Genomic DNA, 57,671 nt, shown 5'->3' with positions numbered 1-57,671 from the left:
TATTATTTTTGTGCCGCGAACATTCCACGGGCATTGCCCGCCGATGACCTGGCCCGGCAAGCTGCCGCGCTGGGTTTACAGGGCCGCGCCTGTGCCTCGGTGGCCCTGGCCGTAGCTGCGGCCCACCAGGCGGCGGCGCCTGACGATGTTGTCTTCATCGGGGGGAGCACCTTTGTGGTGGCAGAGGTCGAGGACCTTTACCGACCTGCTTAAGCCGAAAAACCAACCTAAAGTTACACCTAATCAATACCCACACTTGCCTCGCGTCAAACTGCACCGTTTTACGGACAATGCCACCCGCCCCGACATCATTGAACCCGGCAAGCCCGAATACGAGCAGCTTGGCGGCCGCTGGCGCACCGATTTCTTCCGGGAGCCGCACCCGCTTACCCTTGAAGTAGGCTGCGGCAAGGGTGAGTACACGGTGGGCCTGGCGCAACGCCACCCCAACCGCAACTTTCTCGGCCTCGACATCAAAGGCGAGCGAATTTGGCGCGGCAGCACCCGTGCTGCGGAGTTAGGCCTGACAAATGTGGGCTTTGTGCGCATGCGGGCCGAAGCCCTGGCTGCCCAATTTGGCGGAGGCGAGCTTGATGAAATCTGGATTACGTTTCCCGACCCGCGGCCCCGCGACCGGGACATCAAGCGCCGGCTTACCTCGCCGCGCTTCCTAGCGTTGTATGAACAATTGTTAACTCCGGGCGGGCTGTTGCATCTGAAAACCGACAACGAGGGCTTGTTCGAGTTTACACTGGAAACCCTGGCATCCCGGCCCGGCGCCGTGGTGGAGCGGTTTACCCGGGACCTCTATTCGGAAAACAACCCGGAATTCACGGAAGCTCAAGCCATTCAAACGAATTTTGAAGGCAAATACCGCGCAATTGGAGTGCCCATAAAGTACGTGCAGTTTCGGCTGAGCTAAGAATTGCGTGGCTTGCTCAGCAACTACATAAGCCAGACGGTTAGTCGATTTCGAGCGCTTCAAAAACGGCTTCTAGCTGGTCGAAGTCGCGCAGCCCAGGCTTTACTTCATCGCCGGAGGGAAATGTTAACCCGGCCAATGGTAGCAGAATAATCAACTCTCGCGCCAGGGCTGGGTCCAGGCTCGGGCCAACCCACAGGGGCCGCTGGGAGGCGATTTCGCGCAAGCCCGCAAGGGTTTCGCTGGTGAGCGGAATGGTTAATTCTACCACGATGCCTACGGGCGAATCGGGGAGATACGCCGCCGTAGCCAGCGAGCCCGCGGCCAATTCCAGGTAAACCGGCGGCGCAATTTCCTCTAGTTCCTGCACGGAACGGGGTTGGCGCAGGAGCACGGCATCCAGGGCGCAATCCGCCGCGATGGCGTTGATTTCAGCGGCCCTTAGCTGGTCAAATTCGCCAATCAGCTCAACCCCGGCAATCCAGCCAGCTAGTTCTTTAACGGCTTTGGTATCCAGGTGCCCGGGCAGGGCCGGGTCCAGAACGAAGGTGAGCTTATCAGCCCCCATGCCGGCGCAGTAACGGGCATCGGACAGGTTGTTGATGCCGCGGATGAGAAGGGGGACGAGGTGAGGCACGATAAATGAAACGAAAGACGAACAAAAAGCAGAGTGGAAAACGCGGCCTTAAATCACGGGCCAAGCGGCTACAAAAGTAGAGCCTTGGCGCTGCCTGGGCCGTGCCGGGGTAGCGGATGCCCGGTGTATCTTCGCGGCCATGAACCCCATTCGCCGTGCTCCTTTGTTGGCTCCATCGTTTCTGGCCGCCGACCTCGCCAATTTGCAAGCTGAAACCGAGCGGCTTGCCACCAGCGCCGCCGACTGGCTGCATTTCGACGTGATGGACGGACGGTTTGTGCCGAATATTTCCTTTGGCCTGCCCGTGTTGCAAGCCGTGGCCCGCTACGCCAAGCAGCCGCTCGACGTGCACCTGATGATTGAAGAGCCCCAGCAATACCTCTCTGCTTTCCGAGACGCGGGCGCCAGCATCATTACCGTGCATTACGAGGCGTGTACGCACCTGCACCGCGTGGTGCAGCAGATTAAGCAATTGGGCTGCCGGGCGGGAGTGGCCCTGAACCCGCACACGCCGGTGGCGTTGCTGGAAGATATTGCCGCTGACCTCGACGTGGTGCTGGTGATGTCGGTGAACCCCGGGTTTGGGGGGCAGGCGTTCATCCCGAATACGTTGAAAAAAGTAGCCATGCTCAAAGAGCTGCTACTTGATGCGGGCTCTGATGCGCTGATTGAGATTGATGGCGGCGTGAGCCTAGCCAACGCCGGGCCGCTGGTGGAAGCCGGGGCGGATGTGCTGGTAGCTGGAAACTTTGTGTTTAGTGCGCCCGAAGGCCCCGTGGCCACCCTGACCCGCATGCGCGACCATTTGGCCGGGCTGGAGTTGAACGCAGCTGAGGAATTCTCCGACGGACGCGGGCAATAGCCCTGTGGTCGGCCCGTTATCTGAGCATTGTGAAAAAAAGCATTACACCGAGTCAGTCACCGTTAATGGGAAGTGCAAAAAGGAGCTTGACCCCGCTGCGGGCCTGCGGGCTGGTGGTGCTCTTGCTGGCTGCGGCCGATGCTCAGGCCCAGATTACACAACCAGCAGCGGAGAAAGCGCCGGCATCCACTGTGGTCACGGTAACGGGGACGTTGCGCGACGCCACGGGGCAGCCCTTGGAACTGGCCGCGGTGGGAGTGGAGGGCCAGCCGGGCGGGGCCAATACCAGCGCAGAAGGTGCCTTTTCGCTGCCGGTGCGCGTGAATTCGTCCGGCCAAACCACCTTCCTGATTATCCGACGGTTGGGTTACCTCCCGCTGCGCATTCCGCTCACGCTGCCCGCCGACGCGGCCGAACCGCTGCGCTTAACCATGCGGCTCGACACCAAAGCCCTGGGCGCGGTGAAAGTAACGGGCCGCTCCGACCAGGCCGATACCCGCGAGCAAGTCAGCATCACCCGCATTGACCCGCGGGCAGCCAAGGAAATTCCTTCCCCGTTTGGTGATTTCAATGCGATTCTCAAAACGCTGCCCGGCGTGGTGTCGAATAACGAGCTGAGCAGCACGTACAACGTGCGCGGCGGCAACTACGACGAAAACCTGGTGTATGTGAACGGCTTTGAGATTTACCGGCCGTTTCTGGTAACGTCGGCGCAGCAGGAAGGCCTCAGCTTTATCAACCCCGATTTGGTGAAACAAGTCGAGTTTAGCAGCGGCGGCTGGCAGCCCAAGTATGGCGACAAGTTGGCGTCGGTGCTGAGCGTGGATTACAAAACCCCTGAGAAGTTTGCGGCTTCCCTCACCGGTAGTCTGGTGGGCGGAGCGGCCCACGCCGAAGCCCGCTCTGCCAACGGGCGCGTGAGCTACCTGGCTGGTGTGCGCTACAAAAATGCCCAGTACGTGCTGAGTTCGTTGCGGCAAGCGCAGGGCGGCTACAACCCCACGTTCTACGATGCGCAGGCTTTTGTCAACATCGGCTTGGGGAAGAAGGAGGACTTGCAGCGTACCACGCTCGGGCTGCTCGGCGTTGTTGCGCACAACGATTACCGCTTTTCGCCCGAAACGGGACAAGCCACCTTCTCCACGGGCACCAACCAGTTTACACGGGTGTTCATCGCCTACGGCGGGCGCGAGCGGATGCAGTTCGATACCTACCAAACCGGGCTGAACCTGAAGCACGACTTCTCTGCAAACCTGCAAATGGAGGTGCTAGGTTCAGCCTTGGTGTCACGCGAATTTGAATACCGCGACGTCGAGGCCGCCTACACGTTTGCTGAAATCAACCGCGACCCAAACTCGCCCGATTTCAACCAGGCGGTGCGGCAGCGCGATATTGGCTCGCAGTTTAAGCATTCGCGCAATTCCCTCACGGCCCGAATTTTCACGGCCGAAACCCGGGGCCGGTGGACGCTTGGGGGGGCGCATACTGTACGCTGGGGGGGTAAAATTGGCCGCGAACGGATTTCCGACACGCTGGATGAATACAGCTTTGCCGACTCCGCCGATTTCGTGCCCGATGCCCGGCGATTACGCCTGCGCTCCGATTTGAGCTTGCGCAGTACGCGCAGCCAGGGTTTTGTGCAGGACACCTGGACATTGGATTCGTTGCGCACGCTCACGTACGGCGCCCGCGCGCACTACTGGACCACCAACGGCCAGCTCGTCATCAGCCCGCGGGTGCAGTACTCGCAAATCAGCCGCCGCAAGCCCAACCGCTCGTTTAAAGCGGCGGTGGGGGTGTATTATCAGCCGCCGTTTTACCGGGAGCTGCGCGACCAACAAACCATTCAGCTGGGCGTGCAGCAAGCGTTTCTCAACCCCGCGCTACGGGCCCAGAAGTCTTACCATTTCATCGCGGGCAAGGAAATCAGCTTTCAGCAATACGGCCGCCCTTTCAAGTTTTCGGGCGAGGTCTACTACAAGTACCTCACCGATGTGGTGCCCTACGACGTGGACAATGTGCGCCTGCGTTACTTTGCCAAAAACAACGCCACCGCCTACGCCGCCGGCGTTGATGCCCGCGTGAGCGGCGAGTTTGTGAAAGGAGCCGAGTCGTGGTTTAGCCTGGGCTTGCTCACCACCCGCGAAAACGTAGCCGGCGATTCCACGAGTTCTTTCGACCCAGATGGCAAGGAAATTGGCAGAAGTCCCAAGGGATACATCCGCCGGCCGCAGGACCAGCGGCTCAACGTGGGCATTTTCTTTCAGGACCATCTGCCCAACAATCCCTCCGTGCGGGGCTACGTCAACGTGGTTTACGGCACGGGCTTGCCTTTCACGCCGCCCAATCAGCCCGATTTGCGCGGTACCGATGCCTTGGAAACCAGCTACAAGCGCGTAGACCTGGGTTTCTCCAAAGTAATCGGCCTGAAAAACAACGATGCACCCAAGGCGCGGTTCTACAGTTTCGAAAGCATTTGGATGGGCCTGGAAATCCTCAATGTGCTGGCCGCCAATAACGTGGCCGGCTACAGCTACTTGCAGGACGTGAATGGCGTCACGTATTCGGTGCCCAGCTACCTCTCGCAGCGCGTGGTCAATCTGCGCTTGATTGCGCGGTTCTAACAGGTTGCTTTTTGGCATTCCCTATTGAGTGCCCAATGCCAATGCGGTACCGCTGGTAAAATTTGTTTTGGAACAACTCCTGGGGGTCATAATCTAGTTTCAACCGGAGGAACTCATCAAACTGCGGGTAGGCGCGGCGAAGCTGCGTGGGAGTGGCGTGCAGGCGGTAGGGCAGGTAGTAAGTGCCCCCCAGCTTTTCAGCTTCTTCTATAAGTTCCTGGGTTAAAGCCGTCATATCGGCTTCGTCAGCGGGCGCGGTACCTTGATTGAAAAATAAGACGAAGCCAAAGGCTTCCCGCCGGGCATACGGCAGGAAAGTATCGGTGTCCGCGTACACATTCCGAAGAGTGACGTTGAGCAAATCGGCTTTGTGCCGGGGAATTCGCTGTTGAAGGGCCAAACGAAACGCATTGTAGTGGCGGGCGGGAATGAAATACTCGTGCAGAATATCGGTCTGTCCGGGGCTGCGGTTCATATAAAGCGATGGACTTTCGTTCATGATTTGATTGCGCGAGAACTCGCTTCCTTCCTCAACTTTGCTCAATCCCTGCTCTAAGTCCCAGCGCAGTTGTTTGCCGTAGGTATTGTGCTTCGACCCGAGGAAAACGGCCCGCTTTAAGTCCAACAGGCCGGGCTCCACCATGGGATAATCGGCTTTAGCCAGCCGTTCCGTAGTAAAGTAATTAAGCGTAGCTTCTTCCAAAAAACGAGAATTAGTTACGTTTAACCGGCCATAGGCAAGATGTACCTGGGGGTTGGCATCCACGTGCCGGCGATATTCTTGGATGTAGTTTTCCGCCGCACCAGCTACCCGATGGTAGCTGTATAACTCATTCGGCACCGTGCGAAGTTTGGCATCGAGAATGACGCCGAACAACCCATAGCCACCGAGTACCAAGCCAAATAGCTGTTGGTTTTTCGTGCGGCTGCACGTGAGCAGGCGGCCATCGGCGAGCAACACCCGAACCGATACCACGGTGGCCGCGATGGGCGGCTGATTGGGTTGCCAGCCGTGGCAATTGACGCTGAGCGACCCTCCGACGGAGAAGGCATTATCCGACTGCATGGTGCCCACGGCCCGGCCGCGGTGGTTCAGGTAAGGAATGATTTCGGCCCAAGTAGCGCCGCTGCCAACGGTCAGTAAGTTAGAGACAGTATCAAAGCGCATGTAATTGAAGGCCCGCATGTCAAGGCGGATACCGTCTGGCGAAAGTGTGTGCCCGCCCATGCTATGCTGCGCCCCGGCAATGGATACCGTCGTGCAAGTGGCCCGGGCCAGTACCAGCAATTCGCGCAGTTGCCGCAGGTTTGCCGCTGAGTCAGTCCCCAGTCCGACCGTCCGCATAGGCGTCGGGTTCAACTGGCTGACATCATTGGCAATGCCGGTATTTTGCAGAGGAACTGAAACCGCATCACCTTTATGGGCCTGCCACAAATGCTGCGCCGGCCGAATGCCCAGCGAGAGGATAATGACTAATCCAACCAAAACACAAAGTATGATGGGCTTTTTTGAGCGAAGAATCATGAAATAATGGGCTTAAAACGCTCGCAAAGGTTGAGCGTCTGCGGCCTGCATTTCATGACAAATGTCATTTTCCTTCTTCTCGATTTGCTATTCCTCATTTGCGGCTCCGCAGCCTGCTCAAGGTTTCGGGCGCCATGCCCAAATGTGAGGCAATGTGCTGCACCGCCACCCGCTGAAATATGGTCGGGAATTCATGAATTAGGGAATCGTAACGTTCTGCCGCCGTGCGTGAGCGCAAGTGCTGGGCCCGTTGCTCACTCAGCACGTAATATTTTTCCACGAGTTTTCGCCCGATGAAATTGAACTCGGGAAACTCGCGGTAAAGTTTTTCCAACTGGTCAAACTGGATGGAGTAAACCGTGCCGGCTTCCAGCAATTCCAGGTATTCTTCGGAGGGCTGCTGGGTGAAAAAGCTCACGATGGAAATCACAAAATCTCCCTGCTGCATAAACCAGGATGAAATCTCACGGCCGTGCAGCAAGGTGTAGCCCCGCACCAGCCCGGACTCCAGAAAATATACCTGCCGCGCCACTTGTCCGGGTTTCAACAACAAATGATGTGCGGGAAATTGCGCGCTAACGGTACCCGCCAAAACTGCTTCCTGAAGCTCCTGGCTAAGGGGCTGCAAATCATTAAGAAACGCAATAAAATTGACCATTGAACACGAATTTCATTGCAATTTGGTACAGCCATTGAAAAAATATTTCCAATTGGCTAAAACTTTTAAATAGGGTTACTGGTATGGATTTCTGAAAACCATGCGGTCATTTGTCCAACTCCGTTCGGTTTTCTGTTATACCTTTGTTCCAACATGAACCGTTTAGCTTCCCTGTTTTGCTCTGATGCAACGGCCGCGCAGGTCCTCCGCGTGGCTGCAGGCAAGGCTGTAGCTGTGGGTGCCCACCATCGCCACCACCATCTGTGGGAGGCCGGGTTGTGCGCCGGGTGCTAAGCTAGCACCGACCGCCCGAGTCTCCACCGCCGCGCTCGGGGTGAGTTTACGCCGGGCTTATTCACTCATTTTCTGGGTAATTCCGCAGTCAGCCATCTGGCCTCGCGTGGAATTCAGGTATGCCCAACGTGCGGCACCGCCCGCCTCTTTTACCCTTCATGCTACGATTAGCCATCCAAAAGTCCGGGCGCCTGAGCGAGGATTCCCTCACCCTCATTCGCGAATGCGGCATCAACTTCATCAGCAGCTCCTACAAGCTGAAAACCGAAGCCACCAATTTCCCCCTCGAAATTCTTTTCCTGCGCGACGATGATATCCCGGGTTATGTACAGGATGGTGTGGCCGATTTGGGCATAGTGGGCCAAAACGTGCTGGTGGAAGCCGGTTTTCCGGGATTGGAAGTTGAAGCGCTTGGCTTCAGCAAGTGCCGCCTCAGCCTAGCCGTACCCCGCGCCGATGCTTATGCATCGATTGCCGCCCTGCAAGGCAAGAACATCGCAACATCCTACCCCAATATTCTCGGTCGTTACCTGGCCGAAAATGGCGTTCAGTCCCACTTGCACACCATCAGCGGTTCGGTTGAAATTGCGCCCAGCATCGGCCTGGCCGAAGCAATTTGCGACATTGTCAGCAGCGGTTCGACGCTGCTGGGCAATGGCTTGCGCGAAGTTGAAACCGTGTTCCGGTCCGAAGCCGTGCTCATCGCCCAACCCAACCTCTCAGCCGAACAAACGGAGTTGCTCGACCAGCTGCGGTTTCGCATGCAGGCCGTTCGCCGGGCCAAGCGCAGCAAATACATCCTGCTTAATGCCCCCATCACAGCACTTGAGGAAGTGCGCCGCTTGCTGCCCGGCATTAAGTCGCCCACCGTCACGCCCTTGGCCGAAGCCGGGTGGGTTTCGGTGCAGTCGGTGGTGCAGGAAGATGAATTCTGGCACATCACCAGCCAGCTCAAAGCCGTTGGTGCCGAGGGCATACTGGTATTGCCTATCGAAAAGATGATTGCCTAGTCGTTGGCCATGCAAGCTTACAATTATCCTGCGCCCAGCACTTGGCCCGCGTTGCAAGAGCGCGCCGCCACGGCCGAAGCCCCCCAGGTTGCGGCCCGTGTCCGCGACATTTTTGCGCAAGTGCGTCAAGGGGGCGACCGCGCCCTGCTGGCCTTAACGGCCGAACTCGACCGCGCGGCACTAACCACGTTGGTCGTTTCCGACACTGAGTTTGCGGCCGCAGCAGCTCAGGTGCCTGCTCAACTGCAAGCGGCCATTCGCCTGGCAAAAGCCAACATCGAAGCCTTTCACGCCGCACAGCGCGAGCCAGAGCTTCGGGTTGAAATCATGCCGGGCGTGGTGTGTTCGCGGCGGGCTGTGCCCGTGCAACGGGTGGGGCTGTATGTGCCCGGTGGTTCGGCGCCGTTGTTTAGTACGCTGCTGATGTTGGGCGTACCGGCGCGATTGGCCGGTTGTCTGGAAGTAGTGGTTTGTACTCCTCCACAACCCGATGGCTCGGTGAGTCCGGTGATTTTGTTTGTGGCCCAGCTGCTGGGTATTCAACAAGTGGTGAAAGTGGGCGGTGCGCAAGCAGTGGCCGCGCTGGCCGTCGGTACCGAATCGGTGCCGGCAGTGGACAAGATTTTTGGCCCCGGCAACCGGTACGTAACCGCCGCCAAGCAATTGGCCGCTGCGGAATTTGGGGTGGCCATCGATATGCCGGCTGGGCCGTCTGAAGTGCTGGTAATTGCCGATGCCACAGCCAACCCAGCGTTTGTCGCCGCCGATTTGTTGTCTCAAGCAGAGCACGGCCCGGACTCTCAAGTCGTGCTGCTCAGCGATTCGCAATCAATCATTGACCAGGTGCAAGCCGAACTAACCATGCAGCTCGCTACGCTGCCTCGGCGTGAAGTAGCGGCGCAAGCGCTGGCCAATAGCCGGGCCGTGCTGCTGGCCGATGCGGCCGCTATGCTGGCGTTTTCCAACCAATACGCACCGGAGCACCTGATTCTGGCCACCGACATGGCCGATGCGCTGGCCGCGCAGGTAACCAACGCAGGCTCGGTCTTTCTGGGTCACTTCACACCCGAGGCGGTTGGTGATTATGCTTCCGGCACCAATCACACCCTGCCCACCAGTGGGTATGCCCGGCAATACAGTGGGGTCTCGCTAGATTCGTTTATCAAAAAAATTACCTTTCAGCGGCTTTCCGCCACGGGTTTGCACGCCTTAGGCCCGGTTGTCGAGACCATGGCCGAGGCCGAAGGACTGGCTGCGCACGCCCGCGCTGTTACGGTTAGGCTTATGGCGGCGGCCTCGGCAGCAGCTCAAACGGAACAGAGCCCGATGCCTTATGCTGGACTGATTCGGCCTAGCGTTGAGCGTATGCAGACGTATTCGTCTGCTCGCGACGAGTTTGAGGGAATGGCGCCGGTGATGCTCGATGCGAATGAAAACAGCCTGGGCTCTGTAGGCCCAGACGACTTCAGCCGCTATCCCGACCCGCACCAGCGCGCCATCAAATTGGAGTTGGCTAAGCTAAAAGGCGTGGCACCCGGCAATATTTTTCTTGGTAATGGGTCGGACGAAGCCATTGATTTGCTCGTGCGTCTCACCTGCACGCCCGGCCAGGACAGCATTGTTATCTGTCCGCCAACGTATGGCATGTATGAAGTGGCGGCCAACCTGAACGACGTGCGAGTTCAGCGCCTCCCGTTAACGCCGGATTTCCACCTTCCCGCTGATGCGGCGGAAACACTGGCAGCATCAACAGCCAAACTGGTTTTCCTGTGCTCACCCAATAACCCAACCGGGAACCTCTTCGCTCAAGAAACCGTCGAGACCATATTGCGCACCTTCCGCGGAATCGTGGTGGTTGATGAGGCCTATGCCGATTTCTCTCCGGCGCCCAGCTGGACCACCCGATTACCAGAATTTCCGCGCTTGGTAGTGCTGCAAACTTTTTCCAAGGCCTGGGGGCTGGCCGGCTTGCGCCTGGGTGTGGCCTATGCAGCGCCCGAACTCATCGGCTACCTCAACAAAATAAAGCCGCCCTATAATATTTCGACTGCGACACAGCAGCACGCGTTGGCGGCATTGGCCGCTGCCCCGCAACTACCCGAAATGCAAGCTGAATTGTTGGCCGGCCGGGAAGTATTGGCCTCAGAACTGCCTCGTTTGGCCATCGTCGACCACGTATTTCCATCGGATGCCAACTTTTTGTTGGTGCGCTTCAACGTCGATGCCACTGCGGTGTACGACCAATTGCGGGCTCGGGGCATCGTGGTCCGCAACCGCACAACCCAACCCGGCTGTGCCGGCTGCCTTCGCCTGACCGTGGGAACGGCCGCTGAAAATGCTGTATTGCTGCGAGCCCTAACCGAAATCGTTACGCAGAGTCCCAACGCAGTGACTTCCGCTCACTGATTTTTTCGGGGGAGCATTCCACTTGCGCCCTGCATTGTCCCTTGTTTACTCATTGTAAATTGCCCATAGAATTGAAAAAGGCCCTGTTTATTGACCGCGATGGCACCATCCTCGTGGAGCCCCAGCCCAGCCAGCAGGTCGACAGCCTGGAGAAATTTGCTTTTTTGCCGGGTTGCATCAGCGCCCTGGCCCGGATTGCCCGCGACTTACCTGAGTACGAGTTGGTGCTGGTAACCAATCAGGATGGCTTGGGAACGGCCAGCTTCCCTGAAGACACGTTTTGGCCACCGCATCGCCTGATGCAGGAAATTTTGGCGGGAGAGGGCATCCATTTTGTCGCCGAACACATTGACCGGAGCTTTCCGCACGAAGGACTGGCAACCCGTAAACCGGGCACGGGTTTGTTGGGCAGCTACCTCGACCCCGCCAATGAGTACGACCTGGCGAACTCCTTTGTCATCGGCGACCGATTGACGGATGTAGAACTGGCCGTAAATCTTGGCAGCCAGGCAATCCTAATAGGAGAGGAGCCCGACTCGCGCGCCGCCCTAACCACCACCAGCTGGGAAGCCATCTACCGCCACCTGCGATACCCGGCCCGTATTGCGGTAATTGAACGCAACACCAACGAAACTCAGATTTCAGTCACACTCAATCTGGACGGCACAGGTAAAACCGACATTCATACCGGGTTGGGGTTTTTCGACCACATGCTGGAGCAATTGGGGCGTCACAGCGGAATTGATTTGCACATAAGTGTAAAAGGGGATTTGCACATTGATGAGCATCATACCGTCGAAGACACAGCGCTGGCGCTGGGAACAGCCTTTTCACAAGCCCTTGGGGACAAGCGTGGATTGGCTCGCTATGGGTTTCTATTGCCCATGGACGAGGCCCTGGCGCAAGCGGCTATCGACTTCTCGGGCCGTCCTTGGTTGGTCTGGAATGCTGAATTCCGCCGCGAGCGGGTAGGGGATTTACCTACTGAGTTGTTCTTTCACTTCTTTAAGTCGTTCACTGACAATGCCCGCGCAACCTTGAACATTGCTTGTGCCGGTGATAATGAGCACCACAAAATAGAAGCAATTTTTAAAGCAGTGGCTAAGGCCATTAAGATGGCGTTGCAACGGGATGAGTCGGCTGCTATCCCCAGCACCAAGGGGATATTGTAGAAATTACTGGTCTTTACAAATGGGTATTAGGTAGCCAAGTCCAGTTCAGGGCGTTGCCCATTTGGATAATATCAAATTACAATGGAAATAGCAGTTGTTGACTATAAAGGTGGCAATGTTCAGTCAGTACTTTTTGCTTTGGAGCGCTTGGGCGCCCAAGCAACTCTTACTGCTGATCCGGAAATTTTGCGCAAAGCTGATAAGGTGTTGTTTCCTGGCGAAGGCGAAGCATCCTCGGCCATGCAAGCATTACGTGCGGCGGGATTAGACCAAGTGCTTCCTACGCTTACACAACCTTTTTTAGGCATTTGCCTGGGGATGCAGCTGCTTGGGCAGCACAGCGAGGAAAACGATACGCCACTGCTGGGGCTGCTGCCTTTTACGGTACGGCGGTTTGCGCCGGATGTGGCGCACAAGGTTCCGCATATGGGGTGGAACAACTTGCAGGCTTTGCAAGGGCCATTATTCGCGGGCCTGAGCGATGCCGACCACGTCTACTTCGTTCATAGTTATTATGCCCCCGTTGGCGGCTACACAACCGCGGAGTCTACTCATCCGGCACCGTTTAGCGCAGCGGTTCAACATGGCAATTTTCATGGCGTGCAGTTTCACACTGAAAAAAGTGGCGCGGTCGGCACCCGCATTCTAGCCAATTTTCTCAACCTATAGTTTTTCAGTTATTAGCATTTTTTTCAACTTCTGTGGAAATCATTCCCGCCATCGACCTCGTCAACGGCCAGTGCGTCCGGCTCAGCGCAGGCGACTTTTCCCGCCAGACTACCTACGATTCGGACCCGGTGGCGGTCGCGCAGCGTTTTGTCGACGCGGGCGTAAAACGTCTCCATTTGGTGGACCTGGACGGTGCCCGCGCCGGGCATCCCGTCAATCTTCCAATACTGGAAGCCATTGCCGCTAAAACTGCGTTGGATATTGATGCCGGGGGCGGCATTCAAACCTTAGCTGCGCTGAACCAAGTGTTCAATGCAGGCGCTGCTCACGTGACGGCCGGTAGCTTGGCCGTACGCGAGCCTGCCACGGTTGAGGCCTGGTTATCACAATTTGGTGCCGACACCATCTTTCTCGGAGCCGACTTCAAGGGAGAGCACATCATGATTAACGCTTGGGTTGACCAGAGTCAGCTGCGCCTCGTTGATTTCATTGCTACTTACCTCGAAGCCGGAGCAACCACGTTCATTTGCACGGATGTAAGCAAAGACGGGTTGTTGCAAGGCCCCTCATTGGCTATTTATAAGAGCTTAATAGCTCAGTTTCCGGCGGCGCGGTTTATTGCCAGCGGCGGAGTCACCACCCTTGCTGACGTGGAAGCATTAACAGAAGCCGGAATGCACGGAGCCATCATTGGTAAAGCGCTCTATGAAGGTACTCTGACCCTAGCGGAACTTCAGCCCTTTTTATAGAATAGATTTTCCCGCTTCTACGCCTCAAAGCTGCTGAGTGATTTGCTGCATTTACATTACTCTTTGAATTCCCGTGGTTAAGAAACGACTAATCCCCTGCCTTGATGTCCGCGACGGCCGTACGGTAAAAGGCATTCAATTTGAAGGCCTCCGCGATGCCGGCGACCCCGTGGCGCTGGCGGCCCGGTATGCCTGCGAAGGCGCCGATGAGTTGGTGTTTCTCGACATAACCGCAACCAACCAGCGCCGAAAACCTCTCACGGAACTGGTTCGGGATGTGGCCCGTGTTTTGGACATTCCCTTCACTGTGGGAGGTGGGATTAGCACCGTGGCCGACGTTGAAGCCCTGCTGCTGAGCGGTGCTGATAAGGTATCGATTAATTCCGCTGCACTTGCCCGTCCAGCCTTCATAGCGGAACTAGCTGGGCGTTTTGGCTCCCAATGTGTGGTTGTGGCCGTTGACGCCCGGTTGGTAGAGGGCGAATGGCAGGTGATGACTCGGGCCGGCACGGTTGCCACCGGCCGCGAAGCCGTAGCGTGGTGCCAGGAAGCCGCTCAATTAGGAGCAGGGGAATTGCTCTTAACTTCCATGAGCCACGATGGCACAAAAGCCGGCTTCGCGCTGGACCTCACCCGCGCTGTTAGCAACGCGGTTTCAGTGCCTGTTATTGCCTCAGGGGGCGCGGGCAAGCCATCAGACTTTGCCGACGTTTTTCAAGCCGGAGGAGCTGATGCTGCGCTAGCCGCCAGTGTTTTTCATTTCAACGAAACTGCTCTGCCAGCCCTGAAACAATTTCTGCACGCCGAAGGCATTCCCGTTCGCCTTTAGCCTATTCTTTTTCAAAAAATGTGGGGAAGCTGCACAGGCTAACGCACGTCAAAGGTTTCTATACTCTTCGCAATGGCCATTTACCCTATTATTCCTGCTACCGACTTACGTTTTGACACCGTGAGCGGCCTGTTGCCGGCCATCATCCAAGATGCTGATTCGGGTCAGGTTCTCATGCTTGGGTATATGAATGCGGAAGCATGGCGCCGTACCCAAGAAGACGAACGAGTTACCTTCTTTTCGCGGTCCAAAAACCGTTTGTGGGTCAAAGGAGAATCGAGTGGTAATTACTTAAAGGTTGTGAGCTTGCATGTAGACTGCGATGCGGACACGGTGCTCATTCGCGCTATACCCGCTGGTCCTACGTGCCATCGTGGGTCCGTTAGCTGCTTCGAGCAACCTGACCAACTCCAGGCGCCTATAGCGCCGATTGGGTTTCTGTCTAGCCTGGAACGTTTGATTGTACAACGTCACGATTATCCTGAACAGGCACCTACTTCTTATACCGTTTCCCTATTTAAGAAGGGAATGCCCAAAATTGCCCAAAAAGTAGGAGAGGAAGCTGTTGAAACCGTTATTGATGCCGTGAGTGGCAGCCGTGAAACCTTACCGGGTGAAGTTGCAGACTTACTCTATCATTTGCTGGTGTTGTTGGTGGCAGCAGGGGTGCCAATGGCAGAAGTCATAGCAGTGCTTCAAGAGCGTCACCGGCTTCCAAATACTCGCCATTTGAATAATGATTAAAAAAAGGTTTTAACTTCCGCTAATCCAAAAGGGAAGAGTCAATCGTTCTACATATCAGAATGGTTGACTCTTCCCTTTTGGATTAGCGGAAGGCAGGGAGCATCTAGCTTTTTGCTTTTAGCTGTCGGCTAATTTTCTGAAGAAGTGCCATGGCAATTGCTATATCTTCTTCCTCGCTTATTGAAAGGATAGTATTGACGCCCGGGCCACTTACTTGTATCTGGTACACAACCTCTGAATGTATTTGTATGGATTGATTGGATACTGCCTGGTGGGAAATCTCCGGTAGTACAGGAATAGGGGCGACGACTGGATCAGGGGTGTTGTGCATCGCAGTTTCGCTTTGATGGGATACTTCTCTTTCGTGTGGCGTCGGTTGTGAAACAGGTGTATCCAAAAGTCCAAACAGACTTGCAATTGCATCAACTCCTTTGATGCTAGTGTCTGGTTGATTTGTATTGGTGCGATTATAATTTGAGGAATCAGTTGGATTAACTGTGATTGATTGCTTCTCAGAAAGGAAGTCTCCATTCGTGTTTGACCTCACACTGGGAGACGTTTTATCGTCTGAGTTCAAATTGTCAGCGTTTCCGCGGAAAGTATTAATAATAGGAGGAGGACTTGCTAATTCCCGACGGGGCGATGGCTTATTGGTTAAAGCATCAATATCTGCCACAATGTTGTGTTCGTCCAGTAACCCCACCATACGGCATCCTTCCACGAATGCCTTGGCAACTCCCTGGGCGTTTATTTCCTCAACGCCGAATTCGCGAATGAGCATAACATCCAGCATTTGAACTGGTAATTCTCTGGAGCGAAATTTTCGGCACAGTTGGGTAAATAGGGGGGGCGTAAGAAATGCTTCTCGGTGAAAGGCCAGTTCTTCCTGCTTATCGTAAGCGTGCTTAATTCGCTTAAAAAGCGTGGTTGTAGTGAGTAGGTCGCGTTTACTGGTCAATAATCCAAACTTGACCGCTGAGCCAATGATGGCTTTAAAAGACCCGCTTACCTTGCGATTAAGTTTTCGGGCAGCAGTTTCAATTGCGCATTTTCCTCCAGTGTCGTCTGTTATTTCTGCTATTTCCCAAGCTCCAGAATAGGTTGTGCGGGGGTAGTCAATGAGTTTTGGCATCAGTAGTCTGTCGGGTTTTATACTTATCTCAATAATACTTAATTGAATTCAAATGGTTAGCATTAAGGCCAAGTAAATTTATTGGTACAAAAAAGTATACCCAATGGAAACATTTTGTACTTTTTAATACTTCTATTTTGTATCATTGCTTGGTAATCCGTGGTGCTTGTGGCATAGCTTATCTGGTACTTGAATCTATTGCACATCTGCTAAAACTTTAGATACTTAAGCTTCTGCATGTGCCTAAAGATAATCACACATTTATATTTTGTACTTAATAAATGTACGAACAGGCATTATTAAGTATTAAAAGGTATGTAAAGTTATATTTTTTTTGTGCTTTTTAATATCTTACTTTCATCACAACCAGTTGAATACAACATGTGCACACAGCCATGGTTTCCAAATATTCATTGGCACTGCATTGTGCTAACTTAAGATGATTCAGATGATTATATCATCGCCAATTATTTATCAATAAAGTAATTAGGATGGAGGTGGTTATGCAAGTGTAAGCAAAGCATTCGAAAATCAACATCATATAAAGTAAAAAACTAGCGCATTAGCTGCACCCCAAGCAATACAAGAATGGCCATAAACATAAAGTAGCCTAGAAGAACATTGCTCCAAAACCATTCATAATATTATTATGCCGCACCAAACAAATTCATTTTCTATTCAATCAATACTGGGACGAAATTTAACTAGATATCTGTCTTATAATTTATATTATGTTAAATTGAATCTGAATTGCATCCGCTTTTATACAACAAAAGCCCAGCCACATTGTGGCTGGGCTCTCTCCTGCTTTTCTTAAAAGACTACTTGCTAAGAGTTTTCAGCTTCGCATTCAAACGCTCCGAGTCTGCAGTACGCCCTAAACGGAAATAAACCTTCTGCAATGAAACAAGTGTGTTACGGTCTTCAGGCTGCAACTGCAATGCCTTTTCAAAGTAAGGAACTGAAGCTTCGAAATACTTCTTGCCATCGGCCTCAAATTTCTTACCCGAGGCTTGATACGTTTTCAAATCCATTTTGCTGGCCTTCGTGTAAGAATCGGCTGCACGATTGTAATTGTATACACCCAAGTTAAACTGAGCATCGAAGTTATTCGGGTCCAGTTCGACTGCCTTGCGGTAATCGGCCAAGGCCAAATCAGTCTTTTTTTGCTGGTCATACATCGAACCACGCACCGCGTACAAATTTGAATTGGCTGGGTCAGCCGCAATGGCTTTGTTAATTTTTCCCAGGGCATCATCGCCACGGCCACTGGCCAAGGCAACGTTCAAATCCTCTAGCATGAAGGCCTTATTGTTGGGATAAGCAGCCAACGCTTGTTGAAGCACATTGGCAGCTTCTTCTTTGTCGCCTTGCTGCTTGGCAATTTGCAACAGCCGCGTGTATAAACTAGCAGACTTGTAGTTCATGCCCAGCAACTGGCTGTAGCTGGCTTTGGCACCGGCAAAATCCTGCTTAGCCTCAGAGGCATAAGCCGAATACAGAACCGCCGTTGTGTCCTGTGGCTTAATCTGAGAAGCCATCTTATAGCTAGCAATGGCCTTGTCGTACTCCTTGGCGTTGTAGCTATTAACCGCGTCATTAAATGCTACGCCGTACAAGCCCTCCAGCTTCGCATCGGCTTGCTTACCAAACTCACCGGTTTTGGTGTCCAGTTCAATTGTCTTTGCGTAAGATTCATATGCCTTCTGCAATCCTTCACCAGGCTGCAGTTGCTTACCATAGATAGGATTACCTATCATTCCCTGATAAATTTCACCACGGGTATACCAAGTCTTGGCTTTGCCGCTTGTCTTTTCATTGACAATAGCTTTGTCGATATCAGCGCGAGCCTTATCAAGCAGCCCAGTGCGCTGGTTCAGAATGGCATTGGTGACGGCCGAGTTTTGTGCCGATACCAGCATGGGAAAGCCAGCAGCTAACACAGTGGCGGCGCTTAGCGTCAAAAAGGTCTTCTTCATAAATTGAGAAATGAGTCTTAGCCTCGTAAGATATTCAGTTGAATACTTGAAAGCCAAGTGGGAAAGGATGGAATGAAAGTGAGAGAAATCGCGAGATTATACCCCAAAACGATGGGAATGGGTCTTCGGTTCGCCAAAAATAAACGGGGCGAACCAAAAGGCCCGCCCCGCTCCTATTCAGCAATTATGCCAAGTCTTCAGCATCTGCTTCATCTTCTTCATCAACTAGGCTATTGAGCTCAATTGCGCTGGTACCATCGGCAATTTCTGTAATCTCCAGAGTTCCTTCAGCCGTGGACGCCACCACTAGCAACGCGTCAATTTCAACTTCTTCTTTCTCCTCGGCCGCCACTTTTGCCACCGAAGATATTTCATCGTTGCTGCCAATCTTAATCAGACGCACGCCTTGCGTAGCGCGACCAATGGTGCGCAAGTCACTCATGCGCAGTCGAATGGTGATGCCTGACTTGTTGATAATCATCAAGTCATCGGTGTCATTCACATCCTTGATGGCGACCAGATTACCGGTTTTGTCGGTCAGCTTCATGGCACGCACGCCCTTACCACCCCGCTTGGTGATGCGGAACTCATCAAGCGAACTGCGCTTACCATAACCATTCTCGCTCACAACCAGCAGTTCCTGCGTGGGGTCGGCCAGACAGACCATTCCCACCACACGGTTACCATCCTGGTCATTGAGGTTGATACCGCGCACACCAGCAGCGGCGCGGCCCATTGAACGCACCTGACTTTCGTTGAAGCGAACGGCCCGTCCGAAACGCGAAGCCAACACAACTTCCGAGTTGGGAGCAAGCAGCTGCACGTCCAGAATTCGGTCGCCCTCGTTGATGGTAATGGCATTAATGCCCGCCGTGCGAGGACGCGAATACGCTTCAAGCGGCGTTTTCTTCACTGTTCCCTGCTCGGTGCAGAACATCAGGAAGGTATTTTCGAGGTAATCGGGGTCTTTCAGGCCGCGCACATTTAGCACGGAACGGACCTTGTCTTCGCGCGGAATTTCGATAAGGTTCTGAATGGGCAAGCCCTTCGTGGCCTTCCCTCCTTCCGGTACTTCATACACTTTCAGCCAGAAAACCCGGCCCAACTCGGTGAAGAACAACAAGTATTCGTGCGTGGTGGCCACAAAGAGGTGCTCCGTAAAGTCATCCTTTTTGGAAATAGCACCCCGCGAACCTGCACCGCCTCGTCCTTGGGCACGGTATTCGTCCAAATTAGTACGTTTGATGTAGCCTTCGCGAGAAATGGTAATAACCATGGCCTCGTCGGCAATCATGTCTTCGGTCGAAAAATCACCGCCGATGTAGTTGATTTCCGTGCGGCGGCCATCGCCATACCGCTCCCGGATATCCTCCAACTCTGTTTTGATGATGCCACGCTGCAACACATCCGAAGCCAAAACGGCATTCAGGTGGTCAATCAAACGCATCAACTCATCGTACTCCGCCACAATTTTATCGCGCTCCAAGCCCGTAAGGCGTTGCAGACGCATATCGAGTATGGCGCGGGCCTGTACTTCACTTAGCGCAAACCGCGAGATGAGTTGACCACGGGCAACTTCAGGGTCGCGCGAGCCGCGGATGAGGGCAATCACCTCATCCAAGTGGTCAAGCGCAATAAGCAAGCCCTCCAGGATATGGGCACGCTTTTGGGCCTCGGCCAGCTCGTATTTGGTCCGGCGGATGATAACCTCGGCGCGGTGCTCAACAAAGTAATGGATGAGCTGCTGCAGGTTCAGCGTCATCGGACGCCCTTTTACCAAGCACACGTTGTTGACGCCGAAGGAGCTTTGCAGCTGCGTGTACTTGTAAAGGTTATTGAGCACGACACTGGGCATGGCGTCACGCTTGAGGTCATAAACAATGCGCATGCCGTCGCGGTCCGACTCATCGCGCATGTCGGAGATGCCCTCAATCTTCTTATCGTTGATGAGCGCGGCCGTCTTTTCAATCATCGACGCCTTGTTCACCATGTAGGGAATTTCGGTAACGACGATTTGCTCCTTGCCCGTTTTCGAGGTTTCGAAGGTGGCTTTGGCCCGCATCACAACGCGGCCCCGCCCGGTATGGAAGGCTTGCTTCACCCCTTCGTAGCCGTAGATGATGCCACCCGTCGGGAAGTCGGGCGCGGTCACGTACTGCATCAGCTCGTCAACCGTAATATCCGGATTGTCGAGGTAGGCAATGATGCCGTTCACCACTTCTGTCAGGTTGTGAGGCGCCATGTTGGTGGCCATGCCCACGGCGATGCCCGACGTGCCGTTTACCAGCAGGTTCGGGAATTTGGCCGGCATCACGCTGGGCTCTTCCAGCGAGTCATCGAAGTTGGATTGGAAGTCAACGGTGTCTTTGTCAAGGTCGTTGAGCATCTCGTCGGCAATGCGCTTGAGGCGGGCCTCGGTGTAACGCATTGCAGCCGGCGAGTCGCCGTCAACGGAGCCAAAGTTGCCCTGGCCGTCTACCAACGGGTAGCGCAAGCTCCAGTCCTGAGCCATGCGAACCATGGTATCATACACTGAGCTGTCGCCGTGCGGGTGGTATTTACCCAATACCTCGCCCACGATACGGGCCGATTTTTTATAGGATTTATTGTAGCCCACGCCCAGCTCGCTCATGCCGTAGAGCACGCGCCGGTGCACGGGCTTCAGGCCGTCGCGAACATCGGGCAAGGCCCGGGAGATGATGACCGACATCGAGTAATCGATGTACGCGCCCCGCATCTCGTCTTCGATGTTTATCGGAATGATTTTTTCGCCTTCCGCCATTGGGGGGTTGATTGGCAGCTTTAAAAGGCCAAATTAGGGCCCTTTTAGCCGCAGGGTGAATGGTTCTTTATATGCGTGCGAAGATACAACAAAAAGGCCGCAACGGCAAGCGCAGCGGCCATTTATAGCGCTTTTAGGCTAACGCCATTTGCTATTAGAATTTATGCAATAAAGGCCAACTGGCTTTAGCTACTCGTTGTGCCTATTGCCGCCACCGAAACCCGCAGCCGCTCATTAAATCTAATCTAAGGGCTTGCTCTTGTCGTTGCCGTGCGTACCAGACTTAGGGTTATGAGTTTTTATTTTTTCGCCGATAGCAGGATTCTGCTTTTTGAACCAGGGCTGGCCTCGGTATTTATTGCCACTGTGCAAATGCACTTTACGCACGTGGCAGGTTTCGATGGGGCACGTACGACAGCTTGATGCAATGAATAGCAACAAGACAGGAGCCAAACGGAGGAGCATTTTCATGGCGCAAAGGTAACAAAAGCCTCACCGCCGTTAGATTCTACTTTGCCAGCTCTAATCCTCTCCATCCCATTCGGCCAGGAACTGAGCGACGAATTCTTCCATATACCGGTGCCGTTTAAGGGCTACTGCCCGCGCAGCATCTGTATTGAGCCGGTCTTTGAGGTGCAGGAGCTTCTCGTAAAAGTGGTTGAGGGTAGGTGCCGTATTCTTTTGGTAGCTGGCAAATGAATCGTGAAGAACTGGTGCCACCGCCGGGTCGTGCAGTGCGCGGCCCTTGTGGCCGCCATAGGCAAAGGCCCTGGCTATGCCGATGGCGCCTATGGCATCCAACCGGTCGGCATCCTGCACCAAAGCCGCCTCAATGGAGGAAACTGGCGTAGCCACTCCCACTCCTTTGAAGGACACCTCCCGAATAACGGTTTCGACCCGGGCAATCACATCTTCAGGCGCCGCTTGGGTACGTAGCCATTCGCGAGCGGCACGGGGGCCGGCTTCGTAGTCGCCGTCGTGAAACTTCCAATCCGCAATGTCATGCAGCAGGGCTGCCAACTCTGTCACCAGCGGGTTGGCATCGGGGGAAGCGATGGCAAGGCGGCGGGCCATAAGCCACACGCGACGGATGTGTGCCCAATCGTGCCCACTACCTTCATCGGCAAACTTTTGCTCGATAAAGAGAGCAGTGGCTGGTATTAAATCCATAGTAAGAAATTGTTGTAATAAGATTAAAGTGACAGCTCACAAAGCCGTCATCGTTGCGCTGGCAGACGGTGCGAATGCTAACTGCCAAAACTATATCCCGCCAACGCATCAGTGAATACTAATTACTCAACAGCAGGAATTGGCTTCTTTGCGGTCAGCGTTGCGCCTCCACTGGCAATAACTACCAAAGCAACCGCCAGCCACTGGGTAAAAGAGAGGTGCTCGTGCAGGAAAACCAGTCCACACAATGCCGCCATGGCCGGCCCCAGGCTCATGAGCACACTGAACGTGCGACCGGGGAGCTTCCGAAGCGCGTTCATTTCCAAGGTGAATGGAATGGCGCTCGACAGCAAAGCCAGAGCCAAACCCGATGCCAGCAATGTCGGGGTTAGGTTGAACAGCCCTCCTCCGGCAAAGGTGACCGGCAATACGGTGAGGGCAGCAAATATCATTCCCGTTGCGACGGCTGCAGTTCCGGGCAGCACCTGCGAAACCCGGCCACCCAGCACAATATACGCGGCCCAGCAGGTGCCCGCGACCAATGCAAACAAAGCGCCCAGCAAATCCAACCCGTTGCCATTCCACGGCGCTATCAAGGCAATGCCCGCGGCGGCCAGCAACACCCACACAAAATCCAATACCCGGCGCGAGCTGCTGACCGCGAGCAATAAAGGCCCCATAAACTCCAGCGTGACACATAAGCCTAGCGGAATTCGCGCCAATGCCAGGTAAAAGAACAAATTCATGGCCCCCAGCACAACTCCATACGGAATGATGGCCCGCCATTGGGTACTGGTCAGCTTCCCGAGCGACGGCCGGAATACCGCCAGCAACATCAAGGCCGAGAGTCCAATCCGCAGGCCGGCAGCTCCCGATGGCCCCACGGCCGGGAATAACCCCTTGGCCATGGCTGCTCCAGCCTGCACACTCAGAGAGGCTAACAACACCGAAGGAACGGGCGGCAAGGCATCCAACCGAAGTTTGCTCATAGAAACGGGGATAAACAAAACAGACCCCAGAAATCGCCACCGTAACCGGAACTGCGACTTTTGGGGTCTGTTTCACACATTGAGCCTCCTGCCGGGATCGAACCAGCGACCTACTGATTACAAGTCAGTTGCTCTACCAGCTGAGCTAAGGAGGCGTTGAGGTGGCACAAAAGTACGCAGGCAAACCGTTTTTGCCAGCTCCAATTGCTATTAAAATCACAAAAAAGCCCGACAATATCAGTGCCGGGCCTTTTTACAATGGATAAGCGCTTGATTCTGAAGCAATGTTAGCTCCGAATCATTTTCAACTGCTTTTTCAAGGCTTCAATGCGCTTTTGACCTTCGGCAATGCGCCCTTCGTATTCCTGACGGAGCTGAGCCGCATTTTTCGAACGAGCAAAAAAGGCAAGGTTAGTCTGCAAAGTCGAGTGGTCATTCTCCAACTCATTAATTTCCTTGCGCAACGCCATCTCCTTGCGCGTGAGCTGCTGCTGGGCCTGCGGACGGGCTTTCAAACGCCCAACCTCCACTTGAAACAATAAATCGGCACGGTCAGCATAGCTCAAACCGGGCACGTGGTCAAGGTATTTGCCCAAGTGGGCTAACAGCTGCTCTTCGCTGCGGTCCGCAGTGCCACGGCCGGGTTCTTCGTCGGTAGGGTCAAATTCGGTCACCCAACCGGCCAGCAATTCCCGGAAGCCTTCCAGCGAACCGGGGTTATCAGCGGAAAGCGCGTTTACCTGCTCCGCAATTTTGTCGAGGTGCGCGGTTTGCTCCACCGAAGACTGCTGCACTTTCTCATCACGCTGACGGGCCTCGTGCTTAGGACGCTCAAATACGGCATCGCAAGCCGCCCGGAAACGGTGCCAAAGCTTGTCGGCCAGCTTATCGGGCACGCGGCCCACGTCCTTCCACTCCTTCTGCACCCGAATAACAACCTGGCGAGCTGCGTCACCATCGGGGTTGTTAGCGGCTTCTTCGGCCTGCTCGATGAGTGCAACTTTGGCCCTAACATTGGCCGACTTCTCGTTATCGAGGGACTTAAAGAAGTCGTTTTTCCGGTTAAAGAAAGCTTTATAGGCCGCCCAGTATTGCTTGTTCAGCGCATCGGCCTGGGCGCGGGGCACGAGGCCGGCCGCTTCCCACTCCGCTTTAATTTCCTGGAGCTCATCCGTTTTGGAGCGCCACAGGTTAACGCGGTCCGAATCGAACGCGGCAAAAGGCAACACCCGCTCCAGCAAAGCTTGCTTCACCAGCAAGTTGGCCTTTTCCTGCGTGGAACGCTGGTCCACGAACTCTTTGCGGCGCTGGTGCAGCACATCAGACGCGGCAATAAAGCGCTGCCACAACGGTTCGCGCTGGTCATTGGGTACGGGCCCGATGTGCTTCCACTCTTCGTGCAGCTTGGTTAGCTCGTCGAGCGCCTTGTTGATGCCCGGCACTTGTGCCAAGGCTTCTGCCCGCTTTATCAGCCCTTCTTTGGCCTCCAGGTTGCGCCGGCGGTCCAGGTCCTTCATCTCTAGGAAGCGGCCCTGTTTGCTGTAATAGATATCTAACAGCCCGTGGTACGTATCCCAAATGGCCTGGCTATCGGTTTGGGGCACGGCGCCGGTGGCTTTCCATTCCGCTTGCAGCGCCTTCAGCTTGGCCGAGCTGTCCTTGGTTTCTGCGGCCTCAACCAGCACCCGCAGCTGGTCGAGCAGCTGCTTTTTCTTGATGAGGTTGTCGCCGCGGCTGGCGTCTTCCGCTTTGGCGTCCTTGGCCCGGTTCTCGCGGAACTCCTGCAAGGCCTTATTCAATTCCTGCTGGCCTTCGGGCTGCTGAAAAGCAAAGGCTTCCGCGCCCTCGCCGCCTTCGGCAAACTTTTGGCGCGCAGCGCTCCGGGCCAAGCCCACATTGGCTTCGTACTGACGCGTCAGGTCCTGAATTTGCTTGCGGTTGCGGGTCGCATCGGGACGACGCAACAGGTTTACCAGATAGGCTGCTTGCGCGGGCAGGTCGAGGGAAGTGAAATCAGGAATTTCGGTTTCAGGAACGTAAGTTTCATCGTCATGCGTCTCGGCAACGTCTTCTCCTTCCACGGCGGGCGTAGCATCCAAAGGGGTTTCTTCCGAAGTGGGCAGCGTTGCTAGAACTTCCGAGGCCGTTTCTATTTCCTCGGCAGTGCTAATATGGGCGGTGGGTAGTTCGGGTGCTTGGTCTTCCACGGTAGCTCCGTGCCCACCGGAACCACTCAGGGTTTCAGGGTCGGCAATGGGCGCCGGGTGGGCCGTGGCGATGTGCTCGTCGGCGGGCAATGCTTCGGGATTGGGAGTCACCGTTTCCTCAGCAGCCGGCGCAGCATCGCTGTAGTGAGCCAACGCCCGGGCTTGCGGAGCCGATACTTCATGGCCTTCCACCGTAACGGGATGCGCTACGTGGTGCGAGGTTTCGATGGCAGCCGTGGCCTCCGGCGTGCCGGGCTCTGGCGCAATGGCACCCGCTGCTGCGGCAGCCAAAGGCTCGGCAGTCCCCGCTCCAAGGGGCTCGGCAGCGGGCAATTCAGGGGTACCCTGAGCGGGCAATTCAACTTGTCCCGGTTCTGCTAGTGCGGCGGGTTCCGCCGAATCAGTCGATGCAGGGGCGCCTTGAATTTCGGCGAGACGCCGTTGCAGGATAGTCATCCGGTCTTCCGCAGATGGGTCGGAATCGCCCGAGAGCGGAGCAGTGGGGTTTTCTTCAGCAGCCATAAATCTTCGTAAAAGCCGGCCCTACCAATTGGGCCAGAGGAGAGAGCAAAAAAAAGTAAGAATAAAACAAATTTACGAGCCGGAGCCCGTTCAATTCAAGCGAGGGTCTACCGGATAATTGGCCAGCACTTTAAATCGACCGCCTTTCTCCCGCAGAATATCCCGCCAAAAGGCATCAGATGCCAAAGTAAACACTTTCCCAGCGCTTGCCGGGTGCCGTATCCAACTCTGCCCCTGTATTTCGCCCGCTAATTGACCCGCTGACCAACCCGAATAACCGGCAAAAAGCCGCACGCTACTGGCGTCTACCGCGCCGGTACCGATGAGGCCCAGCAGGAGTTCAAAGTCACCGCCCCAGTACACCTCCTGCCCCAAGTCCGAGGCTCCCGGCAAGTCGGCCCGGCGGTGCAGGTAATGCAGGGTATCGGGCTCAACCGGCCCGCCCACGTAAATGGGCAGCGCGGCAGCAGCGACAGCAACCAGAGGCGGCAACTCCAGCACATCACCGAGCGTGAGCGAGGTAAGGCGGTTGAGTACCAAGCCAAAAGATCCTTCCTCCGGCTCGTCGCGGCACAGAATAATAACGCTGCGCTCGAAGTTGGGGTCGCCGAGGAAGGGTTGCGAGATAAGGAGAGTACCGGGGCGCATAAGGTTCAGCTAGCAGGGAATTGCGACAGAGCAACAGCTGGTATACGACGAATTATCGGGCAAAGGCGGACCCATTACATCGCCGAGCCGCCTGCCAGTTGTTAGTAACTTGCGCCTCAGAAGACGCGCTGCCCATCTAAACAAGCGCATACCCCCGCTGCTTGTTGAGTCTTTCCCCAAACAGAATTTTGGCATTTACCAACGGAACTCATATTTACTCCGTGTTCCGGCACTCAATTGCCGCTTTTTTGATGACCAACTCATCCAACCCGTCACATGATTGACCCGCAACTCGCCGACTTACGCAAGACCTACACCCAGCGTACCCTGGCCGAAACCGACGTGCTGCCCGATGCCGTGCAGCAATTTCGCGTGTGGATGGACGAGGCCCTGGCAGCCCAGCTCGACGAACCCACGGCTTTGACCTTAAGCACCGTGAGTGCAGATGGCCAGCCATCCTCGCGCGTCGTATTGCTCAAAGGGCTGCCCGATGACAGCGGCTTTTTGTTTTACACCAACTACGAATCGCGCAAAGGCCAGGAATTGGCCCATCAGCCGTTAGCAGCCCTCAACTTCTTTTGGCCGGGCCTGGAGCGCCAGGTACGCGTGGAAGGACGGGTTGAGAAAGCGCCGGAAGCCTTATCTACCGAATACTTTCAAAGCCGGCCGCGCAGCAGCCAAATTGGGGCCTGGGCGTCCCCCCAAAGCCAGGTAATTGCGAGCCGGGCTGAGTTGGAAGCCAAGGAAATCCAATTAGCCGAGGAGTTTGGCGACCAGGACCCACTCCCCCGCCCACCCCACTGGGGCGGCTACATCCTGCGCCCACACCGGGTAGAATTTTGGCAGGGCCGGCCCAGCCGATTGCACGACCGCATTGTGTACGAGCTGGCAGGCACAGCGTGGCAGCGCAGTCGCTTAGCCCCCTAGTAGTGGCACGGCTCTTCTGCATTCATCCTCGATTCATTCTTCATCCTTACAAGTTTGGCTGAAATTCAACCCCTCCGTGGCTGGCGCTATAATCCGACGCTGAGTGCCAACATCGATGCGTACGTTTCACCGCTTTTCGATGTGGTATCGGCCAAGCAGCGGGAAGCGCTGTATCGAAACCCGCTCAATTCCATTCACTTGTCGGTGCCTCGGTCCGACGACCCGGCCGCAGCCGCTCTGGCGCGCCTGCGCGAGTGGCAAGCGGCTGGCGTACTGCGTCAGGACGAGTTGCCCGGCCTTTACGTCTACTACCAATACTTCCGGCTGCCAGGCAGTTCGCGGGAGTACTGCCGCAAGGGCTTCATGTGCCACATTCGCGCCTACGACTGGGACGAGAACGTGGTGCTTCGGCACGAGAATACCTTGCCCGCTTCGGTAAATGACCGGGCCGAGCTGCTGGCCCGTACGCAATTTCAAACCAGTGCCACGCACGGGTTGTATCGGGATGAGCAGTTTGAATTGGAGCAATACATGGACGAAGCCATGCGCTCACCCACGCTCGAAACCGAGGAAGACTACCAAGGCGCCCGCGACGTGCTGGCTGTTATTCAGGACGCCGCCACCATTCGCAGCTTTCAGGCCATTCTGGCTTCGCGGCAAGTGATTCTGGCCGACGGTCACCACCGCTACGAAGGCTCTCTGGCCTACCGGCACGCCCGGCAGGCGGCCACCCCCAACGCCACCGGTCGGGAACCCTGGAATTATCATTTGATGTACCTGACCAATGCCGCCGCCGATGACCTGCGCATTCTAGCCACGCATCGGCTCCTACTCGAATTACCGGGCAACCTGAGCGACGCTGAGCTACTGGCTCGGTTAGCGCCCTACTTCACCATTCTGCCCAAGGAAGACGCCAACGACTTACCCGAAATCATTGCGGGCAAGCAGTGGGCTTTTGGCGTGTACCTGGGCGGGCAGGCCTACAAAATCCGGCTGCGGCCGGAGGCGCACGCCCTGCTGAATTGGGATACCACCGAGGAGGTGAAGCAGCTTGATTTGACCGTGCTTCATTTTTTTGTTCTGGAAAAAGTGCTGGGGATTGTTGGTCCCGATGCTCAGCGCGCTTGGCCGGGCATCGCCTACGTGCGCAATTTTGCGGAGTGTCTGCAGCGGGTTGACCGCGGCGAGGCCCGCGCCGCATTCATCGTGAACGAGGTAAGCATGGCCGAAGTGGAAGCCGTATGCCATTCCGGAGCAGTGATGCCGCCCAAATCGACCTTTTTCTACCCCAAAACGATAGGTGGCTTTCTCTTCAGCAGCATTGCCGATGAGGAAGAAGGCAACCTATTCACGAATCAATTCCAAGCCCGACCTGCGTGAAATTAATTTTAGCCTCCAATTCCCCGCGCCGGCGCCAGTTGCTCACTGACCTGGGGCTGCCTTATGAAATCCGGTTGTTGGAAGTCGATGAGTCCTTCCCGGACCACTTGCGGCGCGCCGAAGTGGCCGAGTACCTGGCCGCTCACAAAGCCGCCGCTTATACCGCCGGCCTGGCATCCGACGAAGTAGTGCTAACCGCCGACACCATCGTCTGCCTCGGCGACGACGTGCTCAACAAACCTGCCGACGTGGCGGAGGCCACCGCCATGCTCACGCGCTTGCAAGGCCGGGCCCACGACGTATTCACTGCCGTGTGTCTGCGCTGCGGTGATGGCCGCGAGGTGGTTTTTTCCGACCAGACCACGGTGCATTTCCGCAGCCTCTCCCCTGCCGAAATCAACCACTACATCGCCACGGCCAAGCCGTTTGACAAAGCCGGGGCCTACGGGGCACAGGATTGGCTGGGCATGGTTGGTATTGCCCGGTTGGAAGGCTCTTACTTCACCGTTATGGGCCTGCCGACGCACCGCGTCTGGGAAGAACTGGAAAAGCTGGGCGCCCTGCCCGCCCATAAATGAGGGTAACTGCTCACTTTGTTTGGTTGCTGGGAATTGGGCTACTGGCGCTGTGCATGGCCTATTCGGCGCTGGTATTACACTCCGCTACCTGGGAGGAAGTCCGGGCGCTCGACCTCATTTTTCCGTTTTACGGCCAGCCCATTCGCTTATTCAGCCCCAGCGAATACGCGACATTTCGCGATGCAATGACGCTAGCTGCCCTGGGCATGGGCGGACTGCTGGGCGGGCTGTGCTTTTTTCAGGTTTTTAGAGCAGAAGTCCGGGCTTTATGTGTGGAAATAGCCAGTGGCATTAGGGCACTGCTCTCTAGCTTCAGCATCCTAACCAAGCCTCAAAAACGACTGATTTGGGGGGCATTTGCACTGCTTACGGTACTACGGTTGTATTTCAGCCTCTACAATCCAGAATACGACGACGCCGTTTCGTACGAGGTGTTTGTGAGCAAAGGGTTTTTGGCAACCAATGCGTACTACCCCATTCCCAACAACCACATTTTTTCGAATTCCATTAGCCTGTTGTTTTACCAGCTAAGCCCCGGCTTTTGGTGGACCATGCGGCTCCCGGTCCTGCTCATTAGCACGGGAACTACCATTTTCCTGTTTTTGGGGGTACTACGGCTCACTAGCTTTCGGGTAGCCGGCATTGCAACGGGTTTGTTTAGCTGCTTGCAACTGAGTCTGTATCATGCAGGGGTGGGCCGGGGTTACTGGCTTATGATTCTCCTGGCGGGCGTGGTGTTTTTTAGCACGTTGATTCTGGTTGAGGGCCAGGGCCGGCAGCGGGCGGCCGTGACGGTCCTGGTGCTGGCCGGGGTGGTCGGCTGCTACACAGTGCCGCCTTTTGTGTACGTGCTGGCTTCCGCGTTTTCCTGGCTTGGTGTAACGGCTTTGCGTCGGCGCGACTGGAGCCCACTTGTGCCTATTGCGGCGGCTGGCATTCTGATTTTAGCAGGGGTAGCAGTGTTGTATAGCCCGCTGATTTTTGTATCGGGCTTGAATAAGCTGGTGGGAAATGGGTACGTCGCGTCGCTGCCCCCCGCGAAATTCTGGGCCGGGCTTCCGGCCTACGTCTGGTTCAACGAGGGCTTCATGGCGGGGCAGCGCACCCTGGGGGCATTTATCACGGTCCCAACCTTGGGCGCGGTTGCCTGGCTGTTTTTCGCAGCCCGACATGGCCAGCTGCCGCTCGTGCTCACGCAACGGCTTTGGCGCGTTGGCGTGCCGGCGTTGTGGTTTGCCGGGCTGCCTTACGCGGTTATTCTGGTGCAGCGGGTATTCCCGCCCGAGCGCGTGCTGCTGTACAAAGCTTTCTTCTCCTTAATTCTGCTAGCTCTGGTAGTGGATTGGATATGCTGGCGCTGGCCAAGCCGGCGTTTGCAGTGGTCCATTAGCGTATGCGCCGGGCTGTTTATTACCTACCAGACCTACTCGGTTATACGAGTCAATCCGGCAGCCCGGGGCAGCAACGCGGCCTACCACGACGGCCTGCACTGGCTGGCCACGCAAGCCCCTGGCCCCGTTCTGATTCCGGAGCCTACGCACAACCTTTTCTTTCGCTTCTACGCGCATTCCGAAATGCGGCAGCGCACCTGGCACATCGATAACGACCAGAAGGACACTACCCGCTACGCTTACGTGGTGGCCTTCCCGAAGAAGCGCGGCTTTTTCCAGCCCGAGTTCAGCTTTCCCCCCGCCTATCAAAACCGCGAAGTCGAAATTTATCGGGTCCCGAAAGAATATCCATTGCAAACGAAACCCTGGCGGCACTGAGTGCAGATTTAGTGGCCCCGGGCCAACAACACAATGCCCGCCACAATCAAAATCAGGCCGCCGGCCTGGGGCATGGTCAGGCCTTCGCGCAACACGGCCAGTCCCAACACGGCCGTCAGCAACACCGAACCGCCAACAATGACGGGCGTGCCAACCGAGGAATTGACGCCACGCTGAAACACTACAAAAGTTAGGATTTCGGCCAGTCCAACCCCCAGCCCGGCCAGGGCCGCCAGTAGCACGCCCTTGCCGGTGATGTTCAACGGCTGGCCCTGCAGCTTCAATTTCACCAGCCAAACAGCTCCCAGCGCGGCGGCCACAAGCTGAAGTACCACCGCCCCGGCCGCCGCAGACACATGATTGGCCGCCAGCTTGATAAAAAAGTTATAGAGGGCCAGGCAAAGTGCCGTGAGTAAGGCCAGCGGAAGCCAATGCATACTAAAAAGTCAAGTACGACGCAGTGAGCACAGGCATCACTACACGAGTTTATAGTTACGGTACTCGCCCACGCGGTAGCCCGTGAGCTGCTCAACCAGCTGTTTCAGACGCTCTTTCGACGAATACCTGTTGCGCGACATGTCGTGGGCAAATTTCCAGTTCTGACGCTGAATGCGGGAGTGCATGGCCGCCGGATGCGTGCCCTCAAACAGCTTGAGCGAGTCAATCTGGCTGTAGTCAAATTCCTCGGCAAGAGCCACGTTTTCGGCCATCCATTGGTCGGTGTGCCACAGGCGGTTGAAGGTTTCCTGCTTGCGCTGCATGGCGGCCGGGGGCTTCACCCAGCCGTAGTGATGCACGGTGGCATCAAGCAGCTTCACTTGCAGCTTCTGGTTGGAAGGCTTACGAAAGCCCTGCGCGTCGCGGTACGAATACACACCGATTCCCGGCCGCACTACCCGAATTTCGCGCCGGTACCAGCGGCGGGAGTCGCCCACATAGTCATAGGAACCGTAGAAGTGGCGGTAGTTCAGCAATAGGCCATCCACCCTGCGGTCGGCGGCCCACTGGCTCATTCCGGCTTGAAGCGCGGGGTAGTCGGCTTCGTGCAGCACCTCATCCGCCTGCAGGTAAATGGCCCAGTCGGCATCGGCCGCCACGGCCGCCAAGGCTTTGTCGGTTTCCTGGGCCAGCACCCGGCCGCCTTCGCGCAGCGAGTCGTCCCAAACGGTTTCGATGATGCGGATTTTGGGGGAGCTTATGCTCTTGATTAAGCCCAACGTATCATCGGCAGAACGGCCAACGGCCACCACCACTTCGTCGCAGAGCGGCAGCAGGGAATTAATGCTTTCCACCACCGGGTAGTCGTAGGTGATGGCGTTGCGAACGAACGTGAAGCCAATAACTTTCATGACAGGCTAGCGCAACTGCTCTTTCAACAATTCCATTTCCACGGCGGGTGCCACTTTCTCGTAGAGTACGCGGTAAGCAGCCGTGGTAATGGGCATGTGCACTTTCAGTTTTTTATTGAGCTCGTAGATGCTTTTCACGGCGAAATAGCCCTCGGCTACCATGTTCATTTCCAACTGGGCCGATTTCACGGAATAGCCGCGGCCTACCATACCCCCAAAAGTGCGGTTGCGCGAGAACTGCGAGTACGCCGTCACCAGCAAGTCGCCGAGGTAAGCCGAGGCCGAAAGGTCGCGCGGGTGGGGGTTGATGGCCTGCAAAAACCGGCGAATTTCCTGCACGGCATTGCTCACCAACACGGCCAGAAAATTGTCGCCGTAGCCCAGCCCGTGCGCAATGCCGCCGGTCAGCGCAATGATGTTTTTCATCACGGCGCAGTACTCAATGCCGTCGAGGTCGGAAGCCGGGTAGGCGCGCACGTAGCGGTTGCGCAGCAGCCCGCAAAATTGCTGCGCCAACTCCGTGTCCGGCGAGCCGATGGTGAGGTAACTCTGCTTTTCCAGGGCCACTTCCTCGGCGTGGCAGGGCCCCGCGATGACGCCCAGCTGGTGGCGCCCCAGCCGGAACCGCTCGGCCACGTAGTCCGTCACCAATTGGTTTTTGGCCGGAATCATGCCTTTGATTGCCGAAACCACGCGCTTGTGCTTGAGGGCATCCCGGTCGAGCTTGTCGAGCACCGGCTGCACGTACGCAGCGGGCACGGCCAGCACCAGCCAGTCGGCTTCTTCAATAGCCTGGTCCAGGTCGGTGGTGGGGTACACGCTATTCAGGTCAAACTGCACGGCCGACAAATAGCGCGGGTTGTGGCGGGTGCGCAGCAGGTGCTGCACGTCGTCTTTCGAGCGCAGCCACCAGTCGACGCGGGCGCCGTTTTCGCTGAGTATTTTGGTGAGAGCAGTGGCCCAGGAGCCGCCGCCGAGCATGGCAATTTTTTCCAAATCTGTCGGACTTATCTGTTACGAAACTAAGAACGTCATGCGGAATTGGCCGAAACAACGCTTTTGCAATAGTAAAGATTACTTGCACAAAAGCGCTGCCCCGGCCAATTCGCATGACGTTCAATTCAAACGCTGCGGGTGCTAGTTATCCGATTCGGGCTCTTCTTTCAGGGCCTCCTTGTTGAGACTTTTAGCGTCCTTAATTTCCACCAAAGCCCCATCTTTCAGGGTTTTGGCCACTGCCCGGAACGGTCCGCTTACCACTTGGGCGCCAGCGGGAACTCCGCTCAGGATTTCGATATTTTGAAAATCACTGATGCCAGTTTTAACGGGCGTAAGCACTGCCTTGCCGTCTTTCACCACAAATACCACCTCCTGAATCTCGGGTTTGGGCGCGCCGGCGGCAGGTTCAGCGCCGTTGCCGCGGTCTGAGTTTTCGCGGTCGCCGTTATTCCCGTCGGCCTTGGTGGCCGCCGAATCCGAACGGGTGGTCACCGCCGCCAAAGGCACGCTCAGGGCGCCTTTTTTGCGGTCCGTCACAATATCAACCGACGCCGTCATGCCCGGGCGGAAAGGCACGATGGTTTTGCCCGCTACTACGCGCGTTAGGTGGCGGTAGCTCTCGGGGAGCAGCCGAATACGCACCTCAAACTCCGTCACGGCTTCGGCCGTGAGGGCATCCTTGGCGGTGTTGGCAATGTTGGTCACCAAGCCTTTGAATTTCTCTTTGCGGGTGCTGTAGGCATCCACGTCCACTTCCACCGAGTCACCGATGTTCACGTTGTTCACGTCGTTCTCATTCACGTTCACCCGCACCTCCATATTGTTGAGGTTGGCAATGCGCATGATTTCGGTGCCGGCCATCTGGCTGGTGCCCACTACCCGCTCGCCCTTCTTCACGTTGAGCTTGCTGACAGTGCCACTCACCGGCGCGTAAATGGTGGTTTTGTCGAGGTTGCGGCGCGCTTCCTCCAGCGATGCCGACGCCGCACTCACAGTGCTCTGCGAAGCCCGAATTTGCTGGCGGGCGCTGTTAATTTCCTCCTGTGAGGCATTATAGGCGGCTTGGCTGGCTTCGTATTCGGATTGCGAAATCACCTTTTGCTTGTACAGCGAGGCGTTGCGGCGGTACGTCAGCTCGGTTTGCTTGGCCGAAGCCAGGAGTTGCTGCAAACGGGCCTGCGCCTGACCCACGTTGGCGCGCTGGGTGCCTACCTGGGCATTTTGCATGGCCACCTGGGCCTGGTAGTTGTCCGGCCGAATGCGCAGCAGCAGCTGGCCTTTGCGCACCGAGTCTCCTTCCTGCACATACAGCTGGATGATTTCGCCGGAAACGTCGGGCGAGATTTTCACTTCGGTTTCGGGCTGGAGCTTGCCCGAGGCACTGACTTTCTCTACGATAGTGGTGGGGCCGGCTTTGGACACGAGCACCTCCACGCCGCTCGGCTTGCCTATCCAGCCCTGTTTTTTGGCCACGGTGTAGCCCACGAGCGCCACCAGCAGCACGCCGACAAGAATGTAGAGTAAACGGTTATTTTTCATCTAAATCAAAGGGTGAATGAGGGGTGAAAGACCAAACGGGTACACGAAGCACGCCCAGGCCGGTAGCCGGGATGAAAAACTGGTTCTCACCCTGGCCCCGCGCCCACGTACTTGCACCCGTTGTTATAGCGCCAGGGGTTTGCCTTGGTAGAATTCCAGCACTTTGCGGCGGAAGAAAAATTCGTATTTCGCCTGAATCATATCCGATTCGGCCGCCGTGAGGTTGTTGCGGGCAATATTGAAGTCCGTACCGTTCAACAAGCCGTTATTAAACCGAATTTCGGCATTGCGGAAGGCCAGCTTCAGGGCTTCCACCTGGCGGGCGCTGGCCGCGAAACGGCGCTGGGCTGCCAGCGCATCCGCAAAACTTTGCTGGATGGTTTGGCGCAGCTGCAGGCGCGTTTGCTCCGACCGTAGCTCGGCCTGCTGAATGTTGACCTGAGCCCGCTGCACGCCGACGCGGGTTTGCAAGCCGTTCAGAATGGGAATGTTCAGACTGAACTGGATGAACTCACCCCGGTTATCCGCCAACTGGTCGAAGAAGTTATAAGGCAACATCTCAAATGCCGGCTGGCTCGATACCAACACGTAGGGAGAGGGCGCGTAGCCACCCGGCGCAGCCGGGTCAATCTGGAACACGGGCACTTCCAGCACGTTGTCGGCCACGCGGAGCTGCTGGTTGCGGACCGACGAAAAGCCGGTTTGCACGCCGCCGGCCATCGTGAGGCGGGGATAATATGCGCCGCGGGCAATGTCGATGCCCCGGCGGGCGCTTTGTACGCGCAGCTCAGCGGCTTTGATTTCGGGCTGGTTTTGGCGGGCCAGCTCGAAGGTGGCGTTGGGGTCCAGCCCGTCGGGCGAGGCGGTGGTGTAGGAAGTCGGGTCGGGCAGGGCCGGCACTTCCACCTGGAATTGTGTGGCCGTAGCCGGGTCTAGGTTCAGCAACTGAACCAAGGTGAGCTGGGCCAGGTCGCGCTGGTTTTGCGCCGTCACCAGCGTGCGTTCTTCGCCGGCCAGTTGGGCGCGGCTGTCGAGCAGGTTGCCTTCCGCCACGGCCCCGGCTTTGAGCAGCTTTTCGCTGCGCGTCACTTGGTCGCGCACCGTGCCGAGCCGCGCTTCCGAGGCCCGAATCAGTTCCTGCGCCAGCAACAATTGCAGAAAGGAGGAAGCCACGTTCAGCGACAAATCGTTGCGCGCCTTCACAATATCGACCCGCGCCGCTTGGGCATCGAGTTCGCCTTGCTTCACAGCATTGCGCAGCTGAAAACCCGAAAACAACGTCACCTGCGCGGTGGCGCTGAAGTTGTTGGTGCGCACGTTCAGCTGCTGGAACTGGTTTGTGAAGGGGTCCCGGTTGGTGCCAAAGTTGAAGCCCTGGGTGCCGCTGAGGCCCGCCGTGGGCAGCAACGCGGCCCGGTTCAGGCGCTGGGTGGCTTCCTGCTGCTGCGCCGTCAGCTCGCTTTGGCGCACGGTCAGGTTGTTTTGCAAGGCGTAGTCCACCGCGCGCTGCAAGGTCCAGGTGCCGGTGGCGGGCTGCGGCTGCTTACCCAACGTAGCAGCTGGCGGAGCGGTTGGAGTTTGGGCGTTAGCCACTGGGGGTAGCGCCAGCAGCGCGCCCACAAGCCCCGCCATAGCCAAGGGCCGGGCTTTAAAAAGTGTTGTCGTACTTCGGTTCATCTTGCAGAAAAATAGTGCTTGGAGGTAGCGTATGGTGTTGGGGCTGCCGGCGGCGGGCCGCTTCAGTCTAGTGTGGGAATGTAGGTAATGCGTTGCACCCAACTGAGCTGACGCAAGTAAGCCAGCGTAATGTCTTTGATGGGGCTGTCCATTTCAATGAATTGGCGGGCGGCGTCGTTTCGGCCCTTGCGGCTCACAAACATGGTGGCAATGTTGCACTGGTCGTGGGCAATAACCGAGGCGATGAAGGCAATGGAGCCGGGCACGTCGTTGGCATCGATGATGAGCGTGTGCAGCGCCCCCGAGAAATCAGAGGGAAAGCCGTCGACTTCCACAATCCGGATAACACCGCCGCCCCGGCTTTGGCCCACTACTTCCACACGGTGGCCGGTGCGGTCGTCGTACAGGTTCAGCTTAATGGTGTTCGGGTGCATGGTCGAGGCATTGCCCACGCTCTGAAACGTGTACTTCAGGCCGGCATCAGCCGCGTGGTCGAACGCCGTCCGGATGCGGGTGTCATCGGGGGCATAGCCCAAGAGGCCCGCCACAATGGCACGGTCGGAGCCGTGGCCTTCGTAGGTGCGGGCAAAGGAATTGTAGAACGTGACGACGGCTTCGGTGGGAATGCTCCCCAAAATGCGAATGGCCGCCCGCGCAATGCGCACCACTCCGGCCGTATGCGACGAGCTGGGCCCAATCATCACGGGCCCAATCATATCAAAAATACTGGATTTTTCGGCCATGGGCTTGCGCCATACGTGTAGTTACGGGCTTAAAAGTAGCGGATTTGAGCCAAATCAGCCACTGCTGGACCTGCATTGCCCCAAGAAGCCGCCGCCACCGGGGCTTGGCCAATTTGCTTTCGGGCAAGGATTTCCGACAAAGATGCTACCTGCGCATTTTAGTTGCGCCTTGTGGAACGGCCAGGCGGAGCAACCGCCCCATTCCGTGGTTATTTTCAACGATATTTGCCCAGGCCCACCCAGGCTATTCCCCCACCTTCCCACCTCACCCCCATGCCCACCCAACCCACGCAGGAGGAGTTTTCTCCGGCTGTATTCGAGCAGCTGCGACGACTCCAGGAAAAATACGCCCCCGACGGCCAGGACTTGGCCGCTTACCTCGAAGGCCTGTACCACGCCAAATACATCAACTACTGGGACTACATCGAACTCGATACACTGCTTTCGTTGCAGCGGCCGCTCACCAAGATGCCCGATGAGCGGATTTTCATCATGTACCACCAGATTTCGGAGCTGTACTTCAAGCTTTGCCTCTGCGAATACGAGCAGATTGGCGACCTCACCGCACCGACGCTGGGCGAAGTAGTGCTGCGACTGGGCCGCATCAACCGGTATTTCGACAACCTCATCGACTCGTTCGATGTCATGGTTGATGGCATGGACAAGGACCAGTTTCTGGACTTTCGCATGGCCCTGATGCCCGCCTCGGGGTTTCAATCGGTGCAGTACCGAATGATAGAAATTGCCAGCACCAGCCTCGAAAACCTCACCGACAAAGCCAAGCGGCAAGCCTTAGGAGAAGCTTCGGCCCACGACTACGACCAGATGCTGGGCTGCATTTACTGGAAAGCCGGCGCAACCATTGAGGAGAGCGGAGCCAAGGCCCTTACGCTCATCGAATTCGAGCGCAAGTACACCGCCGACCTCGTGCGCCACGCCGAATCCTTCCACAACCGCAACGTGTGGGCCGTGGTGCAGCGCCTGCCCGAGGAGGACCGCACCCACCCCCGCCTGCTGCGCGCCATGCGCCAGCTCGACGTGAGCGTGAACGTGAACTGGCCGCTCATGCACTTCAAATCGGCGGTGCGCTACCTGCAGCGCAACCCCACCGACATCGCCGCCACCGGCGGCACCAACTGGCGCAATTATTTGCCTCCCAAGTTCCAGCGCCGCATCTTTTACCCGCAGCTCTGGAGCGCGCAGGAGCTGGAAGAGTGGGGCAAAGGATGGGTAGAGCAAGTGCTGGAGGAGGGCGAAGCCGCCACCCGGCCCCGGAGAGTTGCTACCCAATCAGGCGCTGCGGGCTAGAAATCCGCTCGATTGACCACGAAAGAGGCAGGCATCCGTATGGGAAAGCCTGCCTCTCTTTTTTTAAATATCATGACTGAAGCCGACCAGAAACTTATCGACAGCACCCTTGGGCAAATGCGGGCGCTCCACACCAACATGGGCACTATGTGGGACGGCGATGCCATTGCCGCCTTTTATTATAATGTATTGACCGGCGCCATCGCCCGCAACGGCCCCGAGCTGGCCAGGCCGCTCATGGAAATACTGACCGAAGTGTACGAGAACACGGCCAAATCGCACGTGGACCTCGGCAGGCTAACGACAGGCCTTTCCTCTCCCAACGTAGCCCCAGCGAGCGACTCGACGCTGCCGGAATAGCTGGCCAATCCTCACTCCGGCGCCATGCGGGAGTTGGTTTGGGTCTCGCTCATGCGCCAGTAGACCAGCAGCGACAAAAACGCACAAACCGTAACGTACCAATAAAACCACTCTTCCACGCCCTGGTTCTTGGCGAAAAGCGCGACGTATTCCGCAGTGCCGCCAAAAATGGCCACCGTCAGGGCAAACGGCAGCCCCACGCCCAGCGCCCGAATTTCCGTCGGGAACAGTTCCGCCTTCACCACCGCGCTGATGGAAGTGTAGCCGCTCACCACAAACAGGGCCGCCACCAGCAGGCCCGCCGCTACCCAAGCATCCTGCGTCTGGGCCAGCAGGCGCAGCAGCGGCACCGTGCCCAAAGTGGCTCCAATGCCAAACAAAAGCAACACCGGCCGCCGACCAATTTTGTCCGAAATAGCCCCCAGCAGGGGTTGAAACAAAAGCGCTACCGCCATCACGCCAAACGAAATGAGCGTAGCCATTTCCTTGCTGAAGCCCGAGGTGTTTACTAGAAATTTCTGCGCATAGGTGGTGAACGTGTAGAAAGCCAACGTGCCACCCAGCGTGAGGCCGACTACCGTAAGCACGGCCCTAGGGTGCTGCATCAGCAAGCGCAGCTGGCTCGGCGAAGGGGGCCGGCCCTCTCCTTCGGCTCCGGCCGTGGCCAGCACTTGTTGCTGCTGCTCAAAAGCGGCTGTTTCGCCCATGTGCGTTCGCAGATAAAGCGCGCCCATCGCCGCAACAGCCCCAATCACGAAGGGCACTCGCCAGCCCCACTCGCCCAGTTGCTCGGCAGTGAGCACCCGCTGCAACCCCAGCTGCACCACCAAGGCCAGGAGTTGGCCACCCATCAAAGTGAGGTATTGAAAGCTGGACCAAAACCCGCGGTGCTTGGCACCGGCCATCTCGCTCAGGTAGGTGGCTGAAGTGCCGTACTCGCCCCCCACGCTAATGCCTTGAATCAGGCGGGCCAGCAGCAGCAAAGCTGGTGCTGCCACCCCGATAATGGCAAATCCTGGCGTAACGGCAATCAGTAGTGAGCCCCCCGCCATGAGTTGGACGGAGAGCAACAACGCCGCTCGCCGGCCAAATCGGTCGGCGTACGCGCCCAACAGCCACGCTCCCAACGGCCGCATTAGAAAGCCCACCGCAAAGATGGCCGCAGTATTAAGCAGCTGCGCCGTGGCGCTCCCTTTGGGAAAGAATACCGGTGCGAAATACAAGGCAAACGCCGAATACGCATACCAATCGTACCATTCAACCAAGTTGCCAATGGAGCCGCTGATGATGGAGCGCAGCCGCGAAACAGGGTGTGGAAAAGAGAGTGAAATCATGCAGCAAATTAGCGCCTATTACAAACCCCAACGGTAGGACTACAAAAAAGGAAACTTCAACCAAGCGCGGATTGCTTACAATCCCAATTGACGCGAGTTGGTACAACTCTAGTTTTTGCTTGCCTGAAAATTGGTTGAGTCAAATGACCCTTCTTCAGTGCAAAGTTTGATGGTGCTTGTCAGCACTTTTTCAGCCCAAACACTGTGCTCGTAACTTTGCGTAGCGTAGCCCGAAAACCGGTATCGTCTTAAAGGATAGCCACCTTTCATATTACACAAATGTTAAAACAAGAATTAGAAATTCTACTCGCTCCTGAAATTGCGTTTGATGAGTTTGCGCAGTACGAAGCCATTTTAAAACAAGCAGGCTTGGCTCCTGGAGAAGCGGATTTCGTTCATTTACGACGCCGTTCTATCGATGCGCGTGGCCGCCAAGCTTTGGTAAGACTGCGCGCAGATGTGTACCAAAGCGCCCCCCCTGCTGATTTATTCGGCCCTTGGTTCATTTATCCAAATGTGAATACAAGCACCCCGCGTGTTCTCATAATTGGGGCAGGTCCGGCTGGGCTTTTTGCGGCGCTGCGCTGCCTGGAGCTGGGCTTAAAACCAATTGTACTGGAACGAGGCCGCGACGTGCGAGCGCGCCGCCGGGACTTAGCCGCTATCAACAAAGAGCAACTCGTCAATCCAGATTCCAATTATTGCTTTGGTGAAGGAGGCGCGGGCACTTATTCAGATGGCAAACTCTACACCCGTGCCACCAAGCGCGGCGACGTTGGGCGGGTGCTGCGGCGATTTGTCCAGCACGGAGCGACGCCCGATATTTTGGTGGATGCCCATCCTCACATCGGCACCAATAAATTGCCGGCCGTGGTTCAGGCCTTGCGCGAAGCCATTATAGAAGCAGGTGGAGAGGTGCATTTCGACACCCGTGTTACCGACCTCATTCTCGAAAACAATGTTCTGCGGGGCGTGGTCACGGCTACCGGCGAGGCGCTGGAAGCGGAAGCCACTATTCTCGCTACCGGCCACTCGGCACGGGATATTTATGAACTTTTGCACCGCCGCGGCGTGCTCATCGAAGCCAAGCCCTTCGCCTTGGGCGTACGGGTGGAGCACCCGCAAGCCCTAATTGACCAAGCCCAGTATCGCCGTGCCGAGCGCGGCCTGTTGCCGGCCGCTTCGTACGCGTTGGTTCACCAAACCGAAGTGCACGGGGAGCAACGCGGCGTGTTTTCTTTTTGCATGTGCCCGGGCGGCTTTATTGTGCCGGCGGCCACGTCACCGGGCGAAGTAGTGGTGAATGGCATGTCGCCCAGCCGGCGCGACTCCCGCTTTGCCAACTCCGGCATCGTGGCAGCAGTCGAACTATCGGACATGGACGTGAAGCAATACGGCCCCTTGGCGGGCCTGCACTTTCAGAAGGCCATTGAACAGCTGGCCTGCCAGGCAGCCGGTGGCACCCAGCGGGCCCCCGCGCAACTGCTGGGCGACTTTCTTAAGCGGAAACAGTCCACCAATCTGCTGGAAACGTCTTACCAGCCCGGACTGGTGTCGACCCGCATGGACGACGTACTGGGGCCGGTGCTGGCCGAGCGCCTTCGCCAGGGCTTCACCGATTTTGGCCGTAAGATTCCCGGCTACGCCACCAATGCCGCGCAGATTGTGGGCGTCGAAAGCCGCACATCGGCTCCGGTGCGCATTCCGCGCGACAAAGACACCTTGGAGCACCCCGTGGTACGGGGCCTGTTTCCTTGTGGTGAGGGCGCGGGCTATGCCGGCGGCATTGTGTCGGCCGCGATGGACGGTGAGCGCTGCGCCGAAGCGGTTTTGGCCCTGCGGCGGTAGGGTTCAGCTTCAGCCAGCAGGCTCGTGTTTTTCGTATCAGTGAAAAGCATATTGTTTGTTTCACCTCACTCCTGCCCGGTGGCCCACGGCTGCGGGCGTCCTCTTTCCATGAAAAAAACCCTCGTCCTCGGCGCTTCCGACAATCCGGACCGGTACTCGTTTCGCGCTGCTCATATGCTCAAAAACCACGGCCACGAAGTCGTTCCGGTCGGCATTCGCAAAGGGCAGGTGGCCGGCATGGCCATCCACACCGACCGGCCCATGGAAACTGATATCGACACGGTAACGCTCTACGTCGGGACCCGGAACCAGCCCGGATGGTACGATTACATCCTGGACCTGCAACCCAAGCGCATTCTCTTTAACCCGGGCACCGAAAACCCCGAACTGGCACGCCTGGCCCACGAACGCGGCATTGCGACGGAAGAAGCCTGCACCTTGGTACTGCTTTCGATTGGCCAATACTAAGTAACTCAAACCCAAACCGGGGTTTCGAGACGTGGCCTCACCGCATTCTTTCTCATCTTAAATGCTAACCCGCGATGCCTTCTCGCTTTGTCTGGCTCCTTGTGGTCATGCTCTTGGCTGCCTCGGCCCGGAGTACGGCCCAGGTGGGAGGCGAGGCGGCGGTGGGTTCGCCGCTGTCCATTTATCCGGATTCGGTTCTCGCGGATGTGTCGCACCATCCCATTGGCATCAACCTCGACTTCCTGACCGACGATGACCAGTACTTAAATCCCCGGCGGCGGTTGGTTGATGCCCTTAAAGCCATGGGCGTGAAATACCTGCGCTACCCCGGCGGCAACAAGTCCGACTTTTACCTGTTTTCGCACCCGCCCTACCGCAAGGCAGTGCCCACGCTGGCCCGCACCGGCCCGGGTGCGGTGGGTGACCGCAGCATCATGCTGAATGAGAAGGGCACGGCTTTCAAGTTTCCGGTGCTGGACTTTGACGAGTTCATGGACATTTGCCGGGCGGTGGGCGCGGAGCCGGTGCTGGTGGTTGCCGCCGACGAGTACACGGGTCCCTACCCGGCTGGTTGCACCTGGGCGTCGAGGCAGCAGTTGCTGGACCACGCCGTGGAATGGGTGCGCTATGCCAACAAGAAAATGGGCTACCACGTGAAGTATTGGATGATAGCCAACGAAACCTGGAACCACGCGCCGGCCAACGGGGCCGCCGTGTACGCCGAAGACGTCGTGGCCTTTTCGAAAGCCATGAAAGCCGTGGACCCTTCCATCTATATTATTCCGAACGGCAACACGGAAGCGTGGTGGCAAACCGTACTAACCAAAACTGCCGGGCACATCGACGCGATTTGTGTGAGCAACTACCCGTTCAGCGCCTGTGATACGCTGCGGCAGCTCACCCGGCCGGTTGACATTGCCAGCCGGGCCATTGAGCAATATGCTTCGCCGGCTGACCGGCTGAAGCTGCGAGTAATCGTGGCAGAATACGGGCCCTTTAACTGGTGTGCGGGCGCCGAGGATTCGTTTTTGAACTCGATGCGTAATAACCTGACCAACCTGGAAATCAGCCTGGAGCAGTTGCAGCATCCCAGGGTGGCCTTTTCCTGCTTCTGGACGACCCGCTGGATTGAGAATGCCGATGGCAAACACGATGGCTACAATGCCCTCGACCGAGATGGAAATTTCAATGCCAACGGGCTGGGATTGATGCTGCTGGGCAATTTCCTGGGCAGCCACATGATTCGGACCCGCAGCCGGACCCCGCTCAAAACCTACGCCAGCATCGACAAGCCGCACCACAAGCTGTACGTATATGTATTGAATCCATCGTCTGAAACGGTTTCCATTCGGCCCGAAATTGCCCGTAGCACCCTCGGCGCACCCAGCCGGGCGCACGAGCTAGCCGGCCAAAACGCCGGTGATACCAAACCAATATGGCGGCTTTTGCCAGCCAGTGGCGGCACCACTCAACTCATTGCGGGAACTAGTGTACGGGTGCTTGAGTACGAATTGCCTTAGCACTTACTTAGCATGATTAATCACGGGCAACGTTTTTGGCTCAGACTTCAATACCTGTTCCAGGTACGCATTTTGATACTGGACCCAGGCTGCCAGGCGCTGCTGGCTTTCCTCCACCAATTGCGGCATTTGGGCCGCGAGGTCGGTGGTTTCGCGGGGGTCTTTTTTTATGTCGAATATCTGGGTTTTGCTGGTGTAGGCATTGAAAACAATCTTGTATTCAGGCGTCCGAATACCAAAAGTGTACTGCGAATACGGACTGAAAAAGTAGGCCCTGTTTACCCGTGTTGGACTAAACAAACTAGCGCCCTGCCAGGCCTTAGGAATGGGCAAACCCAGCACATCGAAGATGCTGGGCGCAATGTCTACCTGGCCGCCCACGGCGTCCAGCGTTTCGCCCCGGAAAAGCAGCGGGTTTATTAAAAGCAGTGGAATTCGCACATTTTCTTCGTAAACGTTGCCAGCGTGCCCGTATTGCATGTGCCGGCCAAAGGCCTCGCCGTGGTCGCCAACCACCACAACCAAAGTTGATTCGGCCAAGCGGCGCCGGTTTAGTTCATTGAATAATTTCCCCAACTGCTTGTCGGTATGGTGCAGGGCGTTGAGGTAGCGGTTGAGGTAACGCTCCTGCACCCGGAAGTTTTTTTGTTTGCCAGGCGGCGGAAAGTAGGGATAGTGGGTTTGGGCCGTCCATAGGGTGACAAAAAATGGAGCGCCCGTGGTGTCAGCGGGCAGCCAGTCGAGGCCGGCTTGTACGAGACACTCTTCGTTGGCACTATCCAGAAAATCGTTTTCCTTGGGGTTGACCTTCCGCACCGGTCCGGTACAGACAATTGTTCGGTAATCGGCCACGACATCGAACTTGCGGTGGGCCAAAAAGCCCTTGATGTTTTGAAAGCGCGTGTCGGCAGCAAAGAAAAAACCCGTTCGGTAGTGCCGCCTTTTCAACTCCGAGCTGAGCGAAGGTACCCGGATGGCGGGGTTTTCTTTTGAAATGCTTTCGTAGGATATTCTTGGGTAAAGCGACCCCAGCAGCGCGACCACGGCATTGTTGGTACTCGGCATGTGGGCGTACATGTCCGTGACCCGGAGGGCGTGCGGCACCTGGCGCGCCAGGTGCGGCATGGCATTGATACGGGTTTGGTAGCCCGGCACATATTCGGCCGGCACCGATTCCAGCACCACCAATACCACGTTCCGAATGCGGGAGTTGACCGGCGCCTTGGTTGCAATGACTTGGGAAACTGCCGGCATGGGAAAGGATTCAAAACCCATTGGCACCTGCATGGTAAACAAATCGGGTGAGGAAACGAATGCCACGTATACCGATTTAGAAAAGGCCAGCACGGGATTGGCCACGGTCTTGTAGGTAAGGTCGTTGCGGGCCACCGAGCGCGGCGCCACTACAAAATAGACCAGCAAGTTGCCGCAAAGCACCGCCAATACCGGACGGAAATATCGATTCTGGGCGTCTACACGCTGTACTAGCGCCCATAAGGCGTAGCTACTCAGCAACAGCAAGGCACTCCAGCCCAGTAGTTGGCCAAACCAAGTCCACGAGAGGTTGGCCCGCATGGCCGCATCAAAGTCACTGTTCTGCATGAAGTCAGAATAGTAAAGCCAGCCATAGGTCATGGGGCCACCCATAATACTGCTGGTAATCACATAAGAATGGCCAATTAATACGCAAAACAGGGCCACTCCCACAAATGCCCCCACCAAAAATGACTGGGCCCGCGGCCGGTGTTGCACCAACCATGCCGCCGTCATAAAGACCAAGCCCAGGGCCGTCGCCAGTAGTAAATCGTAGTAGCTGGCCAGCAAGATGATATAGAAACCCCGGAAGTAGCCAAACACAATGTGGTAAGGAATGGCAAGGACTTGCGGGCGAATCAGAAACAACACCACCATGAGGCTGAGCGTGATGCAGCCCAGCTTGCGTAGCGTAACGGACAACATAGCAATAGCAGAAATATCATGTTAACTCTATAATTAGCTGATAAGCCCCCTTGTATAAGGGCCTATCCATCGAAACTGGCTCGCCTAATGGGCAGCGGCAACTGCATAAGCCTTGGCCATGGGGCAAGCGCCATCAGTTAGCAGGCCCTGGCGCTTTCCAGGGAATAATGTTGAAAACATTACTCTTCATCCACAGGTGTGGACCGGGTTATCCTGTCTACACCTGTGGAATCGTCTGATTGGAGTGGCCTTAGATTGCCAGCGTATTTGGCGGCCGGTTATGCTAATCCACCTTTTGTAGCGTCTTAAGATTAGCCATAGGCAAGAAATTTAATAGCGGATTGTATAGAAGCCTGTTAGTTCATTTCTGAAATCAGAGGCATGGCAAAAAACAACTACTTATTTATATTTTTAATTTAAATAATTCCAACAATTTGCACTTTGCCCCTGAGCACAACTAGCATTAATTAAACAAGTGGTCACAACCGCTTTGGAAGTCAAAAATTACGGTTAGGCTGCGGGGTAAGTTGGCGGGCCAAAATCAAACCAGCACACCATGTTATTTATTAATTTACGTGTTAATACCCATCATAATACGTACTTAACTGCATAAAATCTCTGACAGCTTCGTTTACATTTGCCTCGCCTGCCTATATTCATGGCAATCTTTATTTGTATTCTATGAAACAGTTGCCCTATCAATTAGTGTCCAAGCAAGAGCGTCAGTACATGATGGACAGCGTATTGAACATTATCAAGAATAAATCGCAGGAACCTAATCCGGTTGAGTGCATGCTGCTGGAATGGTTTGTGCTGGGAGAATTGACCGTGGAGCAGTTGCTTGACTTTTTGCAGGCCGCAAACCAACAGCAGGCCCTCGATGCGCTCCAGAATTAAGGAATTGCCGATTGCTGCCTAGAAGTTAAAAATCAACTGCTCTCCCCTGCTTCTATCGGGTCGAGCGGTTGCCGCTTGCATCTTTTTGCGCTCCCTGGCGTGGGCGCCCTGCGCTCGCAGCCACGCCAATGCCGCGGCTTCTTCCTGAAACCAGCCCACGCGGGCCTCCAAAGCGGGCCATTCCAGCGGCGCACTATGGCCAAACTGCTGCAAGCTTGGCCACTGCCGGGGGTCGACTAGAAAGGCAATGCACGGCGACTGGCCGAGTTGAGCCCGCACCCGCGGATAGTAATCGTGCTCGAGCCACTCGTGCAATTCCACGGGCTGCTGGTGGTGGCTTACGCGGCCATCGAGCAACCAGTAGTTGCAGCGGCGATGCAACGCCGCGGCCAGCAATACTTCACAGGTTTTGGTTACCTCCTCCGCCGTCAACGTCCGGCGGCTGTAGCCCCGCAACAAGGAGGAACCGGCTCGACATCTTACCGCAAAAAACGCCAGACTTGGTAGTGATGAGTTTCGCATAGGTCCGTAGTATGACTTCATTGGAGATGCTTAATTTCCCTCCAAAGAAACACTATTTCTGCGATATATTACATAAAAAACGTAATATGCTGATTACACCGTGCTTTTGAACAGTATACTCGGTTCAAGCTCCGCTCTGGAGCCTGTTGGAGCGTGATTGAAACCACCGGATTATCCGTTGCGGCAGCCCTTTCGATACAGCGCAACGCTGGATGTAGCGCAATGCCCACAGACAAGGCCCCAGCGGAACCTGTCTTAACATGGATGGGCCGCCGTAGGGCTACATGGGGGCTTTTTCCGGTAAGGCCACATTCCAGCCAGTCCCAGCCGCGAGCGAGACACCTACGGTAGTTCCCGGTTCAAAGGAAGTAGCCTCGCTGCGCACCCGGACGGTGTTATGAGGCAGGACAATTTCCAGCTCGTGGTGGCTACCGAAGAACCGAATGGCCTTGACCGTTCCAGGCACCTGACCGTTGCCGGGCGGGGCGAGGCGGAAATCCTCGGGGCGAACGAGCAACGCAGTGCCCGCAGCCTTGCGCTTGCTCACGGGGGAAAGGGCTTGCCGGTCGGCACCCCTCACGAGGTTGTAGTCACCTAGCAGGCCCGCTGTGTATTCGTTGATGGGGTTCCGGTAAATACGAGCGGGTGGCCCTTGCTGAATAATGCGTCCTTGGTGCATCACCAAAATTTCATCGGCCCACGATAAGGTGTCGGCGGGGTCGTGCGAAACCAGCAGGCAAGTGATGCCAAGCCGCAGCCCAAGGTCCTCGATAATGCCCTGCATTGCGCGCTTGTGTGCCCGGTCCAGGTTAGAAAAAGGCTCATCCAGCAGCAGCAGCTGGGGCGAGCCGAGCAGCAACCGAGCCAAGGCTACCCGCTGCTGCTCGCCCCCCGAAAGCTGGTTGGTGCGGCGCTCCGCCAAGTGGCTAATGCGGCACAACTCGTACAGTTGCTGCGCCTCCGCTTCGGGCCTTTGGTTGGCGTATCGGAGCACTTGCTCGACTCGCAGGGCGTGGGGCAGCTCCGAATTTTGAGTGAGGTAGGCTACTCCAGGGTGCCCGGGCACCAGCGTTTCGGCTGGGCCGCGCACCCGGCTGCCCGCAACGTGTACCTCGCCGGAGTTGGGCTGAACGAGGCCGGCAATTACCTGCAGCAACGTGCTTTTCCCCGTGCCCGACTCGCCGGCAATGGCCAGCTTTTGGTGCGCCGACTGCGTGAAACTGATTTGTTGCAAAATCGGCTTTCCCCGCTCCTCCAGGCTGATATTATGTACGGCAAGCAAATCCAAAATCGGGCAAAAAGTGAGAATAGAAACGATTACAAACCCATTCGTTTATAGAAGACACTTGCAACGAAGTAAATCCCGGTGGACTAAAACTGACAATATCTGCCGTCCCGCTTCGGTCCGTAATGCTGGCAATCAGCAATTACATCAGATAATAGGATTGCGCAACGGAGGGCTCTGGCACTTCCGATTCCCGCAACATCTGCTTCAGGTTGATTTCGACCGTGCGGGCAATGGCCGTGACCGGCGTATCGGTGGGGCGGTTGCTGAAAGGGTCCTGCAGGTAGCGGGCCGTGCGTTCCAGCAGGAAATAGGTGATGGAAATGCTCAGCAAAAGCGGAACCTCCCACAGCCCAATGGTTTCGACCAGCCCTAGGGAAAGCGTTACCAGGAACAGGTAAATAAACAGGTAGATAAGCAAGCGGTAACTCGAGGGGAAGACGGTGCTGTTGATGCGTTCGCCCTGGCCCATGGCCTCGCAAAGCCGCACCATCGTCGAATCGAGCTGCACTTGCTGAAAGGAATTGATGGTTTTAGCCTGAAACCAGCTTTTTATTTGGATGGAATGCAGCGTCAGCAGGGCCAGCGGCTTGTTGGAGTGCAGGCGCATGTATTCGAGTTCGTGCTCCGGCAGGTAATTGGCGATGGAGGCCATGGGGTCTAGTCCGCGCAAGCCTTGGCCCAGGCTGTAGCACCACGCTATTTGCCGGTAGGCCAGGGTTTTTAGGCGGGTATCGGCGCCAGTGGGCAGTAGCTCGTCGGCTTCGAGGAAGCTGTTGGCCTGCATCACCAGCGTGCGCGATTCGTTGACGATGGAGCCCCATACCTTGCGCGCCTCCCACCACCGGTCATACGACTGGCTGATTTTGAAGGCCAACAGCAACGAAATGGACCCACCCAATACAGTGGGAAGTTGCAACGGGATGAGCGGCAGCCAGGCCGAATAAAATTGCTTAATCAGTTGAAAGACGACGGAAATAAGAAACACCCGAATTGCATCGGGCAAAATATCCTTAATGATGTAGCGAAATGGAAGCTTGGTATCGAGGAGCATAGGTGGCGGGCCAGGGAATTGGGAGACTTACTTCCTACAGTACGGGGTAAGTCACTGTTTAAGTTAACAAAATTGGGCCGCTACTGGCCTGCTTAGTTGTGTAAATCCAACTCTGCGACGGCATAGCGCGATATTATTGCCAGTAATCCGACACTTGGGAAGCCTATTTATTTTATTTGGCAACCCGGGCAACCTTCGTAGCTATTTTCGCATCTGGCGCGATACTTCACCATGCTTTCTGCCCATTGCCCACTCTTACCGTGATGACCGAAGCCGACCTCATTGCTGCCTGCGTGCGGGGCGAGCACCGGGCCCAGCGGCAGCTCTACGACCAACTGGCCGGGCTGATGCTCACCGTGTGCCGCCGCTACCTCAAGCGCCGCGAAGATGCCGAAGAAGCCCTGCTGCTGGGTTTTGCCAAGATGTTTCGGGCCTTGCCCAACTATCGGTTCGAAGGCAGCTTCGAAGGCTGGGTGCGCCGCATTATGGTGAACGAGGCCCTGATGCAGCTGCGCCAGCGCGAGATGATGACGGTGTCGTTCGAGGAATTTTTGCAGCCCGAAAATTTGGCCGTCACCCCCGCCACGGCCGATACCCAGCTGCAGGCCGAAGACCTGATGGGCCTGCTCGCCGGCCTGCCCGCCGGCTACCGCACCGTGTTCAACCTCTACGCCCTGGAAGGCTACGGCCACCAGGAAATAGCCGAGCTGCTGGGCATCACCGAAGGCACCAGCAAATCCCAGCTGAGCAAGGCGCGAGCCATGTTGCAGCGCCGGGTTCAGTTTTCTGCCATTGCTAGCAATTAATACCATGCCTCCCGAAAATATAGACGACTTATTCCGCGATAAACTGGACGGCCACGCTTCGCCGCCCAGCGAGGCGCTGTGGTCCCGCCTGCAGGCCGGTGCCGCATCGGAATCGACGCCCGACAGCAGCGCCGAGCGGCTCGACCAGCTGTTTCAGCAAGGCTTGAAGGCTCACGCAACCCCTCCCGGCCGCGTGTTGTGGGAGCGCCTCGAAGATGAGCACCTGCGCCCCAAAAAACAACGGGCAGCCGCCTGGTGGCCCATGGCGATGGCCGCCGCGTTGGCGCTGCTACTGGTGGCCGGCGGTGCGGGCCTGTGGTTGGGTTTCCCGTTCGGCCGCACGCAAAGCGGCACGGTTGCAACTCAAAACGATTCTTCAACCACTCCTCCTGCTCGCCCTTCGGAACAAGCCGTAGTGGCACAGCTTGAGAAAACGACTGAGGCCGCAGCAAGTCCAGCGTCGGCACCCCAGCAGATAGCAGCCAACGCAGTGGAGCCCGCAAATACTGCCTCTTCAACTTCAAATCAAAAAAACCTAACGCCTCAGGCAACCCGCTCCGAGGCCCTCGCATCTACCGCACCAAAGGCCAGGATGTCGGCCCCCGGGCAGTTGCCTCGTCACTTGAAAGGAACCAACCGGCAGCCGGACGCGGCCACCGAACAAGCTCCCCTCGTGGCCCGCACAACTACCCGGCCCGTCCTTCCAGCGGCCTCGACCCGGCCTGCCGCGGCTGACGAGCCACGGTCAACCACCGAAACCGTGGTGGCCACTTTGCCAAAACCTGCGTCGGCACCGGAAATCGTCCCCGCCAGCACAGTGCCCGCCGCCAGCCTAGCCAGCGCCGGCGAGTTGATTACGGTAGATGTTCGCAACGGCGGCGAGCCAGTGGTTCGCCCCAGCAAAATGGCCAGTCCGGTAGCTACCGCTTCCGCTACCGATGAGCGGCGGCGGTTGGGCGGCCGGCTCCTTCGACAGGCCGGCAACCTGGTGCGGGGCGAGCGGGTGAGCTTGGCCGAGGCCGCCGGCCTCCCCGAAAACGTGACGGTGCGGGCCACCATTGCCGGCCACACCCTCACCAAATCAATTCAACTCTAATTCTTACTTAATAGAAATCATGCAACGCGCTTTTCTCCCCTTTTCTCTGCTGTTGATGCTACTGTTTGGCGGGCTGAACGTGGCCTCGGCCACCAACTTGCCCAGCGCCCCCGTCCTAAAAGACACCATCGTGATTCGGCTGCCTAACCAGGCCACTATCACCTTGGTGGTGCGCGACGCGGCCCAACTGCGGCAGATGAAGAACTACCAGCTCGACTCGCTCACGTCCCGGCTGGCCGGCTACATCACCCAGGCCGAAACGGCGGCCAAAAATGGCACCTCTGACCAAGTAACCGTCCAGTTTTACCCCGACAAAGACCAGCCCGGCAAAAACCTGCCCGAGCAAATCCGCATCACAACCCGCAAAAAGCAACCCAACAGCAGCGGAGTAGTGGTACTGCTCAACAAAAAGTTTGGAGTGAACGTGACTACCAACGACAACGGCGACGTGTCAATAAAGACCTCTGACATCCAAACCAAGGCAGAAAAGACAGCCAGACGCGACTCTACCCGCCTGAGTAAAATCGAGAACGACCGAACTTCTACGGACTTTATCTTCGACCTCGGGCTCAACGCCTTAGCTAATCAAAAGGCATACACCTCGCCCGGTGGCGAAACCGATGCCCTAGACCTGCGCACCGAAGGCTCGCGCTACGTGAACATTGGCTTTGACTGGCGGGCCCGCCTGGGCGGCAAGCGCAGCCCCATGAGCATCACGGTGGGCCCACAATTTGCCTTCAACAATTTTATGCTGAGCGGCAACAACAAGTGGGTGAACGAGAACGGCCGCACCGACATTGTGCCCGAAACCAGCGGGCGCCAGTACGAGAAAAGCAAGCTCGGTACATCGTCCATCAACCTGCCTTTGATGCTGCGTTTGCAACTGCGCGATAAGCATTACAAGAATACTTTCTCGCTCGGAGCGGGCGGATTTGTCGGCTACCGCATCAAGTCCTGGACCAAGCTGAAGTACACCAACGACGGCAACAGCTACAAAGACCGGGAAGTGGACAGCTACAACATGGAAAATTTCCTCTACGGCATGCAAGGCACCATTGGCTACGGCAGCCTGGAACTGTTTGCCAAGTACAACATGAACAGCCTGTTCAAGACCAATGCCGGTCCCGACACCCAGGTAGTAAGCTTCGGCCTGCGCTTGTTCGGCAACTAAAGCCCATGCTTAGCCGCATCAAACGGCACGCTACTTTTCAGCTAAACGCCCCGGACCTGCGCAGGTCCGGGGCGTTTTGTTAAATTTCAGCCTTTCCAGGCAAATGGAAAACGCGCAGTTTCTGCGATTCAATTTTGCTGAAATTCTTATTGATTGCGGAAGAAATTATCCAACAGAATTGCTGCCGAAATAGCCACGTTCAGGCTTTCGGCCCCGCCACTGACCCCGCGCGGAATATGCAGGCGGCGTGTGAGGCAGGCCTCCACCGCGGGTGTGAGGCCGTGCGACTCGCTGCCCATGACCAATATGCCGGTGGGCCGCAACGCCAGGCGGTGCACGTTGTCGCCCTGCAGGTCGGCGCCGAAAATAGCCGTTCCAGCCGGGTGCGTGGGCAACCACTCGGCCAGGTCACGCTCCCAAACCTGCACCCGGGCGAAGGCCCCCATGGTCGCGGCCACGGTTTTGGGCGAATACGGGTCGGCGCAGCCGGGGCTAAGCACCACGCCTGGCAGGCCGTACCAATCGGCCAGGCGCAGCAGGGTGCCGAGGTTGCCGGGGTCGCGCACTTCGTCCAGCGCAAGCAACAAAGCACCTTGGGGCAGCGTTGGAGGCAGTGGCTTTTCGGGGGGCAGGCGGGCCACCGCCAGCGCGGTGGTATTGGTGGCCAGCGTGCCCAGCTGGGTCAATTCGTACTCCGTGGCCACGGTAAGCGGGAGCTGTGCCGGGAGTTGCGCCCGGTTTTGGGATGCAAACTCAGCCGTAACCAATAGGTGTTCGGTTTCCAGGTCGGAACTTAGCAGCTCCAACACACTTTTGCCGCCTTCCACGAGGAATGCCCCGTGGCGCTGCCGGTACTTTTTTTGGTGCAGTGACTGCACGTATTTGCCTAGTGCTTTTGAAACCATTGTCGTCTAAATATTCGCCGAAACTACGGCCCACCCGCCGCCTGCGCTGGCGCATGGGCCCGTTGCTCGGGCTTTTGATTTTTGCCGCCTGTTCTCCGTTCAAACTGCTGCGGCCCGGCCAGCGCCTGCTGAGCCGTGTCGAACTGAAGGGGGTGGAACAGGCCGACAAAGAACGGCTGACGGCCCTGGCCCAGCAACAACCCAACACCCAATTCCCACTGCCCAAGCTGGCCATCTACCAGCTGGGGCACGGTTTCTACGATTCGGCGCGCATCAAAGAAAAGTTGCGGACCATCCAATCCAGCTTCGATACGCGCATTCAGGGGGCCGGGACCGACTCGGCCAAACTGGGCAAGCTGCTGGCGCAACGCGAGCGCAAGGTCAACCGCAAGCAACTGGCCCTGGACAAGGGCAACGCCATCATGCGGCTGGGCGAGGCCCCGGTTATCTACGACACCCTGCTCACCCGCCGCTCAGTCGAGCAAATGACCACCTTTCTGCATTCGCAGGGTTTTTTCCGGGCCACCGTCACGGCCACCGATACCGGGCGCTACCAGAGGGGGCTGTTGCTGCGGGCCATTAAAGCCATCGGCCACGTTTTTCCCAGCAATCCCGATTCGCAGGCCATTGCCAAGAACTACCGCCGCGTCACGGTCACTTACAACATCACCGAAAATAAGCCTTTTCTCTACCGCCTCCAAGAGCCCACCATTGCCGATTCCGGCGTTGCCGCCGTGGTGCGTAGCGGGCAGGCCGCCACATTGCTCAAGGAAAACACCCGCTACAACGAAGAGCTGATTGGGCAGGAGCGCACCCGACTCGAAACGCTGCTGAAAAATGCCGGCTATTATGACTTTCGCCAGCAGTACATCACCCTCGAAGCCGATACCAGCTACGAGGCCTTTACGGTGCGGCTGCGCACCCTGATTGCAAACCCCGGCCCCGGACAGGGCCACCGGGTATATACCCTGCGCCAAGTGCGCTTCACCACGGATGCCGGCGTAAACCGGACGTTGCGCGCGGCCACGGGCGACACCTTGCGCCGGGCCGGCACCGGCGCGGCCCGCCGCGTGCGGCCCGCCGCCGGCCTCCGCGCCGATACCGTCGTGACCGATTCCATCCGTTTCGCGGCCTACGAACAAAAATACAGCACCCGCTTGCTGGCTCAGAAGGTGCTGGTGCGGCCCGGCCAGCGCTTCAGTCTCGACCGCACGCTGCAAACGCAGCGCATGCTGGCTGACCTCGACATGTTCCGGTTCAATACCGTGAACTACCGCAAAGTGGCCGACCCGCCCACTGCCGACAGCGTGGGCCTGCGCCCCAGTACCGGCGAGTTGGTGGCAGTTATCAACGCGGCGCCGGCGCCCAAATACACCGAAACCAGCGAATTTGGCGGTACCTACGTGGCCGACAAACCGGGCCCCTTTATCAACCTCCGGCTCAAGACCCGCAACCCCTTTGGCGGCGCAGAAGTCCTGGAGCTAGGGGTGCGGGCAGGTTTCGAGGGGCAGCTCGTTCGCGTAGCGGGCGCTACCGACGAGGGCACATCCGTTTATACCACTCAGCTGGGCGCAACGGCCGCGCTGGTATTGCCCCAGTTTTTGGTGCCGTTCAATACCAACCAGTTTCTGACGCGCTACAATCCCAAAACCCGGTTTTCGCTATCGGAAACTTTTGTGAAGCGGCCCGAATACACGCGCTCCAATTTCGAGTTTGCCTACGACTACATTTGGCAACGCTCGCCGTTCCACCAATACGTCTTTTCGCCGGTCGTCATCACCTTCGTCAACACGCCTTACACCAGCCCAGAATTTGACCAACGCCTCGAAACCTTGCGCATCGAGCAGGGCTCGTCGTTGTACCGGTCGTTCGTGAGTTTGGTAGAGCCCAGCATCAGCTTCACTTCCCTCTATAATTCCAACGACTTCAACCAAACCCGCAACGCGCAGTATTTGCGTCTATTCGGGGAATTGGGCGGCATGACCCGTGGCCTGTACAAGGATGCGCTGCTGAAAGAACTGCGCCTCAATGTGTACGATTTTGCCCGGTTCAGCGTCGATTACCGCCGTTATTACCACGTTTCGCCGCGCACCTTCTTTGTGTGGCGCCTCAACGGGGGCGTGGTGCGCGCCCTCACGCGCACGACCGACCCGAAAGACGGCAGCAGCCAGTACGTCATTCCCTACGATAAATCGTTTTTTGCCGGGGGCTCCACCAGCCTGCGCGCTTGGGCGCCGCGCCGCCTGGGTCCCGGCGGCTACACCCCACTGCGCCTGCAGGACGGCGAAGTGGTGCGGGACTACCTAACCGAACAACCCGGTGAACTGCTGCTGGAAGGCAGCGCCGAGTACCGTTTTCCGGTCTACAACTTCATAAAAGGTGCCTTTTTCACCGACTTTGGCAACGTGTGGGGTTTGCAGGAACGCAAAAAAGATGGCGAATACCTGCGCCCCGGCGCGCAGTTCCAGCTCAACTCCTTCTACAAGCAAATTGCGGTGAGCTCGGGCATGGGCATTCGGTTCGACTTTACTTTCCTTATCCTGCGCCTCGACGCCGCCGTGAAAGTCTACGACCCCGCCGCCCTGGATGGCCAGAATTGGGCACTGCGCAACTTCAATACGCCTGCCAACCGCATTGCCTTCAACCTGGGCATTGGCTACCCATTCTAAGCCGTGGGCCGTGGCCACCGCTGGCTACGGCCCAAGACGCTAGTAGCCAAGCAACTCTCCGAGCGAAACAGATACTTTCGCGGTGCTCGGCAGCATTTGCCGCTCCAGCTCAACATTCAGGGCGATGGCCGGTAAGTTGGCGGCGCCCAGCGTAAATACCGGGGCATCCAGCACTTCGAAGCAGTGCCGCTGAATACGGCCGGCGAGGCTTTCGGCGAAGCTGTTCATCAGGGGCTCTTCCGTCAGCACCAGCACTTTGCCGTGTCGGCGGGTGGCTTCGGTCACGGCCTCGAAATCGAGGGGGTTGAGGGTGCGCAGGTCGAGGATTTCGACTTGGCCGGGAAAGTCACGGCTGGCCGCTTTGGCCCAGTGCACGCCCATGCCGTAGGTAACCACCAAGGCTGTGTCGCCCTGGCGCAGCTTGTCGGGGTCGGCGGCCTGCGCTACCGCGGCTTTGCCCAACGGAATGACGTACCCAGCCGCCGGCTCTATCGTTTTGGCGTCCTCGGTGCCCGGCACTTTGCTCCAGTACAGGCCTTTGTGCTCCAGCATAATCACCGGATTGGGGTCGAGGAAAGCCGCTCGCATCAGTCCTTTCATGTCGGCGGCATTGCTAGGGTAAACCACCTTAATGCCCCGAATGGTAAGCAGTGTGCTTTCGATGGAACCCGAATGGTACGGCCCGCCCCCGCCATAGGCCCCGATGGGCACCCGAATCAGCGCCGGAATGGGAAACTTGCCCTCGGTCAGGTAGCATGATTTGGACAGTTCCTCAACCAGTTGGTTCAGCGCGGGCCAGATATAGTCGGCAAACTGAATTTCGACGATGGGCCGGGCGCCTACGGCCGCCATGCCCGCCGTGCTGCCCACGATGTAGGCCTCCTGAATTGGGGTATTGAAAACCCGCGCATCGCCGTACTTCTTGGCCAGCAGCGCGGCTTCGCGAAATACGCCGCCCAGCTCGCCACCTACGTCCTG

49 protein-coding genes and 1 tRNA gene (2 of these 50 cut by a window edge) are annotated in these 57,671 nt (G+C 56.9%); 25 read left to right on the top strand and 25 right to left on the bottom strand.

Annotated features, from left to right (window positions below; all coding sequences use genetic code 11):
• Both I2I05_RS16235 and trmB read left to right on the top strand, forming a co-directional pair.
• On the top strand, nt 1-213 hold the end of the coding sequence (locus tag I2I05_RS16235) for a bifunctional folylpolyglutamate synthase/dihydrofolate synthase (protein WP_317192362.1). It extends 1,101 nt beyond the left edge of the window; only the last 213 of its 1,314 coding nucleotides appear in the window; its start codon lies off the left edge, out of view; it ends in the stop codon at nt 211-213.
• 43 nt (nt 214-256) lie between these two features.
• On the top strand, nt 257-922 hold the full coding sequence (gene trmB, locus I2I05_RS16230) for a tRNA (guanosine(46)-N7)-methyltransferase TrmB (protein ID WP_196283306.1): 666 nt from the start codon (nt 257-259) through the stop codon (nt 920-922).
• A gap of 40 nt (nt 923-962) precedes the next feature.
• On the opposite strand, the gene I2I05_RS16225 is transcribed toward trmB, so the two are convergent.
• A complete protein-coding gene (locus I2I05_RS16225) occupies nt 963-1,559 on the bottom strand; it encodes a beta/alpha barrel domain-containing protein (protein WP_196283305.1) in 597 nt (198 codons plus the stop codon).
• Between the two features lie 139 nt (nt 1,560-1,698).
• Between I2I05_RS16225 and rpe the strand changes: the two genes are divergently transcribed.
• Complete coding sequence (gene rpe / locus I2I05_RS16220; RefSeq protein WP_196283304.1) at nt 1,699-2,421, top strand: ribulose-phosphate 3-epimerase; 723 nt, start codon at nt 1,699-1,701, stop codon at nt 2,419-2,421.
• Nucleotides 2,422-2,486: 65 nt separating this feature from the next.
• Complete coding sequence (locus I2I05_RS16215; RefSeq protein WP_196283303.1) at nt 2,487-5,045, top strand: TonB-dependent receptor; 2,559 nt, start codon at nt 2,487-2,489, stop codon at nt 5,043-5,045.
• Here the strand turns inward: I2I05_RS16215 and I2I05_RS16210 are convergent.
• Nucleotides 5,017-6,531, bottom strand: coding sequence for an FAD-binding protein (locus I2I05_RS16210; RefSeq protein ID WP_196283302.1), 1,515 nt, complete (start codon nt 6,529-6,531; stop codon nt 5,017-5,019). The genes I2I05_RS16215 and I2I05_RS16210 overlap by 29 nt on opposite strands.
• Before the next feature lie 133 nt (nt 6,532-6,664).
• Nucleotides 6,665-7,228, bottom strand: coding sequence for a Crp/Fnr family transcriptional regulator (locus I2I05_RS16205; RefSeq protein ID WP_196283301.1), 564 nt, complete (start codon nt 7,226-7,228; stop codon nt 6,665-6,667).
• A 452-nt stretch (nt 7,229-7,680) separates the two neighbouring features.
• On the opposite strand from I2I05_RS16205, the gene hisG reads away from it, so the two are divergent.
• From hisG to hisIE, 7 genes are all read left to right on the top strand, one after another.
• On the top strand, nt 7,681-8,532 hold the full coding sequence (gene hisG / locus I2I05_RS16200) for an ATP phosphoribosyltransferase (protein WP_196283300.1): 852 nt from the start codon (nt 7,681-7,683) through the stop codon (nt 8,530-8,532).
• A gap of 9 nt (nt 8,533-8,541) precedes the next feature.
• Nucleotides 8,542-10,938, top strand: a complete 2,397-nt coding sequence (hisD, locus tag I2I05_RS22360; protein WP_317192361.1) for a histidinol dehydrogenase — start codon at nt 8,542-8,544, stop codon at nt 10,936-10,938.
• 71 nt (nt 10,939-11,009) lie between these two features.
• Entirely contained in the window at nt 11,010-12,110 is a 1,101-nt protein-coding gene (gene hisB / locus I2I05_RS16185) for a bifunctional histidinol-phosphatase/imidazoleglycerol-phosphate dehydratase HisB (protein ID WP_196283299.1), read from the top strand.
• Nucleotides 12,111-12,191: 81 nt separating this feature from the next.
• Nucleotides 12,192-12,779 (top strand): imidazole glycerol phosphate synthase subunit HisH, encoded by a 588-nt coding sequence (gene hisH / locus I2I05_RS16180; protein WP_196283298.1) that lies wholly within the window; start codon nt 12,192-12,194, stop codon nt 12,777-12,779.
• A 32-nt stretch (nt 12,780-12,811) separates the two neighbouring features.
• The gene (gene hisA, locus I2I05_RS16175; protein WP_196283297.1) at nt 12,812-13,528 is read left to right on the top strand and encodes a 1-(5-phosphoribosyl)-5-[(5-phosphoribosylamino)methylideneamino]imidazole-4-carboxamide isomerase; all 717 of its coding nucleotides are present in this window, start codon (nt 12,812-12,814) and stop codon (nt 13,526-13,528) included.
• 73 nt (nt 13,529-13,601) lie between these two features.
• Nucleotides 13,602-14,357, top strand: coding sequence for an imidazole glycerol phosphate synthase subunit HisF (hisF, locus tag I2I05_RS16170; protein WP_196283296.1), 756 nt, complete (start codon nt 13,602-13,604; stop codon nt 14,355-14,357).
• A 72-nt stretch (nt 14,358-14,429) separates the two neighbouring features.
• Nucleotides 14,430-15,101: a bifunctional phosphoribosyl-AMP cyclohydrolase/phosphoribosyl-ATP diphosphatase HisIE gene (gene hisIE, locus I2I05_RS16165; RefSeq protein WP_196283295.1), complete on the top strand. Its 672-nt coding sequence runs from the start codon at nt 14,430-14,432 to the stop codon at nt 15,099-15,101.
• A 103-nt stretch (nt 15,102-15,204) separates the two neighbouring features.
• On the opposite strand, the gene I2I05_RS16160 is transcribed toward hisIE, so the two are convergent.
• The 9 genes from I2I05_RS16160 to I2I05_RS16120 form a co-directional block, all read right to left on the bottom strand.
• A complete protein-coding gene (locus tag I2I05_RS16160; RefSeq protein WP_196283294.1) occupies nt 15,205-16,233 on the bottom strand; it encodes a hypothetical protein in 1,029 nt (342 codons plus the stop codon).
• A gap of 821 nt (nt 16,234-17,054) precedes the next feature.
• Nucleotides 17,055-18,212, bottom strand: a complete 1,158-nt coding sequence (locus I2I05_RS16155; RefSeq protein WP_196283293.1) for a tetratricopeptide repeat protein — start codon at nt 18,210-18,212, stop codon at nt 17,055-17,057.
• Nucleotides 18,213-18,396: 184 nt separating this feature from the next.
• Nucleotides 18,397-20,994 carry a DNA gyrase subunit A gene (gyrA, locus tag I2I05_RS16150; protein WP_196283292.1) on the bottom strand — a complete coding sequence of 866 codons (2,598 nt, stop codon included), beginning with the start codon at nt 20,992-20,994 and terminating at the stop codon, nt 18,397-18,399.
• Between the two features lie 240 nt (nt 20,995-21,234).
• Nucleotides 21,235-21,465, bottom strand: a complete 231-nt coding sequence (locus tag I2I05_RS16145; protein WP_196283291.1) for a hypothetical protein — start codon at nt 21,463-21,465, stop codon at nt 21,235-21,237.
• Between the two features lie 51 nt (nt 21,466-21,516).
• The gene (locus tag I2I05_RS16140; protein ID WP_196283290.1) at nt 21,517-22,164 is read right to left on the bottom strand and encodes an HD domain-containing protein; all 648 of its coding nucleotides are present in this window, start codon (nt 22,162-22,164) and stop codon (nt 21,517-21,519) included.
• Between the two features lie 122 nt (nt 22,165-22,286).
• Nucleotides 22,287-23,153 carry an EamA family transporter gene (locus tag I2I05_RS16135; protein ID WP_196283289.1) on the bottom strand — a complete coding sequence of 289 codons (867 nt, stop codon included), beginning with the start codon at nt 23,151-23,153 and terminating at the stop codon, nt 22,287-22,289.
• An 82-nt stretch (nt 23,154-23,235) separates the two neighbouring features.
• Nucleotides 23,236-23,308 (bottom strand) — tRNA-Thr (locus I2I05_RS16130).
• 132 nt (nt 23,309-23,440) lie between these two features.
• Nucleotides 23,441-25,882, bottom strand: a complete 2,442-nt coding sequence (locus tag I2I05_RS16125; protein ID WP_196283288.1) for a DUF349 domain-containing protein — start codon at nt 25,880-25,882, stop codon at nt 23,441-23,443.
• Nucleotides 25,883-25,972: 90 nt separating this feature from the next.
• The gene (locus I2I05_RS16120; RefSeq protein ID WP_196283287.1) at nt 25,973-26,530 is read right to left on the bottom strand and encodes a YqgE/AlgH family protein; all 558 of its coding nucleotides are present in this window, start codon (nt 26,528-26,530) and stop codon (nt 25,973-25,975) included.
• A 276-nt stretch (nt 26,531-26,806) separates the two neighbouring features.
• Between I2I05_RS16120 and pdxH the strand changes: the two genes are divergently transcribed.
• The 4 genes from pdxH to I2I05_RS16100 are packed head-to-tail and all read left to right on the top strand — an operon-like array spanning nt 26,807 to nt 31,184.
• Nucleotides 26,807-27,457, top strand: coding sequence for a pyridoxamine 5'-phosphate oxidase (gene pdxH, locus I2I05_RS16115; protein WP_196283286.1), 651 nt, complete (start codon nt 26,807-26,809; stop codon nt 27,455-27,457).
• Between the two features lie 54 nt (nt 27,458-27,511).
• The gene (locus tag I2I05_RS16110) at nt 27,512-28,837 is read left to right on the top strand and encodes a DUF1015 domain-containing protein (RefSeq protein WP_196283285.1); all 1,326 of its coding nucleotides are present in this window, start codon (nt 27,512-27,514) and stop codon (nt 28,835-28,837) included.
• A complete protein-coding gene (locus I2I05_RS16105; protein ID WP_196283284.1) occupies nt 28,834-29,415 on the top strand; it encodes a Maf family protein in 582 nt (193 codons plus the stop codon). Before I2I05_RS16110 ends, I2I05_RS16105 begins: the two co-directional genes overlap by 4 nt.
• Nucleotides 29,412-31,184, top strand: a complete 1,773-nt coding sequence (locus I2I05_RS16100) for a hypothetical protein (RefSeq protein ID WP_196283283.1) — start codon at nt 29,412-29,414, stop codon at nt 31,182-31,184. The genes I2I05_RS16105 and I2I05_RS16100 overlap by 4 nt, the downstream gene beginning before the upstream one ends.
• An 8-nt stretch (nt 31,185-31,192) precedes the next feature.
• Here the strand turns inward: I2I05_RS16100 and I2I05_RS16095 are convergent, their stop codons facing one another.
• From I2I05_RS16095 to sdaAB, 6 genes are all read right to left on the bottom strand, one after another.
• Nucleotides 31,193-31,621 (bottom strand): EamA family transporter, encoded by a 429-nt coding sequence (locus I2I05_RS16095; protein ID WP_196283282.1) that lies wholly within the window; start codon nt 31,619-31,621, stop codon nt 31,193-31,195.
• A 39-nt stretch (nt 31,622-31,660) separates the two neighbouring features.
• Nucleotides 31,661-32,533 carry a glycosyltransferase family 2 protein gene (locus I2I05_RS16090; RefSeq protein WP_196283281.1) on the bottom strand — a complete coding sequence of 291 codons (873 nt, stop codon included), beginning with the start codon at nt 32,531-32,533 and terminating at the stop codon, nt 31,661-31,663.
• 6 nt (nt 32,534-32,539) lie between these two features.
• Complete coding sequence (locus I2I05_RS16085; RefSeq protein ID WP_230688367.1) at nt 32,540-33,529, bottom strand: NAD(P)H-dependent glycerol-3-phosphate dehydrogenase; 990 nt, start codon at nt 33,527-33,529, stop codon at nt 32,540-32,542.
• A 141-nt stretch (nt 33,530-33,670) separates the two neighbouring features.
• A complete protein-coding gene (locus I2I05_RS16080; protein WP_196283280.1) occupies nt 33,671-35,071 on the bottom strand; it encodes an efflux RND transporter periplasmic adaptor subunit in 1,401 nt (466 codons plus the stop codon).
• Between the two features lie 123 nt (nt 35,072-35,194).
• A complete protein-coding gene (locus I2I05_RS16075) occupies nt 35,195-36,748 on the bottom strand; it encodes a TolC family protein (RefSeq protein WP_196283279.1) in 1,554 nt (517 codons plus the stop codon).
• A gap of 62 nt (nt 36,749-36,810) precedes the next feature.
• Nucleotides 36,811-37,491: an L-serine ammonia-lyase, iron-sulfur-dependent subunit beta gene (gene sdaAB / locus I2I05_RS16070; RefSeq protein WP_196283278.1), complete on the bottom strand. Its 681-nt coding sequence runs from the start codon at nt 37,489-37,491 to the stop codon at nt 36,811-36,813.
• Between the two features lie 273 nt (nt 37,492-37,764).
• Here sdaAB and I2I05_RS16065 point away from each other — a divergent pair, with 273 nt between their 5' ends.
• Together I2I05_RS16065 and I2I05_RS16060 are read left to right on the top strand one after the other, a co-directional pair.
• Nucleotides 37,765-38,799 carry a tryptophan 2,3-dioxygenase family protein gene (locus tag I2I05_RS16065; RefSeq protein WP_196283277.1) on the top strand — a complete coding sequence of 345 codons (1,035 nt, stop codon included), beginning with the start codon at nt 37,765-37,767 and terminating at the stop codon, nt 38,797-38,799.
• A gap of 72 nt (nt 38,800-38,871) precedes the next feature.
• A complete protein-coding gene (locus I2I05_RS16060) occupies nt 38,872-39,159 on the top strand; it encodes a hypothetical protein (RefSeq protein ID WP_196283276.1) in 288 nt (95 codons plus the stop codon).
• A gap of 11 nt (nt 39,160-39,170) precedes the next feature.
• Here the strand turns inward: I2I05_RS16060 and I2I05_RS16055 are convergent, their stop codons facing one another.
• Nucleotides 39,171-40,493, bottom strand: a complete 1,323-nt coding sequence (locus I2I05_RS16055) for an MFS transporter (RefSeq protein WP_196283275.1) — start codon at nt 40,491-40,493, stop codon at nt 39,171-39,173.
• Between the two features lie 279 nt (nt 40,494-40,772).
• On the opposite strand from I2I05_RS16055, the gene I2I05_RS16050 reads away from it, so the two are divergent.
• From I2I05_RS16050 to I2I05_RS16040, 3 genes are all read left to right on the top strand, one after another.
• Complete coding sequence (locus tag I2I05_RS16050; protein ID WP_196283274.1) at nt 40,773-42,341, top strand: NAD(P)/FAD-dependent oxidoreductase; 1,569 nt, start codon at nt 40,773-40,775, stop codon at nt 42,339-42,341.
• A gap of 108 nt (nt 42,342-42,449) precedes the next feature.
• Entirely contained in the window at nt 42,450-42,809 is a 360-nt protein-coding gene (locus I2I05_RS16045; protein WP_196283273.1) for a CoA-binding protein, read from the top strand.
• 107 nt (nt 42,810-42,916) lie between these two features.
• On the top strand, nt 42,917-44,329 hold the full coding sequence (locus I2I05_RS16040; RefSeq protein ID WP_196283272.1) for a hypothetical protein: 1,413 nt from the start codon (nt 42,917-42,919) through the stop codon (nt 44,327-44,329).
• A 3-nt stretch (nt 44,330-44,332) separates the two neighbouring features.
• On the opposite strand, the gene I2I05_RS16035 is transcribed toward I2I05_RS16040, so the two are convergent.
• Nucleotides 44,333-46,288: an LTA synthase family protein gene (locus tag I2I05_RS16035; protein ID WP_196283271.1), complete on the bottom strand. Its 1,956-nt coding sequence runs from the start codon at nt 46,286-46,288 to the stop codon at nt 44,333-44,335.
• Nucleotides 46,289-46,969: 681 nt separating this feature from the next.
• Between I2I05_RS16035 and I2I05_RS16030 the strand changes: the two genes are divergently transcribed.
• On the top strand, nt 46,970-47,185 hold the full coding sequence (locus I2I05_RS16030) for a hypothetical protein (RefSeq protein WP_196283270.1): 216 nt from the start codon (nt 46,970-46,972) through the stop codon (nt 47,183-47,185).
• Between the two features lie 18 nt (nt 47,186-47,203).
• On the opposite strand, the gene I2I05_RS16025 is transcribed toward I2I05_RS16030, so the two are convergent.
• The 3 genes from I2I05_RS16025 to I2I05_RS16015 form a co-directional block, all read right to left on the bottom strand.
• Nucleotides 47,204-47,644 (bottom strand): hypothetical protein, encoded by a 441-nt coding sequence (locus I2I05_RS16025; protein WP_196283269.1) that lies wholly within the window; start codon nt 47,642-47,644, stop codon nt 47,204-47,206.
• Between the two features lie 343 nt (nt 47,645-47,987).
• Nucleotides 47,988-48,995 carry an ABC transporter ATP-binding protein gene (locus tag I2I05_RS16020; protein ID WP_196283268.1) on the bottom strand — a complete coding sequence of 336 codons (1,008 nt, stop codon included), beginning with the start codon at nt 48,993-48,995 and terminating at the stop codon, nt 47,988-47,990.
• A 139-nt stretch (nt 48,996-49,134) separates the two neighbouring features.
• Nucleotides 49,135-50,046, bottom strand: coding sequence for a bestrophin family protein (locus I2I05_RS16015; RefSeq protein ID WP_196283267.1), 912 nt, complete (start codon nt 50,044-50,046; stop codon nt 49,135-49,137).
• Between the two features lie 245 nt (nt 50,047-50,291).
• On the opposite strand from I2I05_RS16015, the gene I2I05_RS16010 reads away from it, so the two are divergent.
• From I2I05_RS16010 to I2I05_RS16000, 3 genes are read left to right on the top strand one after another with little or no spacing between them, the layout of a single operon-like run.
• Nucleotides 50,292-50,852, top strand: a complete 561-nt coding sequence (locus I2I05_RS16010; RefSeq protein WP_317192359.1) for an RNA polymerase sigma factor — start codon at nt 50,292-50,294, stop codon at nt 50,850-50,852.
• Between the two features lie 4 nt (nt 50,853-50,856).
• Nucleotides 50,857-51,948 (top strand): hypothetical protein, encoded by a 1,092-nt coding sequence (locus I2I05_RS16005; RefSeq protein WP_196283266.1) that lies wholly within the window; start codon nt 50,857-50,859, stop codon nt 51,946-51,948.
• A gap of 55 nt (nt 51,949-52,003) precedes the next feature.
• Nucleotides 52,004-53,119 (top strand): outer membrane beta-barrel protein, encoded by a 1,116-nt coding sequence (locus I2I05_RS16000; protein WP_230688373.1) that lies wholly within the window; start codon nt 52,004-52,006, stop codon nt 53,117-53,119.
• A gap of 146 nt (nt 53,120-53,265) precedes the next feature.
• Here I2I05_RS16000 and I2I05_RS15995 read toward each other — a convergent pair whose 3' ends face one another.
• Entirely contained in the window at nt 53,266-54,024 is a 759-nt protein-coding gene (locus I2I05_RS15995; protein WP_196283264.1) for an RNA methyltransferase, read from the bottom strand.
• Between I2I05_RS15995 and tamL the strand changes: the two genes are divergently transcribed.
• Complete coding sequence (tamL, locus tag I2I05_RS15990; RefSeq protein ID WP_196283263.1) at nt 54,024-56,693, top strand: translocation and assembly module lipoprotein TamL; 2,670 nt, start codon at nt 54,024-54,026, stop codon at nt 56,691-56,693. The genes I2I05_RS15995 and tamL overlap by 1 nt on opposite strands.
• 39 nt (nt 56,694-56,732) lie before the next feature.
• On the opposite strand, the gene I2I05_RS15985 is transcribed toward tamL, so the two are convergent.
• Nucleotides 56,733-57,671: the 3' end of an alpha-ketoacid dehydrogenase subunit alpha/beta gene (locus I2I05_RS15985; protein WP_196283262.1), read on the bottom strand. The gene runs 1,272 nt beyond the window's last position; only the last 939 of its 2,211 coding nucleotides appear in the window; the start codon falls outside the window, past its right edge; its stop codon occupies nt 56,733-56,735.

The organism is Hymenobacter jeongseonensis (genome assembly GCF_015694725.1).
GTDB lineage: Bacteria > Bacteroidota > Bacteroidia > Cytophagales > Hymenobacteraceae > Hymenobacter > Hymenobacter jeongseonensis.
Note: the sequence above shows the minus strand (reverse complement) of the source record. Positions and strands in the feature narration are given on the sequence as shown.

What these genes read in the sequence shown, in the direction of transcription:
- rpe (WP_196283304.1), top strand. Translation starts at nt 1,699, where the DNA reads ATGAACCCCATTCGCCGTGCTCCTTTGTTGGCTCCATCGTTTCTGGCC.
- I2I05_RS16215 (WP_196283303.1), top strand. Translation starts at nt 2,487, where the DNA reads ATGGGAAGTGCAAAAAGGAGCTTGACCCCGCTGCGGGCCTGCGGGCTG.
- I2I05_RS16205 (WP_196283301.1), bottom strand. Translation starts at nt 7,228, where the DNA reads ATGGTCAATTTTATTGCGTTTCTTAATGATTTGCAGCCCCTTAGCCAG.
- hisG (WP_196283300.1), top strand. Translation starts at nt 7,681, where the DNA reads ATGCTACGATTAGCCATCCAAAAGTCCGGGCGCCTGAGCGAGGATTCC.
- hisD (WP_317192361.1), top strand. Translation starts at nt 8,542, where the DNA reads ATGCAAGCTTACAATTATCCTGCGCCCAGCACTTGGCCCGCGTTGCAA.
- hisH (WP_196283298.1), top strand. Translation starts at nt 12,192, where the DNA reads ATGGAAATAGCAGTTGTTGACTATAAAGGTGGCAATGTTCAGTCAGTA.
- hisIE (WP_196283295.1), top strand. Translation starts at nt 14,430, where the DNA reads ATGGCCATTTACCCTATTATTCCTGCTACCGACTTACGTTTTGACACC.
- I2I05_RS16160 (WP_196283294.1), bottom strand. Translation starts at nt 16,233, where the DNA reads ATGCCAAAACTCATTGACTACCCCCGCACAACCTATTCTGGAGCTTGG.
- I2I05_RS16155 (WP_196283293.1), bottom strand. Translation starts at nt 18,212, where the DNA reads ATGAAGAAGACCTTTTTGACGCTAAGCGCCGCCACTGTGTTAGCTGCT.
- gyrA (WP_196283292.1), bottom strand. Translation starts at nt 20,994, where the DNA reads ATGGCGGAAGGCGAAAAAATCATTCCGATAAACATCGAAGACGAGATG.
- I2I05_RS16145 (WP_196283291.1), bottom strand. Translation starts at nt 21,465, where the DNA reads ATGAAAATGCTCCTCCGTTTGGCTCCTGTCTTGTTGCTATTCATTGCA.
- I2I05_RS16140 (WP_196283290.1), bottom strand. Translation starts at nt 22,164, where the DNA reads ATGGATTTAATACCAGCCACTGCTCTCTTTATCGAGCAAAAGTTTGCC.
- I2I05_RS16135 (WP_196283289.1), bottom strand. Translation starts at nt 23,153, where the DNA reads ATGAGCAAACTTCGGTTGGATGCCTTGCCGCCCGTTCCTTCGGTGTTG.
- I2I05_RS16125 (WP_196283288.1), bottom strand. Translation starts at nt 25,882, where the DNA reads ATGGCTGCTGAAGAAAACCCCACTGCTCCGCTCTCGGGCGATTCCGAC.
- I2I05_RS16120 (WP_196283287.1), bottom strand. Translation starts at nt 26,530, where the DNA reads ATGCGCCCCGGTACTCTCCTTATCTCGCAACCCTTCCTCGGCGACCCC.
- pdxH (WP_196283286.1), top strand. Translation starts at nt 26,807, where the DNA reads ATGATTGACCCGCAACTCGCCGACTTACGCAAGACCTACACCCAGCGT.
- I2I05_RS16100 (WP_196283283.1), top strand. Translation starts at nt 29,412, where the DNA reads ATGAGGGTAACTGCTCACTTTGTTTGGTTGCTGGGAATTGGGCTACTG.
- I2I05_RS16095 (WP_196283282.1), bottom strand. Translation starts at nt 31,621, where the DNA reads ATGCATTGGCTTCCGCTGGCCTTACTCACGGCACTTTGCCTGGCCCTC.
- I2I05_RS16090 (WP_196283281.1), bottom strand. Translation starts at nt 32,533, where the DNA reads ATGAAAGTTATTGGCTTCACGTTCGTTCGCAACGCCATCACCTACGAC.
- I2I05_RS16080 (WP_196283280.1), bottom strand. Translation starts at nt 35,071, where the DNA reads ATGAAAAATAACCGTTTACTCTACATTCTTGTCGGCGTGCTGCTGGTG.
- I2I05_RS16075 (WP_196283279.1), bottom strand. Translation starts at nt 36,748, where the DNA reads ATGAACCGAAGTACGACAACACTTTTTAAAGCCCGGCCCTTGGCTATG.
- sdaAB (WP_196283278.1), bottom strand. Translation starts at nt 37,491, where the DNA reads ATGGCCGAAAAATCCAGTATTTTTGATATGATTGGGCCCGTGATGATT.
- I2I05_RS16065 (WP_196283277.1), top strand. Translation starts at nt 37,765, where the DNA reads ATGCCCACCCAACCCACGCAGGAGGAGTTTTCTCCGGCTGTATTCGAG.
- I2I05_RS16060 (WP_196283276.1), top strand. Translation starts at nt 38,872, where the DNA reads ATGACTGAAGCCGACCAGAAACTTATCGACAGCACCCTTGGGCAAATG.
- I2I05_RS16055 (WP_196283275.1), bottom strand. Translation starts at nt 40,493, where the DNA reads ATGATTTCACTCTCTTTTCCACACCCTGTTTCGCGGCTGCGCTCCATC.
- I2I05_RS16050 (WP_196283274.1), top strand. Translation starts at nt 40,773, where the DNA reads ATGTTAAAACAAGAATTAGAAATTCTACTCGCTCCTGAAATTGCGTTT.
- I2I05_RS16045 (WP_196283273.1), top strand. Translation starts at nt 42,450, where the DNA reads ATGAAAAAAACCCTCGTCCTCGGCGCTTCCGACAATCCGGACCGGTAC.
- I2I05_RS16040 (WP_196283272.1), top strand. Translation starts at nt 42,917, where the DNA reads ATGCTCTTGGCTGCCTCGGCCCGGAGTACGGCCCAGGTGGGAGGCGAG.
- I2I05_RS16035 (WP_196283271.1), bottom strand. Translation starts at nt 46,288, where the DNA reads ATGTTGTCCGTTACGCTACGCAAGCTGGGCTGCATCACGCTCAGCCTC.
- I2I05_RS16030 (WP_196283270.1), top strand. Translation starts at nt 46,970, where the DNA reads ATGAAACAGTTGCCCTATCAATTAGTGTCCAAGCAAGAGCGTCAGTAC.
- I2I05_RS16015 (WP_196283267.1), bottom strand. Translation starts at nt 50,046, where the DNA reads ATGCTCCTCGATACCAAGCTTCCATTTCGCTACATCATTAAGGATATT.
- I2I05_RS16005 (WP_196283266.1), top strand. Translation starts at nt 50,857, where the DNA reads ATGCCTCCCGAAAATATAGACGACTTATTCCGCGATAAACTGGACGGC.
- I2I05_RS16000 (WP_230688373.1), top strand. Translation starts at nt 52,004, where the DNA reads ATGCTACTGTTTGGCGGGCTGAACGTGGCCTCGGCCACCAACTTGCCC.
- I2I05_RS15995 (WP_196283264.1), bottom strand. Translation starts at nt 54,024, where the DNA reads ATGGTTTCAAAAGCACTAGGCAAATACGTGCAGTCACTGCACCAAAAA.